This is a genomic window from Paenibacillus sp. 598K, from assembly GCF_003851045.1.
Taxonomy (GTDB): domain Bacteria; phylum Bacillota; class Bacilli; order Paenibacillales; family Paenibacillaceae; genus Paenibacillus_D.
The window spans coordinates 197,158-239,661 of the sequence record NZ_BFBX01000011.1 but is presented as its reverse complement, the minus strand read 5'-3'; the positions used below and the strand labels follow the sequence as shown (position 1 = coordinate 239,661).

Genomic DNA, 42,504 nt, shown 5'->3' with positions numbered 1-42,504 from the left:
CAGGGCCTGCCGCTCCCACGGTCGCAGCCTGCTCTCCGCTAGCTCCGCTCGGCAGCACAGCAGCTCCATCGCGGCTGGAGCTGCCAGTCGCGTCCGCTCCCCCGCCGCTAACCGCACGCTGTCCCGCTGACAGCGCAGCGCCGGGTATCCCCGCCGGCGCCGTCTCCTCGGCTTGCTGCGCCCTGCTAGCCGCCACAGGCGCTTGCGGCTGCGGCAGCATCGGCGCCGGAGGCGCAGCAGGCAGCAGTGCCGCCAGCTTGCTCCGATGCTCGGCCGCCTCGCGATCCAGCTCCTCCAGCTCGGACAGCGGCTCGGCTTGCTGCGCCAGCTCGCCCAGCCGCGTCGCACGCTCGGCGGCCTCAGAGCCGCCCGCCGTTGCCGCGCGCTGTGCCAGCGCCTCCGTCCACTCCGCCGCCTGCTTGCGATAGCGGCCTTTGATCGCAGCCGCCAGCGACTGGCAATAGTTCATCGTCGCTTCATTGCTGAACGCCGCGCCCGGCGCGATCTGCTCCTCCAGCAGCGCAGTGTCCAGCAATCCGGTCAGCTCTGCCGTCAGACGGCGCTCCAGCTCCTCATCCTGCCAGCCAAGCCTCGCGGCCGCCTTGCGGAACAGGTCGAGCAGATGCCACTCGATGCCTGAGCGGACACTCCCCATCAGCTCTTCATAGAATACCTCGCGACGCCGCTCCTGCTCCGCCGCCGTCTTCGCCCCGGCGAACAAGAGTCCCATCCGGAAGCCCGGCTTGCGGCTCTCCAGATAGGCATGCGCCAGGTCGCGGGTCGCCGCCGGCATCAGGTTGGCGTTGTCGAGCAGCGACTGCACCTCCTGCCGCAGGCTGATCCGCAGCTTATCCGGCGCCTCCTGGCGCGCCCGCTCGGCAGCGGCCAGACGCGCGAGCTCGCCGCGCACCTCGGCCAGCGCTGACTCCCCGCCGCCCCGCGCGATCAGCGCCTCGCGAGCGGGCTCCTGGCGCTCCGCCTGCCAGCGCGCATGCGCCTCCAGCAGATGGCGCGCCGAGGCAGCCACGCTGACGGCGCTCAGCTCGCGGCGCAGCTCCGCCAGCTCGGAGAGCAGCGTCTCCAGCGCCTCATATTGCTGATACGGATGCTCCGGCTGACGCATCGACAGGTAGAGGATGCCGGCCGGCTCCAGATGCCAGCCGGCGAATGCCTCCTCGACGCTGCGTTGATACGCCGCAAAGGACAGCTCCCGCTCCCGATGCTTGTCGATCTGGTTGACGATCAGGTAGAGCGGCTTGCCCCAGTCCTTCAGCTGCTTGGCAAAGGCGAAGTTAATCTCGGATTGCACATGGTTATAGTCCATCACATAAAAAACGACGTCCGCCAGATGCAGCGCCGATTCGGTCGCCATCCGATGAGCGTCATCCGTGGAATCGATGCCCGGCGTATCGAGCAGGACGGTATGTCCGCCAAGCCGGGGAATCGGGTACGTAATCGCCACCGACGCGAAGTCTTCCCCGTTGACGCAATACGCCTCCAGCTCCTCGGGCTTTGTCTCGATGAAGCTACGCTCGCCGCCTTGCATTCGTTCGATCCGTGCGCACGGCTCGCCATCGGCGATCGAGACGACGTTGGCGCTCGTCGGGATCGGACTCGAAGGCAACAGCTGCGCGCCGCACAGCCGATTGATCAAGGTCGATTTACCGGCCGAGAAGTGACCGCAAAAAGCAAGCGTCAGCTGCTGTGCTGCCAGCTTGCCGCCGACCTCGCGCAGACGCTCGGCATGCTGCCCGTCGCCTGCGGCTTCCATTTCCTGCGCAATTCGCAGAAGCGCAGCGGAGACCGGCTCCGCTGCGCTCTGAGTTGTGCTGCTCATATGTCTGATCTCCCCATATCCCTGCCTTGTATTGGTCGTGCTCTACTCGACAGCGGCTGGCTCGTTGCTGTCAGGAATGCAGATCTCAAATACGTTGCCGTGCTGCAAAATCGTAATGCCCCGTTTTCTCTCGCGCATGACGACAACCTCTGGCTTGACGCGCATACGCTCGAGGTATTGATCCGGCAGATCGCCTGCGCCACTGACCGTTACCCCTTCAAGGATGACCTCTTCGTTGTCTGCTGGAGGCGCTGCGATAATATCCGGATAAATATCCGAGAACAGTTCGAAGTTGTTGGTGTAAACAGAAATGCATTTCATCTTTTTCTCATCCTTTGCTGGGTATAGTTTTTTTCATTTCCTTAGGTTTCCTGACTGCGACCGGCTTCATACGTCTCTTGCCTTCCTTGCACCGATCGAGCAGCGTGCAGACCGTACATGCCGGCTGCTGGGCCTTGCAATGGTATCTCCCAAAAAAGATGAGTCGATGATGGGTCTCGGTCCATTCCTCTTCAGGGACTAGCTTCATCAGCTTCTTCTCGACCTCGAGCACGGAATCGTCCGCCTTCGCGACGCCGAGCCGCTTGGATACGCGCTCCACATGGGTGTCTACGGCGATCGCCGGGACGCCAAACGCGTTGGAGACGACGACATTGGCCGTCTTGCGACCGACGCCCGGCAGCTCGGTGAGCTGCTCGTGTGTACGCGGCACCTCGCCGTCATACTTGTCGATCAGCATGTGGCAAAGCTTCTGAATATGCGTCGCCTTGTTGCGGTACAAACCGATGCGGCGAATGTCCTGCTGCAGCTCCTCAAGCGGCACTGCGATATAATCCTCCGGCCGCTTATACTTGCGGAACAAGTCTGCGGTGACCCGGTTGACCGTCTCGTCTGTGCACTGGGCGGACAACAGGACCGCGATTGTCAGTTCAAAGGCGTTGCTATGATTCAATTCGCAATGAGCATCCGGAAACATCTCGCCGATGACATCCAGAATGTCTCTCATTTGTTTTTTGTTCATTTTTTACGCTCCCCAGTAATGGGCTTCGTTTCAAAGTGTAGCGAAAAATGTCGCGCTGCGCAAGCCTATTCCGCATGAAGTTCCAACAATATTTTCTCATAAACGCTGCAACCAACAACAGGGGGCGCCCATCAGGCGCCCCCTTGCTCTCATTCAACGTTCAGCCTGTCCTGCACGGTCCCGTTATTTCACGACTTCGACGAGCTTGCCGTTCGCAAAAAACAGTTTCACTTGATCGCCGTTTTTGAGCGCTTCGATGCTGCTCGCTGCGCCGTCCACAATAAATTTGGTGTCGGCCGTAATAGCAAACCGGTAGTTGTTGTCCATGATGCCGTTGCGCATCACCTGCAGCTCGCCTGCTGCCGCATCATGACGCCAGAAGGTACGCGTCATGCCGCTCTGCACAGCGATGACATACTGATCCTGCGCGTCCTTGCGGATCTGCACATGCTCGCCGATCGTCAGCGACGAGAGCGAAGTACTGGTCGTACCGTTGCGTTCGACCCGCACAGCGCTGCCCAAGGCATAATCATTGACTACGCCGCTGTAATCGGTCAGCGTCAGGCTGCCGTTCTGGATGCCAGTCAGCTTGCCTGCCTTGACGTCTACCACTTTAAGGCCTGCCGGCTGCTTGCCGACGAACGTCACATTGACCAGTTGTCCGGCAGACAGATTGGCGAGCGCGATCGGCTGATCATTGGCAGACTTCAACTGCCAGTTCGTCGTCACGAACCAATCCGCGACAGAGCCGTCAGCGGCCTTCAGCTTGATCTTCTTGGCTGTCTGATCGACCGAGACGATCTCCTGCTGCACGATGGAGTGAACCTGCAGCGCGACGACCTGGTCCTGATTGGCCCCGAGCAACGCCGACACCGTATCGCCGATCTTCACGTCGCTGATCGAAGCCGTCGTACGGCCGTACAACTCGACGCCCATCGTCTGATAATCGAGCGTGATCGTCGATCCGTTCTGCAGCGACAGCGTCAGCTTGTTGGACGTCTGGTTGAGCGCCGTCAGACGGCCTGTGTAGTTCAACACCAGCTCGATAGATACGGCTGTGCCGTCGGTGTAGCCGATCGTGATCTTCTTATTGCGCGTCAGCAAGTCCTCCGCAGCCTGCTGCGGGTAGACCGTACCGTTGTAAGTAATACGAGTGCCAGCCGCAAGCGTGATGGCCTCGGCGCGACCGCGATCATTGAGCACGGTCAGCACTTTCTTCTCCTTGTCATACGAGACGATTTGCGCCCCGTTCAAATACTCGACTTGTCGATTCATTACCTGAATCGCCGTTACGCTGCCCTGGTCATTGATCGTCAGCTGCACCCGATCGCCCTGTACCAGATCCGCCAGGGTCGGGCTGCTCAAGCCGTCGATAGCGACCTGTACATTCGGGGACAACAGATTTGCTTCAAGCTTGCTGCCAACCATATAGTTGATCGTCCGCGCATTGTCGCGGATGCTCTCGACGAGCTCGCCAGTCACCGTATAGCCGCCCGTCTGCGTCATCCGGATCGAGGTCACCTGGCTATTGACGACCTCGTACGTAATCGTGTTGCCAACCGTCACATCGCTCAGCTGCTTGACTTGATCGTTGAGGGCGATCAGCGCATTGCTCGCGACCTCCCATGTCTCCGGCTCGGTTGCGCCAGCGCTCAGCACGGTAATGGAGCTTGCGCCTACCGCCTGCACGGTGCCGCTGGCCGTTTTGTTGACCGGCGCGCCCTGTACCGTGATCGCGACGATCATCGGCTCGCTGCGGAACGTATCGCGCTGCACCTCGACCTGACTGCCGACGACGAGATCGGCGACGTTCATCGACTCGCCGTTGCTCGAGCGGACGCGTACGGAGCTGTCATACGGGACATCGACGAAGTCATTGCCGATCGACAGCCACAGCTTGTTTTCCGCCGGCACGACACGCGCGATCTCCCCCTTGATCGTCTCGACATGGGCGTCGTCGCTCATCCCCTCGACATAACGCGCCTGGCTGCCCTCGGCGAGCACAAGCGCTTCGGCGTACAAGGTCAGCTTTGCAGCGGAGGCTTGGGACTCCGAGTCGTAGCGATAAAACACAGAGCGGTTATCAAGCGCGTAGGTACGCGATTGCTGCGTCTCAGCATCGAACAGCGTCACCGCCGTATCGGTCAGATTGCTGACGATCCCGCGGAACTGCGACGGATACTCGACCTCGAATTGACCTTGCGCGCGGCTGAACAGCGTCGCCAGCATCGCCCGCGTCACGACGGTCTTCGGCTCGAATTTGTCGGCGGTCACCCCGTTCATCAGCTTAAGGTTGACGGCCGCATTGACGAAGCCGCGATAGTCGGCGTCGATCTGATTGCGATCGGCAAAGGTCGATGGCGCCGATGCCAGCTGTTCCGCGAGCGCGCTCTCGGCGATCGTCCGGATCAGCAGCCTGGTTACCCATTCGCGGCTGGCCTTGCTGGCGCCCCAGCCCTCCGCCGTCTTCTCGGACAGCTCAAATTCCTGATCGCGATTGAGCAGCCCGTGCTGCATCGCGTAGAGAATATATGGTCTGGCGTACTCCGACACGCCAAAATCCTCTGGGAAAACGGTCGTCGAAGACCGATCGATCTCATCCTCCAAGCCAAGGAATCGCACCGCCATCACTACCGCGTCCTGATGCGACACGCCGTCATTGACGCCGAAACGTCCGTCTGCCCCATAGCCTTGCACGATGCCCTGCAGCGACAGCTTGGCGATATGCTTCTCGGCCCAATGGCCAGCGGCAACGTCAACATAAGATGTTGCCTTCAATACGGCTGCGATGCTCTCCGCATAGGCGGCTGGGATGATTGTGCCGGTCGAGCCGGCGGATAAGGTAACGACGAGTGCTAGTGCAACTTTTTTCTGCCAAGACGACTTCCGAGTCATTGACAACAACGCCTCCATTCGGACTTTATGCGCTGTGAACGAGTCACAGCGCATAAGTCGACAAAGTATGATTAGAATTAATGAAGTTCTTCAACCGGTAATTATCGCCTCAAGCTATGGCGATTTGACGAACGGATGCTCCAAAATAACATGTCCCATCAACGATTCCGCCTGTCCGCCATCGACGAGCAGGTCAAGCGTCTCGAACGCTTCGAATTGAAACACCGTCTTGGTAATCGCATCGATCGTATACATCTCGCCACCTGAACCGTACCTGGCTTCGTCGGGAATCGTAAGATCCAATACGACATTGCCGTCCTCTACCGTTGCCATATTGATCTGGATCGGCTTCCAGAGCGACATCTGACCGTCGTCTCCATCCTCTTGCAGCTTCGCCAGCGCAGCCTCCAGCAGCTCCTGATCATTGGTGTAGCTGATCGTCTCTTCGGACTCATGCAGCTCCATCAGCTGGTCGTCCGTCCGGTACACCTTGATCGTGCGCTCCTGCGGGACAGCCTCGGTATCGTTGTCGGTCGGCTGCTCGCCGTCCTGCCCCTGCTGCTCGCCAGACTCGGCATCCTCCGGCTGTCCTTCTGTTGCGGGCTCGTCCACACCCGGCTGATTATCGGTTGTCGTATTCTCCACCCCCGGCGCAGCCGGGGTATCCGACAGCTGCTCCTCGCGGGCCCCGCAGCCAGCCAGCACCAGCACAGCCGCGCTTACGATGAGCAATGTTTTGACTCCACGCATCGCTTGTCCCTCCAGTCTGCTATGGGCGCGTCTGCACACCCTAAGACAATTTCAAGTAAGATTTGATGCCCGATACCATCTCTTTCGCGATGCGGTCGCGAATCTCCTCCTTGGCGAGCACGCTGTCGTCATGCTTATTCGACAGATAACCGGCTTCGATGAGGATCGCCGGCATCGTCGTCCGACGAATGACGGCAAAATTCGCCTGTCTTACCTTGCGATCCGGCAGACCGGTCGCCTTCACCAGATGCTTGTGCATCACATCGGCGAATGCGCGGCTGCTCTCACGATTATAGTAGGTTTCTGTACCTGTAATCTCTGGTCGGAAGCTATTGGCGTGAATCGAGAGGAACAGATCCGCGCCAAGGTTGTTCGCGAAGGTGGCCCGGTCGGCTAGCTCGACGAACGTATCGTCGCTGCGCGTCATATAGGGCTGAATCCGCGGCTCCTTGTCGAGCAGCGCCTTGATCTTCAGGGCAATCGCCAGATTAAATTCCTTCTCTTGCCGTTTGGTGACGCTGACTGCGCCTGGATCTTTGCCGCCATGGCCGGCGTCGATGACAACCTTATAGATCTTGTTGCCACTTCCGTCTGTGCCTGGCGACGGCACCGCTCCCGGCTCCGGGTATTTGACATCGATGATCAATTGGCCGTCGGTCTGCTCGATCTCATACGAGGTGGGCACGGCCAGGTCGAAGACGATGCGGACCGGCTTGCCGGCGTGCGCCGAGTATCGGATGCTGTTTAGTGCCGGGTGCCCGTCCACCGTATAAGTAGCCTCGCCCGATGGCGTGCCAGGTGCAAACGATACGCCAAACGAGGTGTTCGGCAAATCGAGCACAAGTCGATCCGGTCCCTTCAGCACCAGCATCTCGCTAGGCGTAACGACGCCGTCATAAGCGATCGTGAAACGGCTTACGCCGTCATATCCGATATCCTGGATATATCCGGCCGCAGGCGATGGCTCGGGACCAGTGACAGGCGGCGACGGCTCCGGCTGCTTTAAGCTTACGGACTTGGTGGCGCTATCCCAATGGACATCCAGTCCGAACTGCGAGCCGACGAATCGCAGCGGCAGCATCGTGCGTCCCTTTTCGATTAGCGGCGGAGCTTCCAGCTGTACAGACTGGCCGCCGACGACAGCGGTTATTTTGCCTACGGTCAGGATCATCTCGGTTTGTCCGTTATGTATACGTGCCGACTTGGTCGCCGCGTCCCAGCTTACCCCGAATCCCAGACCATCTGCGATGACGCCCACCGGCACCATCGTATACCCTTTGACAATACGCGGCTCGACATCGGCGGACAGGGCGTTCCCGTTCAGGAACAGCTTGGGCACGGCAGCGGCTTGTCCTGTCTGGGTCGTCAGGATAAGCATGACCGACAACATGAACAGCATCGATACTAACTTTTTCATCATTCACCTCGAAGACTGATTAGTTGGCTGATGACATCCGAACCGTCGCATCCGAATAACGCCAGACGAACATTTAGACGCAACCCGACATAAAAAGTTGCGTTTCGAGGAAATTTTTAACGGTCGGGAAGACGAGAAAGACCCGAACGCCTCGCGGTAAAGCGAATGATCCGGGTCTTGTCCGTTATATGCAGTCGCCCGTCTAAAGTCCGCTTAGAATGCTACGCGGCTCGCTTCGTACGCTGTAATTTTGTCTTCGTGCTGCAGCGTCAGACCGATATCGTCCAGCCCTTGCAGCAGGAACTGGCGGCGATGCTCGTCAAGCTCGAAGTCAATCGAGAGGCCCAACGAGTCGGTGATCCGGTTGTTCTCCAGGTCGACAGTCAGCTGATAGCCGTCGTTGGCCGCTGTCCGCTGGAACAGGTCCTCGACCTGAGCCTCGGAGAGCTTGATCGGCAGGATGCCGTTCTTGAAGCAGTTGTTGTAGAAAATATCGGCGTACGAAGGCGCAATGATGACCTTGAAGCCGTAGTCCAGAATCGCCCATGGCGCGTGCTCGCGGGAGGAGCCGCAGCCGAAGTTGGCGCGGGAGATCAGGACCGAAGCGCCCTCGTAACGCGCCTGATTCGGCGCGAAGTCCGGGTTGATATCGCCGTTCTCGTGGAATCTCCACTCATAGAACAGGAATTGGCCAAATCCGCTGCGCTCGATGCGCTTCAGGAACTGCTTGGGAATGATTGCGTCCGTATCCACATTGACCCGATCGACCGGGGCTACGATACCAGTAAGTTTAGTGAATGCTTCCATAATAGATGATTGCTCCTCTCAGTCGTTAGATCAATGGGCTACTGCCGTCTTGAATTCCCAGTCGCGTACATCGGTGAAATGGCCCTTGATCGCAGCAGCTGCAGCCATCTGCGGCGATACGAGATGCGTGCGTCCGCCGCGGCCTTGACGGCCTTCGAAGTTACGGTTGGATGTCGAAGCACAGCGTTGGCCAGGCTCCAGTACGTCCGGATTCATCGCCAGACACATCGAGCAGCCTGCGTCGCGCCATTCGAAGCCCGCTTCCACGAAGATTTTGTCCAGTCCCTCTTGCTCGGCCTGGATCTTGACGCGTCCGGAGCCCGGTACGACGATCGCAGTTACGCGGTCGCTTACCTTGTGGCCTTGCGCAACCTCGGCCGCTGCGCGCAGGTCCTCGATGCGGCCGTTGGTGCAGGAGCCGATGAATACGTAGTCGATGGCGATCTCGGACATTGGCGTGCCCGGCGTCAGGCCCATATATTCAAGCGCCTTCTCAGCGGCTTTGCGTTCGTTTTCGGTAGGCAGCTCGGATGGGACAGGTACGGTCGACGTGATGTCTGTGCCCATGCCCGGGCTAGTACCCCAGGTTACTTGCGGGATGAGGCTGTCGACGTCAAATTCGACAACGGTATCGTAAACGGCGCCTTCATCGGTTGTCAGCTGGCTCCATACCGCTACAGCTTCTTCGAACTTGTCGCCCTGCGGCGCGTATTCGCGACCACGCAGATAGTTGAAGGTTGTCTCGTCCGGCGCGATCAGACCAGCGCGCGCGCCTGCTTCGATCGACATGTTGCAGACGGTCATACGCTCTTCCATCGACAGGCTGCGGATCGCCTCACCTGTGTACTCCAGTACATAGCCAGTAGCAAAGTCGGTGCCGTACTGGGCGATAACGCCGAGGATCAAGTCCTTCGCCGTGACGCCAGGCTTGCGTTTGCCGACGAAGCGGACTTCCATCGTCTTGGCCTTGGATTGCTGCAGACATTGGGTCGCCATCACGTGCTCGACCTCGCTCGTGCCGATGCCAAACGCCAGCGCGCCGAACGCGCCATGTGTCGAGGTATGGCTATCGCCGCAGACGATCGTCTTGCCAGGATGCGTCAGCCCCAGCTCAGGACCCATAACGTGCACGACGCCTTGGTCAAGGCTGTTCAGGTCGTACAGCGTGACGCCAAAGTCTTGGCAGTTCTGCGTCAGCGTGTCGATCTGCTGCTTGGAGATCGGGTCCTTGATGTTGAAGCGGTCCTTGGTCGGTACGTTGTGATCCATCGTCGCGAAGGTCAGGTCGGGACGACGCACCTTGCGGCCAGACAAGCGCAGTCCTTCGAACGCCTGCGGCGATGTCACCTCATGGACCAGGTGCAGGTCGATATAGATGATGCTCGGCTTGCCTTCTTCCTGGTGAATGACGTGGTTGTCCCAGATTTTTTCAAACATCGTTCTCTTTTTGGTCATTTCGTTCACCTCATAAGTTGATGGGTTTCTGTTAGGCCTATCATAACATGGCATTACTCATTGTTCCAAGATATAATATCTATAGCATCAATAGGCACAGACTATAAGGGGACTAAATCAATGGAACTGAGACAATTGCAATACGTCGTGCAGATCGCTGCCGACAAAAACTTCTCCCGCGCTGCGGAGAAGCTCCACATCGCCCAGCCGTCCCTCAGCCAGCAGCTCGCCAAGCTGGAAAAGGAGCTCGGCCAGCAGCTGTTCCGACGCACGACCAACTCGGTCGAACCGACCCACGCCGGCGAGGTGTTCGTCGCCAAGGCGCGCGTCATCCTCGATGCCGTCGAGCAGCTCAAGCAGGAGATGGACGATCTCGGCCAGATGCGGCGCGGCCGTCTCGTCGTCGGCAGCCTGCCGATCACGGGCTCGCATATCCTGCCTGTCGTGCTGCCGCTCTTCCAGGAACGCTATCCCGAGATCGAGATCGTGCTGCTGGAGGACTCGACGAGCCGGCTGGAGCAGCTGACCGCCAGCGGCCAGACCGATCTCAGCCTGCTGTCGCTGCCGCTCCAGGAGCCCTCGCTCACCTGGGAGCCGCTGATCGAGGAGGAGATCAAGCTGGCCGTCCCTCCCCAGCATCGACTGGCGCGGGAGGCGGCGGCGAGCGGCCGCTCGGATGTGCGGATCGCCGAGCTCGCCGATGAGCCGTTCATCCTGCTCAAGCGCGGCCAGGGCTTCCGCCAGATCGCCTTTGAGCTATGCGCCGAAGGCGGCTTCGTGCCCCGCACCGTGTTCGAGAGCGGCAACATCGAGACAGTCCAGTCGCTCGTCGCGGCGGGGATGGGCATCGCCTTCGTACCGATGATGGTGACGCGGGCGGCGCGCAGTACTCTCGCTCCTGTCTATCTGTCGCTCTCCGATCCTCGGCCCTCGCGGACGCTCGTCGTCGCGAGCCGCCGCGGTCGTTATCTGTCCAAGGCCGCTGTCGCCTTTATCGCGACGATGAAGGAAGCGATCACCTCGCACTATCAGTCTTGATAGAGCGAAGGGCGACGGTCCTCAAACACCGGGATGCGGGTGCGCACCTCGTCGACGAGCGCCAGATCGATCGTCGCCTGCAGGATCGTCTCTTGGTCATCCGCCTCGGCGACGATCTCGCCCCACGGATCGATGACCATCGAGTGGCCAAAAAACGAGGTGCTGCCGCTGACGCCGGTACGGTTGCAGGCGACGACATACATCTGATTCTCGATCGCCCGCGCCATCAGCAGCGTCCGCCAGTGATGGAGACGCGGATTGGGCCATTCCGCAGGCACCAGCAGCAGCTTGGCGCCGCCGAGCGCCAGTCGCCGGGCCAGCTCCGGGAAGCGGATGTCGTAGCAGATCATCGCCGCTGCCGGCAGACCGTCGAGCTCAAGTGTCCCAGGCGCGTCTCCCGCCAGCAAATGCTTCTCCTCGTCCATCAGCCGGAACAGATGCATCTTCGAATACTCGGCCTGCAGCCGACCTTCCCGATCAAACGCATAAGCCGTATTGTAGACGCCGTCCTGCCGCTTCTCCGCGATCGATCCCGCGAGCACATGGATGCCGTGACGTCGGCTGTAGTCAGCGATGAGCGCTTTGGTCCGCTCGCCGTTCTCGTCGGCCAGCGCCTCGATCTCCTCCAGCGCATAGCCGGTGTTCCACATCTCGGGGAACATTACCAGGTCCGGCTTTGGCGTCAGCGCCGCGGCCTGCTCGAGCAACTGCTCGAGACGCGCAAAGTTGGCGTCCGGCGAGCCGGCCTGGATGTCCATTTGCAAGATGGCAAGATTCAGCTTTGTTTCTTTCATTACATACGCCTCCTGTTGTCCAATGCTCTAATCATACCGTGTCATGGAAACCTGTCAAGTTGGGAACATTAGTACAGCTTGCATCGTTTAGGTGCTTCATCCTCAACTCAAAGGAGGTCGATTCCATGTTTACACGCACGACGGTTGTGGCGCTGCTGACCTCAATCTTCCTGTCGCTGGTCGCGCCAGCCGCCTTCGCCGCAACGGCCAAGCCGGTCCAGGTATTCGACGTCGTCGCCGGCAAGGTCGTCAAGACGGTCGACAACAACGAGGAGTTCCAGCGCTACGCCAAAGGCTGGCTCGGCGCGGTCACCGGGCTCTCGCCGCAGCTGAAGCCGGACGAGAAATGCGGTTATGTCTACCGGGTGCCGCTCGATCAGCCCGTCACCGTCAAGACCGGCAAGCTTGAGGTCCAGACGGACGATGTCTTCCTGTTTTATTGTCCTGACAAGCCGGCGGTCCTGCTTATCTTCGACGCTCAGAAAAAACCTTATCTGCTGTCCTTCCAGGCCGATCTGCAGCCTTTCCTGAAAAAAATCGGTTCTCCTGCCGCGTAAGGGCTCGACACACTGCTATGGACACCGGACCCTTTAAACGAACGTTCGGTGTCCCTCTGTCAGACCATCCATATCGTCTAGGCTTCTTCCTTCCTACATAAAATGTCCTATCTAATTACTCGACACCTTTCTTGGAATCTGCTACATTAGGGGTACGATTTCGGCATAAGTCCGACAAAATGGAGTGGATTACTTATATGGATCTTGCAAATACAAAACGTCTTTTTCAACCGGCCAAGCGCATGCAAGGGCTGCCAGAGCAGTTTTTTGCCCGACTCGTCGCCAAGGCTAACGCCCAGGCTGCCAAAGGCCACGACATCATCAATCTCGGCCAGGGCAATCCCGATCAGCCGACGCCGCCCCATATCGTCGCCTCGCTGCGCGAAGCGGCGGCCAATCCGCTCTATCATCGCTACCCGCCCTTCGGCGGCTATCCCTTCCTGAAGCAGGCCGTCGCCAAGCGGTACAAGGAAGACTACAACGTCGATCTCGATCCCGAGACGGAGGTTGCGGTGCTCTTCGGCGGCAAGACCGGTCTCATCGAAATCAGCCAATGTCTGCTCGACCCAGGCGACGTCGCGCTCGTGCCCGATCCGGGCTATCCCGACTACTGGTCCGGCATCGCACTGGCCGGAGGCCGGATGTCGTTGATGCCGCTCAAGGCCGATCACGCCTTCTTGCCAGACTATAGCGCGCTCTCTCCCTCGGATGCCGAGCAAGCGAAGCTGATGTTCATCAACTATCCGAACAATCCGACAGGCGCTGTCGCAGACGCCGCCTTTTACAGCGACACAGTCGCTTTTGCCGAGCGCCACGGCATCGCTGTCGTCAGCGACTTCGCCTATGGCGCGATCGGCTTCGGCGCCGAGCGTCCGATCAGCTTCCTGCAGACGCCTGGGGCCAAAGAGGTCGGCTTTGAGATCTATACGCTCTCCAAGAGCTACAATATGGCCGGCTGGCGCGTCGGCTTCGCCGTCGGCAACGCCGAGCTGATCGGACTGATCAACCTGATCCAGGATCATTATTACTGCAGCTTGTTCGGGGGCATCCAGGAAGCCGCGGCGACCGCATTGACCGGACCGCAGCAGTGCGTCCTCGATCTCAATGCCACCTACGAGCTGCGGATGCACGCCCTGTTCGCCGCGCTCGAAGGCATCGGCTGGCACGCTGAGCGCCCGGGCGGCTCGTTTTTCTGCTGGCTGCCGATCCCGGCTTGCACCACCTCGGTCGCCTTCGCCGATCGGCTGCTCGAGGAGGCCAATGTCGTCGTCGCCCCCGGCGCAGGCTTCGGCACCCACGGCGAGGGCTACGTCCGCCTCGGCCTGCTCGCCGACGAGTCGCGCCTGGAGGAAGCCGTTCGCCGCATCGGATCATTGAATTTGTTCACCTAACATGATATGCTAGATCATATGAGATATGAGATCCAAACGTGATGACGGGAACCGCACGCCTTAGCCCATCGTGTCCAGAGAGTAGATTCCTAGGCTGTAAGAATCTATCCCGATGATGGCGTGTCCCCACCCCCGAACGGGCGGCGATGAGCCGCACAGCGCCTGCTGTTACCAGGCACCCGAGCAGGATGAGGCATGCGATGCATGACACTCGTCAATTAAAGGTGGTACCGCGGAAGCCCAGACTTTCGTCCTTGTTGGACGGGAGTCTTTTATATTTTTTGGTGAAAGAAAGGGATCGTTATGACAGAACGCATCGTCATCAAAATCGGCAGCAGCTCCTTGACCTCGGAAGCGACCGGCGGCCTCCACCGCGAGCGGATCGGCTTCTTCGCAGACGAGCTCGCCGCTCTCCATAAGCAAGGCATGCAGGTGCTGCTCGTCACCTCCGGCGCCGTCGCCGCCGGCTTCCGGCAGATCGGCTACAGCAGTCGGCCTCGGCTCGTGCATGAGAAGCAAGCGGCTGCAGCCGTCGGCCAGGCACTACTCATGCAAGCCTATCACGAGGCGTTTGGCCGCAGCGGCATCAGCGTCGCACAGGTGCTGCTCACCCGATCGGACTTCTCCAACCGAGAGCGCATCAACAACGCCCAGCGGACGATCGACGAGCTGCTCAGGCAGCGGGTCGTGCCGATCATCAATGAGAACGACACCGTCGCCACCGCCGAGCTGAAGTTCGGCGACAACGACACGCTCTCGGCGCTCGTCGCCAATCTGGTCAAGGCCTCGCAGCTGCTCATGCTGACCGATACCGACGGCCTCTATACCGAGGACCCGCGCAAAAATCCGCTCGCGAGGCGGCTCGCCCGCGTCGAGCAGATCTCGGCGGAGATCGAGCAGATCGCTGGCGGCTCCGGCNNNNCACCGGCGGCATGCGCTCGAAGATCGAGGCGGCCCGCATCGCGATGCGCGGCGGCATCCCCGCCTTCATCGGCCGTCTCAGCGATCCCGGCGATCTGTCCGCAGCCGTCGCCGGCGATGGCAAGGGCACGTACTTCGATACGAAGCTGCACACGCTGCCAATGAAAAAGCAATGGGTCAGCTTCCACTCGCAGCCGCAGGGCAGCATCACCGTCGACGAGGGCGCCGAGACCGCGCTCCTCACCGGCGGCAAAAGCTTGCTGCCCGCGGGCATCCGGGGCAGCGAGGGCGACTACCATCCCGGCGATGTCGTCGAGGTCCGCAATTTGCACCAGGAGACGATCGGGCGCGGCGTCGTCAACTATGCCGCGTGGCAGGTACAGGCGGCGGCCGGACTGAGCTCCGACGAGGTGCGTCAGCGTCTCGACGTCAGCCGCATCGAGGTGATCCATCGCGACGAATGGGTGCCGATGTAGAGTGGTTGCGATCTGTCCTCATTCCCATCTCGCGTGGTTCGGCAGCATGAGGGCGTTGGGACGCCCAGTTCTACGCTAACCTGCCCGTCTCGCATCGGCAACGCCACCTGTCATCACAGCGTACGAAATCATCCTATAGCTCTTAAGGAGGTCTATCAATATGAGTGAAGTAAGAGACAAAGCCCGCAAAGCCGGGACGACGACAGCCGTCATGAACCGGCTCACGACCGAACAAAAGAACGAAGCGCTGCGCGTCATGGCGGACGCGCTCGTCCGCGAGCAAGCGTCGATCATCGCCGCCAACGCCGAGGATCTGCAGCGCGGCAGAGACAACGGCACGAGCAGTTCGCTGCTCGACCGACTGGCGCTCGATGAGCAACGGATCGCCGGCATCGCCGAGGGACTGCGCCAGATCGCCGAACTGCCTGACCCTGTAGGCGAGCAGCTATCCGAGCTGGAGCGTCCCAATGGCTTGCAGATCCGCCAGATCCGCGTGCCGCTCGGCGTCATCGGCATGATCTACGAGGCCCGTCCCAACGTGACCGTCGACGCCGCCGGACTCTGTCTGAAGACTGGCAACGCCGTCGTGCTGCGCGGCGGCTCCGCGGCCCTCTCCTCGAACCGTCGCATCGTCGAGGTGCTGCATGAGGCGCTCGCGACAACCGACATGCCGCCCGATGCGCTGCAGCTGATCGAGGATGCCGACCGCGCCTCGGTCGACGAAATGCTGAAGCTCAAGGAAGCGCTCGACGTCGTCATCCCGCGCGGCGGCGCTTCGCTCATCCGCAACGTCGTTGAAAATGCGACCGTCCCAGTCATCGAAACCGGCGCTGGCATCTGTCACGTCTTCATCGATTCCGATGCGGACGCCGAGATGGCGTCGAACATCGTCTTCAACGCCAAGGTGCAGCGGCCTTCTGTCTGCAATTCGATCGAGACGTTGCTCATCCATGCGGACTACGCCGCCGAAGGGCTCCAGCCAATCGCCGCGCGCCTGATCGAAGCGAACGTCGAGCTGCGGGGCTGTGAGCGTACGCGGGCCTTGCTCGGCGCAGATGTGCGCCTGGCTACCGACGAGGACTATGCGACCGAGTACAACGACTATATCCTGAACATCCGCATCGTCGACAGCCTCGATGACGCGATCGCCCATATCGCCGCCTTCGGCACGCGCCATAGCGAATGCATCGTGACACGCAATGACGCGCATGCCGAGCGCTTCCTGCAGGATGTCGATTGCGCTGCCGTCTACCACAATGCCTCGACCCGCTTCACGGACGGCTTCGAATTCGGCTTCGGCGCCGAGATCGGCATCAGCACGCAAAAGCTGCATGCCCGCGGACCGATGGGACTGCCTGCGCTGACCTCGACCAAATACCAGATTGTCGGCAACGGACAGATCCGCGGCTGATCCTTCGTCTATCACGGACCTATACAGAAGTACAGGAGGAATACAGATGACACACTATGAGTCCCCCGCTATCGAGATCACCGGCCGCAAGCTTGCATTTTACGGCGCGGGTTCGATGGCCGAGGCCATCGTCAAAGGGATGCTCGACCGCCGGCTGGCGTTGCCCGAGCAGCTCGTCATGATCAATCGCAGCAACGCGGAGCGGCTGCAGGAGCTGCGCCAGCAGTATGGCGTCGCCACGCCTGACACAGAGGACGACAAGCTGCACCAGCTGCACGAGGCAGATGTGATCTTCCTCGCCGTCAAGCCCAAGGATGCGCAGGAGGCGCTCCTGAAGCTGCGCGACGTCGTCAAGAGCGGCCAGCTCATCATCTCGGTCATCGCCGGACTGTCGATCTCGACGATGGAGCAGCTGCTGGGCAAGCCGATCTCGATCGTTCGGACGATGCCCAACACCTCGAGCACGATCGGCCTCGGCGCGACCGGCCTGAGCTTCTCGGACAAGGTGACCAAGGCGCAGCAGGATATCACCATCGAGATCTTCCACAGCCTTGGCGTGACGATCGTCGTCGAGGAGCCGCTGCTCGATACCGTGACCGGTCTCTCGGGCACCGGCCCCGCCTATATCTACTATATGATGGAAGCGATGATCCAGGCCGGCCACGCCCTCGGTCTCGACGAGGCCGACGCTCGCAAGCTGACCGTACAGACCGTACTCGGCGCTGCCCGCATGGTACAGATCACCGGCGAAGAGCCGGCCGAGCTGCGACGCAAGGTTACCTCTCCCGGCGGCACGACGCAGGCGGCGATCGAGACGCTGGAGCAGCACCGATTCACCGATTCCGTCATGAAGGCCGTCTCCCGCGCCAAGCAGCGCGCAGGCGAGCTGGGAGCCATGATCGAAAGGAGCACGATTCAATGAAACCCTCACCAGGCATGTGTATCGCAACCTACCGCTGTTACGACGACAAAGCGGATTTCCATAAAAAAGCCCAATCCATCGCTGTCGGCCTGACCGTCGGCAGCTGGACCGATCTGCCCGAGGCCAAAAAAGCCGCGATGGAAAAGCATCTCGGCCAGGTCGTCGCCGTCGACGTGCACGAATCGCCGGACGGCGCGCCAGGCAGCCGCTATGCCGATCTCCATATCGCTTATCCCGAGGTGAACTTCAGTCGCGATATTCCGGCCCTGCTCGTCACCGTATTCGGCAAGCTGTCGATGGACGGCCGCATCAAGCTGATCGACCTCCATCTGTCGGAGTCGTTCCTTTCCGCCTTCCCCGGACCGAAGTACGGCATTCGCGGTCTGCGCGAGCAGCTTGGCGTCCATGATCGCCCGCTCTTGATGAGCATCTTCAAGTCGGTCATCGGCCATGATCTGGCAGGACTTGAGGAGCAATTTTACCAGCAGGCGCTCGGCGGCGTCGATCTGATCAAGGACGACGAGATCCTGTTCGAGAATCCGCTCACCCCGCTGGAGCGCCGCGTCGAGGTATGTATGGCGGCGGCCCGCCGGGCCGAGCAGGAGACCGGCCAAAAGCTGCTCTACGCCGTCAACCTGACCGGCCCGACCTCCCGTCTCGCCGAGCAAGCCAAAAAAGCCGTCGATGCCGGGGCCAACGCCCTGCTCTTCAACGTGCTGGCCTACGGCTATGACGTGCTGCATGAGCTGAGCAAGGACCCGGCCATCACCGTCCCGATCGCCGCGCATCCGGCGATGGCCGGCGCGCTCTATCCGTCGCCGCATTACGGCATCGCGGCGCCGCTCTTGCTCGGTAAGCTCATGCGGATCGCTGGCGCCGACCTGTCGCTCTTCCCTTCGCCGTACGGCTCGGTCGTCATGCCCAAGGAAGAGAACCTCGCGGTCCGGGACGCGCTGCTCTCCGAGGAGCTGCCGGTCGCAGCCAGCATGCCTGTGCCTTCGGCAGGCATCCATCCCGGCCTCGTGCCGCTTATCCTGCGCGACTTCGGCCAGCAGGTTGTCGTCAATGCCGGCGGCGGCATCCATGGCCATCCGATGGGCACTGCAGCGGGCGGACGCGCCTTCCGGCAAGCGATCGACGCGGCGACGAGCGGCCGCAAGCTGAGCGAGGCTGCCGCCGAGCATGAGGAGCTCCGCACAGCGCTTGAGCTATGGGGGAACAAGGAATGAGCAAGCGCCAGCAGGTGATCTTTTGCGATTTTGACGGGACCATCACGAAGAACGACAACATCGTCGCCATCATCCGTCACTTCAATCCTCCGGGATGGGAAGCGATCGTAGACGATATTATCCGGCAGCGCATGTCAATCCGCGAAGGTGTCGGCAAGCTGTTCTCGCTGCTGCCGACCTCGCGTCAGGAGGAGGTCGTCGCCTATGCCATTTCCAATGCGGAGATCCGCGACGGCTTCGCCGAGTTGCTCGCCTACTGCAAGGCGGAGCAGATTCCGTTTTATGTGACGAGCGGCGGCATCGACTTTTTCGTCTATCCGATCCTCTCCCGCTTCGACATCCCGGTCGATCATATCTACTGCAACGGCAGCAGCTTCGCGGGCGAGACGATCGAGATTACGTGGCCGCATCCGTGCGACGATGGGTGCGACCGAGACTGCGGCATGTGCAAGACGACGATCATGCGGCGCTTCCCGCCCGAGCGCTACGAGCGCATCCTGATCGGCGACAGCGTCACCGACTTCGAGGGGGCCAAGCTGGCCGACGTCGTCTTCTCCCGTTCGCATCTGTCCGAGAAATGCCGCGAGCTGGGATTGCCGTTTGTGCCGTACGAGACGTTCCATGAAGTGACGGAAAAATTAACGCAGTTGCGAGGTCAATCACATTAAACAAAACGATTTCGTCGTCTGTTTGACGGCGCGAAAGGACGAATCATAGATGACTTTTTCTGCTATCGCCCTTGAGGACAAGCAACGGGCGCTCTCGGAGCTGGCCGACGCCAAGCAGCTGTTCGCGGATCGCGGCTGGTTCGCGGGCACGAGCGGCAACCTGTCGATGCGGGTCGGCGAGTTCAACCCGGAGCAATTTCATTTTGCAATCACCGCCAGCGGCAAGGACAAATCCCAACGCACGCCTGAGGACTTCCTGTTCGTCGATCAGCAGGGCAAGCCGGTCGAGAATACCCGTCTGAAGCCGTCGGCCGAGACGCTCATCCATTGCGAAATCTACCGTCTGACTGGCTGCGGCGCGATCTATCATGTGCATACCGTGTTTAATAATCTGGTCTCCGAGTGGTTCTACGAGCGCGGCGCAGTGCCGATCGAAGGCGTCGAGCTGATCAAGGCATTTAACATCTGGGATGAGGAAGCCGTCATCGATGTCCCGATCGTGCCGAACTATGCGGATATCCCGCGCATCGTGCCCGAGGTGACGCGGGTGATGAACAAGCAGGTGCCCGGCATCCTGCTGCGCAAGCACGGCATCTATGCGTGGGGCGCTAACGGCTTCGAAGCGAAACGACATCTCGAGGCGTTCGAGTACCTGTTCGAGTACGCGTACCGCTACGAGCTGCTCAAAGCGACGCGCCGATAACGCCGATGCGTATCCAGGAGGTCGCCGATCGGCTCGGCACAACGGCGCGCGCGATTCGTCTCTATGAGCAGAAGGGGCTGCTGCAGCCCCATAAGGATGCAGATAACGGGTACAGACGTTATACCGAGTCGGATGTCGATACGTTACGGAGAATATTGGCTATGCGGGAGCTCGGCATGTCGCTTGCGACGATTGCCGGGCTCTTGTCCGCTAGCGGGCGAACAGCGGAATGGGCGGATCATCTGGAGGCTGCTCGCGCTTCCCTGTATAGACAGCATCTCGCCGCCGCACAGGGACTGCAGGCGCTCGATGGCGTCATCGCTGCGTTGGAGCAACGTTCGAGCGTGCCGGAGCAAGCGATGCTCGACGCGGCCGAGCATCTGCGAGAGAGCCGGCTACTCAGGGAGTCGTGGCAAGACCGCTGGGACTACGATGATGTTGCCAGACGTATGGAGCAAGAGAAGGGATTGCCGCTCGCATTTCCGGTCGACGACCTCTCGGAGAGCGCATACGAGCAGACGCTCGATGTTGTAGCGACCCGCCTCGCAGCGCGCCCCGGCGAGCTGGGTGTGGACCTGGGCACCGGCCTTGGCAACCTGACCGGGCGGCTGGCCGCCGCAGGAGCCGACATCGTCGGCATCGAGCAATCGACCGAGATGCTGCGGGCGTGTCGTCAGCGTTACCCGCAGCTCTCTTTCCGACTCGGCAATCTGCTGGCCTTGCCGCTCCCGGACCATACCGCCGACTTCGTCGCCTGCAGCTTCGCCTTCCACCACCTGACCTCCCGTCAGCAGCGGCTGGCGCTGCAAGAGATTGACCGCATCCTGAGGCCGAACGGCCGACTCTGTCTGGCCGGACTAACCACAGCCGTTCCGTGCGATGCAGCGACCACAGACGATGCCCCGTGGTATCCGATTGACACGGCGGGCTTCATGACGTGGTGCGCCGGACGGGGCTTGCACGGGGAGTTCCTGCCCGCGACGGCCAGCACCGTCGTCATGATCGGCAGGCCGCTCTCCGTTTGAGCGATCTACCTGCTTCAGGAGGCACTCGCTCCTCCTCCCGCTAATACGATTCCTAAGGGTGAGTACAATCAAAATTTCCATCGAAGTCATAGACGCTGCTCAAGAAGAGGAGATCCTCATCAGGTGCCATCAAGTCGATGAGGAGCTGCACAGGCTTGTACATACCATCGCAACCGAAACGTCCATTATACTCGGCTACCATGATGACAGGATCAGTCGCCTCCAGCTCGGGGATATCTATTATTTTGAAGCCGTTGACGGAAAAGTGTTTGCTTACAGCAAGAACAATGTTTATGAAGTGAAACAAAAGCTCTATGAGCTCGAGGAACGATACAAAGAAAAGCATTGCTTCCGCGCTTCCAAGTCGACCATTCTCAATATAGCCCGGATTTCCAGCATTCATCCATCGATTAGCGGCCGGTTCCATGCTGTCATGGATAATGGAGAAAAGGTCGTTATATCACGGCAGTATGTGCCGACGCTTAAACGCATGCTGGGACTTTAAAGGAGGCCATTCGATGAAGCGTTCCGAGCTTATTAAGGAAACGATGAGAGATTTTTTGCTTATCTTTGCCTCGATCACCATCATCATCGCTATTTTACGGCAAATCTTTGCGCCTGACGCCGATTTCGAGTTAAAGACGATCTTTATCTTGATGGCATTCTCTTTTCTTGGTTCTTTGACATCGATCCTTTTATATTCGCCACATGCGATTAGCGAAAGCCGGATGCGCCTGCGCGTCATTTTTCATTTCCTCTTTCTGGAGGTTCTTTTAGTTTCTCTGGCTGTCGTACTGCAGCTTGTGTACGGTGCTTTCGAAATCCTGGTATTGGCTTTGCAGATTGCCGCCGTCTATGTGATCGTCCGCTTACTGACGTATAAGAATGACAAAAAGGAAGCCGAAAAAATCAATGAAAGGTTAAAAGCCTTTAAAAACAAGGGCTAATTTACCGCTTCACTCCTTGTTTTTTTACAGCTTATTGCCCCTCAGCTACAGCTTATCGTTTACCCATATACACCTCCCCCGCCATTGCGTATGATGAAAATCAATACACACTGGAGGGGACATCAAATGGAGATCTTCATTCTTATCGTTGCGTTGGTCTGTGAACTGGTCATTGCCGCGTATTCCATTGCAACCAAGCAAAGCCGCAATAAAATCAAGCGTTGGACGAGAATCGCCCTGTTTGTAGCATTCGTCGTGCTGAGCTTGGGGAAGGTTGTTGAATGGGGGTTTACTTGGGGGCTTTTTACAATCCTGCTGTTTATTTTAGCGCTTAAGGAAGGTATTGGGCTCCTGCGCAAACAAACACCCCCTCCGCAATACAAAGCGTTCTCAACAATATGGAAATCCCTCTTGTTAGCGCTGACCCTAGTTATTGCTCTTGTTCCTGCTTTGTTATTCCCACAGCACCGGTTGCCGCAAGTGACAGGTCCGTATGCCGTAGCGACCGCCACTTACACCTACTGGGACAACAATCGCATCGAACCATTTACAGATCAGGGAGATCATCGGTTTGTGAACGTGGAATTTTGGTATCCTGAGCGGACCGAAGGCATCTATCCTTTACTTGTGTTCTCCCATGGGGCATTTGGGATTAAGACAAGCAACACCTCTACCTTCATAGAGCTGGCTAGCCACGGCTATGTCGTCGTATCGATCGATCATCCCTATCATTCGTTTTATACGGTGTCCGAGGATGGCACGATCGTGACGATTAATCGCAGGTACATGCAAGAAGTGAATGACGCAAATAAAGAGGGCGTTTATTCGCTTGGTCAGTTTTTCGAGCTTACTCAGAAATGGATGGCCTTGCGAACCGCTGATATGAATTTCGTCCTGAATACGATTCTGGAACAAGCGGGGCAACAAAAAGCGGCTGTATATGAACGTATCGATACAGAAAAAATAGGCGTGTTTGGCCATTCTATGGGCGGCGCCGCAAGCGTAGCGCTGAGCCGAGAACGCCATGATATCGACGCTGTTGTCAATATAGATGCGCCGTTCTTTAGCGAGCTGCTGTATGACCAGGCTGCGAACCGATTCACTGCAAAGTCAGAGCCCTACATACTCCCGCTGCTGAACATATATTCGGATGATGTGTGGATACAGCTCGACAGCAGCTCAACCTATATCGCGAATCGAACGACGAATCCTAATTTCAAGGGTGCCTATACCGTCCATATTAAAGGTGCAAAACATCTCAGCTTAACCGACCTGCCTCTATACTCGCCATTTTTGGCCAGCCTGTTGCAAGGAGGCAGAAAAGCGGATGTGGATAAGTATTATGCGATAGAAACTGAAAATGAGCTTATCCTTCGTTTTTTTGACAATGCTCTGAAGCATCAAGGACCGTTTACTCCGAAAACGACTTATTGAGCAAACAATCTTACTCCCCCGGGTAACCGCATCTACGCCTCGGACAATTCCTGTACTGTATCGAGCATGGCTTGCAGCGCAGCGGACCGCTCCGGACGCGCCACGGTGATGAAGCCTAGCTCCAACGTGCGGTACGACTCGGGCAGCTCGACGATCGCCAGATTCCCCTGTTGCTCGGCCTCTTCTAGCGATGAGCGGGGCAGCAGGGTGACTCCCAGCTCTGCCGTCACCCCTCGCAAGATCGTATCCAGCGCGCCGAACTCCGTGATTGCCGGGTAACGAATACCGTACTGCTCCAGCAGCGAATCGACAGTCGCTTGATGCGAGCAGCCCACCTCAAAAAATAACAGCGGCTTTTTCAACTGCTCCGCCAGCCCGACCGATGCATCTGCGCTCGCTAACACCAACTCGTCATCTGCCAGCTTCCTATACTCCAGCTCGGGCTGCGCCAATGGACCATACACAATCGCGCCATGCAGCTCTTGCCGCACGACTTTGTCGATCAACTCATGATTGACGCCAGTAACGACTGATGGCCGAGCCTCCGGGTAGCGGGCCCGAAGCGTGGCGAGCAGCGGGGTCAAGGCGGAAGACGCCGCCGCTTCGACGGTGCCGAGCCGTAGCTTCTCTACCGGCTGCTTGCCGCTGCCTGTCGCTTCCTCTGCCTCCTGCATCAGATTCAGGATCGGATCGGCATACGCCAGCAGATGATGGCCCGCTTCGGTCAAGCGCATGCCGCGCGGCAGCCGCTCGAACAGTTCGACCTGCAGCTCCTTCTCCAGCTGTTTGATTCGTACCGACAGATTGGACGGCACATAGTTCAGTTTTTCGGCCGCTCTGCCGATACTTCCCTCCCGCGCCACCGCCCGGAACATTTTTAGCGCTGTCGCATCCATGAGTTCTCCTCCTTCTCCCTATCTTTGTCCCAATCGCTGAAAAAAAACGATGGCTGCGTTCATTTTCATTCATTTTACGCGACTTCCCGCCCGGGCTACAATAACCTCGTAGCAATTAATCCTATCTTATAATCATAACCCTGTCTGGCCGAGCGTGCCCCCTCGGCGAGCAGGAAGGAGGAAACCAATGAAAGCAATGCTGCATACCGCGCCAGTCGGCTTGTCGGGACTCTCCCTCGGATCGAAGGCGCCGCGTCCGCCGCGCAAGGGCGAGGTACAGGTTCGTCTCAAAGCCGCCGGACTCAACCATCGGGACCTGTTCGTCATGGCCGCCCATCGCGTCGACGATCCGCCGCTCATCCCCGGTTCGGACGGTGCAGGGATCGTCTCGCAGATCGGCGAGGAGGTGAGCGGCATCTCCCTGGGCGACGAAGTCGTGATCCTGCCGACCCTTGGTTGGGAACGGACAGCGGACGTCCCGACGGTGCCGGATATTGTCGGCGGTCCGACCGATGGCACGCTTGCCGAGTATATTACGCTGCCCGCTGCTAATATTTTTCCCAAGCCGTCGCATCTCAATTGGCAGGAAGCCGCTGTCCTCGCCTTGTCCGGGCTGACGGCCTATCGGGCGCTGTTTACGCGCGGCCGTCTGCAACGGGGAGATCATGTGCTCTTGCCGGGCATTGGAGGAGGCGTCGCTACGTTTGCCCTGTTGTTCGCGCTAGCTGCGGGGGCGACCGTCACGGTAAGCTCTCGCAGCCCGCTCAAGCGGCGCGAGGCGTTGCGATTGGGCGCGACGACAGTGCTGGACAGCGCCGATAGCTGGAGCGGCAGCGACGTATCGCGGCCTGTCGATCTGGTGATCGACGGCATCGGACAAGCCATGTTCGACAATTACACGCAGGTGCTGCGGCCGGGCGGCGCCATCGTCATCTTTGGCGCCAGCTCCGGCGACCGGCTGGACGTGCCGATCCGCGACATTTTCTTCCCCCAGCACACGATATTAGGCACCTCGATGGGGAGCCGAGAGGAATTCACTCAGATGCTGGACTGGGTCAATCGCCATCAGCTCCGGCCAGTCGTGGACAGCTGTTATCCGCTGGAGCAGACCCCTCTCGCCTTCGAGCGAATGGCAAGCGCCGAGCAATTCGGCAATCTGGCCATCGCCGTCGATGTCGATGGTGCCTGAGGCTCCAGTGCACCTTTCTTCCCTTGCACTCACGGCCCAGCACTATCCTGACGCTCCGGTGTACCCTCTTCCTTGTACGCCGCCGTCCGTTAGCAGCGGCGCTGCGAGCTTCAAGGAAACTAAAAGAGAGCTGCACACGGGCAGCTCTTCTTCTTCTTCACTTCTTCTCTTCTCTGCTCTTCTCCCTATTGACCGGCTCCGGCTCCAGCTCCGGAGCCGCCGCCCCGGAATCGCCGGGCATGGGCGCGCGCCTCGTCCGGGTTGGTGACCCGGTTGCGGCTCCATTCGATCAGGATACGGTCGATGTAGCGCAGATGCAGCTTGCCCGCGAATACAGCTTCCTTAAGCGCGAAGCGGATCAGCTCGTCCGGGTAGTTGTACACATCTAGCCAGCCGCTGATCGTCTCGCACTCCATCGGCGACAGCGGTCGGCCGAATTCCCGTTCGAACAGCTTGAACAGATTGGGCATCGTCTCCACCTGAGGCTGCGTCGTTGTCCTCGCTCCCCCCGCGATGGGCTTGAACTGAGACTGCGCCGAGGCCGCCGCTTCGAGACGGCCGTCGCCGCGCCCGCCTTCCTCATCGAGCACCGCTACTGCGCGCTGCAGCCAGCCTTGCCAGTTATAGCGCTCATACTGGATGCCGCTCGCCTCGTCGATCCGTTCGTCGATCGTCAGCAGACCGTCCTTCATGAGACGCTGCAGCAACTGCCCGATCACCTGCGGCGTCACCCCCATCCGGCTAGCCAATTGCTCCGGCGTCGGGAAGTCATTGCCCTCGGCCAGTCGATAGGTCATCAGCTGCAGCAGCAGCATCGCCTCCGTATCCGACAGTCCACAGGCGCGATATGTACGCAGCAGGATGCCGGGCACGTACACTCCGCCCTCTGCCATCGCTTCAGCCATCCCGGCTCGCTTGCCTTCTTGCCATGCATTCAATACATCCGTTCCTCCTCGCTTATGGATACAACCGATAGAGCGTCCGCGGGAAAGGGATCGTCTCGCGCACATGATCCAATCCGCAAAGCCAGGCTACCGTGCGCTCCAGACCGAGACCGAAGCCCGAATGCGGCACGGTGCCGTACTTGCGCAGGTCGAGATACCATTGATAGGCTTCCGTGGACAGATTATGCTCGTCGAAGCGCTCTGCGAGCAGCTCCGGGTCGTCGATCCGCTGCGAGCCGCCGATGATCTCGCCGTACCCCTCTGGAGCGATCATGTCGGCGCACAGCACAACCTCAGGACGCTCCGGGTCCGGCTTCATATAGAACGCCTTGATCGCTGTCGGATAGCCGGTGATGAAGAGCGGCCGGTCATATGCGGCAGCCAGCGCCGTCTCGTGCGGTGCGCCGAAGTCCTCGCCCCACGCGATCTCGTGGCCCTCCCGCTGCAGCCAGGCGATCGCCTCGTCATAGGTGATGCGCGGGAACGGCGCCTGGATCGACTCCAGCTTGGCGATATCGCGTCCGAGCGTTTCCAGCTCGGTCCGGCAGCGCTGGGCGACCCGCTGCACGACATAAGCGACGAACTGCTCCTGCACGCGCAGACTTTGCTCGTGGTCGACGAAGGCCATCTCCGGCTCGATCATCCAGAACTCGATCAGATGCCGCCGCGTCTTCGATTTCTCCGCCCGGAACGTCGGTCCGAACGAATACACCTTGCCGAGCGCCATCGCCGCCGCTTCCATGTAGAGCTGGCCGCTCTGCGTCAGATACGCATCCTCGTCAAAGTACTTGGTATGGAACAGGTTGGTCGTCCCCTCGCACGACGAAGGCGTCAGCAGCGGCGGATCGACGAGCGTGAAGCCACGATCGTCAAAAAACTGCTGGATGCTGCGAATAATCTCCGCACGAACGATCATTACCGCTCGCTGTTTGGGCGTACGGAGCCACAGATGACGGCGATCCATCAGGAAATCGACGCCATGCTCCTTGGGCGTGATCGGATAATCTTGCGTCAACTGAATGACCTCGATGTCCGTCACGGTCAGCTCATAGCCCGACGGGCTGCGCGGCTCCTCCCGCACGAGTCCGGTGACGTACAGCGAGCTCTCCTGCGTCAGACTTTGCGCTGCGGCCCATATTTCTGGCGTCGTCTCGCTCTTCACCAGTACCCCCTGGATATATCCAGTGCCATCCCGCAGCTGCAGGAACTGGATCTTGCCGCTTGAGCGCTTGCCGTTCAGCCAGCAGCCGATGCGTACCTGACGCCCTGCTGCCTCCGCTACCGATCCGATTACCGTCAAGTCTTCCATCTACTCGCGCCCCCTTTATGCTCTACTACCCTTTCATGGCCTCTACGATGCTGAAGGTGTCGCGGGCGATCAACAGCTCTTCGTTGGTCGGCACGACCAGCACCGTAATCCTCGATGCATCGGTGGAGATGCGTCGCGTCTGACGCGAGCGCACCTTGTTGCGCTCCTCGTCCAGCTCCAGCCCGAGGAAGGTCAGCCCCTGGCAGGCAGCTGCGCGGACATGGGTCGAGTTTTCGCCGACGCCCGCCGTGAAGACGAGCACATCCAGTCCGTTCATCGCTGCGGCGTAGGCGCCGATATATTTGCGCAAGCGATAGGTATACATGTCAAAGGCGAGCTTGGCGTTTTTGTCGCCCTCCTCCATCGCTTCGACAATCTCGCGCATATCGCTGCTGATGCCGGAGATTGCCATCAAGCCGGAGTGCTTGTTGAGCATCGAGTTCACTTCGCTGAGCAACAGCTCCTCCTTGTTCATCGTAAACGGCACGATCGCCGGGTCGAGGTCGCCGCTGCGCGTCCCCATCATCAGCCCCTCGAGCGGTGTCAGGCCCATGCTCGTGTCGAATGACTTGCCGTCCTTAATCGCCGTGCAGCTCGCTCCGTTGCCGATGTGGCAGGTGATCATCTTGAGCGACTCCAGCGGCTGCTCCAGGTAAGCGGCGGCCTGATCGCTCACATAATGATGCGACGTGCCGTGGAAGCCGTAACGACGGATCTTGTGCCGCCGATAGAGCACCGTCGGGATCGGGTACAGATACGATTCCTTGGGCATCGACTGATGGAAGGCCGTGTCGAAGACGACAACCTGCGGGACGCCCGGGAGATTGGTCTCGACTGCCGTGATGCCCATCATATGGGCCGGATTGTGTAGCGGCGCCAGGTCGAACAGTCTGCGGATCTCCAGCTTCACCTCGTCGGTGACGAGTACCGACTGCTTGAACACCTCGCCGCCGTGGACGACGCGATGACCGACCGCCTGGATCTCATCGATCCGCTCGAGTACACCGTACTTCGGATGGACGAGCATATCGACGACGCGCTTGATCGCCGTCACATGATCGAGGATCTCGCTGACGTCGCGCGTCTCCTCCTTGCCGGGCACCTCCTGCGTGACGATCGACGAGTCCATGCCGATCCGCTCGACGCTGCCGCTTGCGAGGACAGACTCATCCTGCATATTGTAGAGCTGATATTTAAGCGAGGAGCTCCCCGCGTTGATGACCAGTACTTTCATTATATACGTTCTCCATCCTCGTTGTAATTGAAAAATCCGATGCCCGTCTTCACTCCCAGTTGACCGGCGCGCACCATCTTCTTGAGCACGATCGACGGACGATACTTCAACTCGCCATAGTCGCGGAACATGATCTCCAGCGCAGCCAGCACCGAATCGAGACCAAACCGGTCGGCCATCTCGAACGGTCCATGCTGGAACGAATAACCGATCCGCATCGCGCTGTCGATATCCTCCGCTGTCGCCACGCCCTCCTCGAGCACATGCAGCGCTTCATTGATATGAAGACAGATGAGTCGCGTCGTTACGAAGCCCGGCGATTCGTAGACCATGATGCCTTTTTTGTCGATCGTCTCCTCGATGAAATGCTTCGTCCGCTGGAATGTCTCGTCCGACGTCTTCAGCCCGCGCACGATTTCGACGAGGTCGATTTTGAACACGGGATGTATAAAGTGCATGCCGATGACGCGCTCCGGATGGCTGGACGCGCTGGCAAGCTCCGTCAAGCTAAGCGTCGAGGTGTTGCTGGCGAGGATGACTGACGGCGACAGATGCTTGTCGATCTCGGCGATCACCTGGATTTTCGTCTCCAGATCCTCGGAGATCGTCTCGATGACCAGCTCGCACTCCGCCAGCTGTGCATATCCGCTTATCGGATGTATCCGGTTCAGCACCAGTTTTTTTTCGGTTTGCGTCAGCGCCCATTTCTCGATTTGCTTATCGAGGCTATGCTCGATCATGCGCACCGCATGCTGCAGCTTCTCCTCCGTCTTCTCGATGGCCAGCACCTCGAGCCCTTTGAACGCGAGCATCTCCGCGATACCCTGGCCCATCGTGCCCATCCCGACTACGCCTACCGTTCTTACTTTCATCATCTCCACCCATTTCTCTATGTTTGCAGTATGGTTATCTTTGGCTGGCGGCCGATGGCCGCTATCTCCTATTCTACACATCCGCCAACGCCGGGCGCAAGCGCAAGCGGCGGCAAAATGCGGAAAAGAGCCGCCATTTGTGACGCAATGGCAACAGCCCGCCGCGATACTTCAGCATTCTATGTAAAAAAGATCACCTGTACGGTGATCTCGGTAAGCTTTGTGACGAAGCTCAGCTAAGACATCAGGAGACTCTCGCTTAGTTACGCGCTCACCGGCTCCTCGCGCATCAGCTCGCGGAATCGATCGCCGCTCAGATTCTCCTCTGTGAGCAGAATATCGAGCGCGCGCAGGAACAGCTGACGATGGCCGAGCAGCAGCTGCTTGGTCTGCTGCATCAGCTTGTCGAGCATCGTCGAGCTGATCTTGGCCCAACTGTCCGGCGTCATCATCGAGCGGTCGACGATGCCAAGCTCGGTCAGCCCCGACTCGACCATCGTACGCACGATGTTCATCGCCTGGTCGAAGTCGCCGCGCGAGCCGGTGCTGCGGCTGCCATAGAAGATCTCCTCGGCGGCCGCGCCGCTGAGCGCGATCATGATCTGCCCTTCCAGAAACTCTGCGGTGTACAGATACTGATCCTGCTGCGGCTGATGGCGGACATAGCCGAGCGCTTGGCCACGGGGCGACAGCGCGACCGTCGAGACGCTGCCCGGGCGGACCAACTCCGCCGTGATCGCGTGACCGAGCTCATGGATCGCTACCCGCTCGCGCTCCTCACGCGTCGCTTCGCGGTCCGTCTTCTCGCCCATCATCACCTTGTCGATCGCCGAGGACAGATGCCGATGGCTGATCTCCTGCTCCTCCTCGCGCATCGCATAGATCGCCGCCTCGTTCATGACGCTCTCGAGCTGCGCCCCGGAGAAGCCAAACGACTCCTCGGCGACGCGGCTTAGCTCCACATCCGCATGCAGCGGCTTATTGCGCGCATGGATGCCGAGGATATGCTCGCGGCCTTTTTTGTCAGGAAGCTCGACGCCGATATGGCGGTCGAAGCGACCGGGACGGAGCAACGCCGGATCGAGCATTTCCTTGCGGTTGGTGGCCGCCATGATCAGAATACGCGGCGACTCGGACGTGTGAATGCCGTCCATCTCCGTCAACAGCTGGTTAAGCGTCTGATCGTACTCGCGATGCTGTCCGCCGTCGCGCTTGCCGCCGATCACATCGATCTCGTCGATGAAGACGACGGCGCTGTTTTTGCCTGCCTTCGCCGCCTTCTGTCGGGCGCTCTTGAACAGATCCCGGATCCGCCCGGCGCCGACGCCGACATACATCTCGACGAACTCGCTGCCCGAGGCGGCAACGTAGATCGAGTCGGTATAACGCGCAGCTGCCTTGGCCAGCAGCGTCTTACCCGTGCCCGGCGGCCCAGTAAGCAGGATGCCCTTAAGCGGCCGGATGCCGAAACGTGCGATCTCCTCGGGCTTGACGATAAAGTCCAGCGCCTCGATCAGCTCCGACTTGGCCCGCTCCTGTCCGCCGATCTCGTCGAAGCTCAGCTGCTGCGCCACTCTTCCTTGACCATGACGATCGCCGCCGGCCGTTGCCAGATGACCCCGACTCTTGACCGCGAACAGCAGCAGCGAGCCGATCGCGATGACGATCAGGACGGGCATCACATTGTAGCCGATGTAGGCGAGGAAGCCGAGCAGCGCGATGCCGCCGCCGATTAGCAACTCCTTCCAGTGCTTAAGCATGGCTCCACACCCCCAGCTGCGCCGGGATGCGAGGCAGGATGACGTACTTGGCCGCCGTTTCATTCTCCAACGTAATGTATACATTGCTGTCGTCCATCTCAGTCACTGCTGTCAGTCCGGGATGGCTCTCCGTCAGCTGCTCCAGCGCGGCCGGGATGCCGGCATAGTGCCGCGTCTCCATCGCCTGGGCGACATCGAACAGCACGCTGGACCACAGCTCGTCCAACTGCTCATTATCCGTCTGGACGAGATCGAGCCGCAGCTCACGCCCGCCTATATAGTCGGAGCCGCTGCTCCGTATCGCTTGATACACTTCTCTAAGGTTCGCGCCCTTCTCCAGCTCCAGTCGGATCTGTACGGTGGTCCGGTCCACAGTCGGCTCAGCAGACTGGACACCCGGCACATCCTTGAGGACGCTAGCGAGCGGCTGCTGCACCGCCATGCTGTTGTACAGAGACCATCCGCCGAGCAGCAAGGCTGCGCCGAGCACGGCTGTCAATACTAGTGGGAACCATCGCAGTCTCATCAGTGAACAGCCTCCTTCGTCGGGTAAGTTACTTCAGGTGATAGATTAACATCTATACCGAAAGTATAGCATACACCGCTAGACGAAAGAGGCTGTAAATAGTACCATTCCGGGCGCGCCATCAGCAATCAGGGGAGACTATCCTCATCGGAAATGCTGCCTTCGGCAAACCGGTTGGGCAAATTATAGGTTGTAATAAATTGTCCGTTGTCAAACCGATAGAAGCTGTAAAAAAAGCGGCGCGGCGAGCCTTCAACGCTATAATAGACCTCCCACGCCTTGACGCCGTTGAGCAGGCCCGGCATGATCCGGACGACCTGCTGCTCGGGATGGTCTGCCGCAAGCTGCCGCTTCAGCTCCTCTTCAGAGATGCCGTCTGCCGCACCGATAATCTCGACCTTGTCATCGTGCAGCCACACCATCAACTGCTGTTCAGCCGTATCGCGGCCTTGTACGATCCAGGTCGTCGTGTTCCAGACATGCTTGTCGATCCGATCGATCTCCGTCAATTGTGCGGCCTCAGACGCTCGTTGCGCAGCCTCCCGCTCCTCGGCCCACACCTCCGCATGGATGGACCGATACCACAGGTTGAAGATCAGGAAGGCGAGCAGCAGCAGCGTTGCGACCAGGACAACCCAGCGCATCGGCGTCATGAGTCCGGGTCTGCGGCTGCGGAGTCGCATCTGCTACCTCGTCAGCAGCGCGTCGAATCGCTGCTGCGCCTCCGCCAGGATACGCTCCTCATCGAGCAGCAGACAAGCGCCGTCGCGGACCACCTGCTTGCCGTCGACCCATACATGCCGGACATCGCGGCCCGAGCCGGCGTAGACGAGATGGGAGATCAGGCTCGTGCGCGGATAAAAATGCGGCTGATCGATGTCAATCGCGATGAAGTCGGCCTTCATGCCAACCTGTAAACGGCCAAGCTCAGTCGCCTGACCAAGCGTCGCGGATCCGCCCAGCGTCGCCAGCTCCAGCGCCTGATAGGCAGGTACAGCCGTCGGGTCGCCGGAGACGCCCTTATGGATGAGCGCTGCCAGACGGATCTCGTCGAACAGATCGAGATTGTTGTTGCTGGCCGCGCTGTCAGTACCGAGTGACACCTTGACGCCGCGAGCGAGCAGCTCCGGCACCCGGGCGACACCGCTCGCCAGCTTCAGGTTGCTGGCCGGATTGTGCGAGACGCCGACGCCGCGCTCGGCGAGCAAGGCGATCTCCTCGTCCGTCAGATGGACGGCGTGCGCGACGAAGGACGGGCGGGAGAAGAAGCCGAGCTTGTCGAGATGCTCTGGCGGCCGGCAGCCGTAATCGCGGACATTTTGCTCAACCTCGGCAGCCGTCTCGGACATATGCGTGTGGAGCATCAGGTCGAGATCGTGAGCCGCCTGTACGAATTGCTCGATATACGCTGGCGGGCAGGTGTACGGCGCATGGGGCGACAGCAGCGTATGGATGCGGCCATTGCCTCGCCCGTTCCATTGCTCGGCGAACCGCTTCGCCTCCGCCAGCTTCTCCCGCTGCTCCTCCTCCGAGCACAGACCGATGACGCCACGCGCCAGCCAGGCCCGGATTCCTGCGCGGTCGGCCGCCTCGGCGACGACCTCCATGCGGTCGTACATATCGACGAAGGCCGTCGTGCCGCTCTTGAGCAGCTCCAGCAGCGCCAGCTCCGCCCCGACCTTCGTATCCTCGGCCTGGTAGCGGCCCTCCATCGGCCACATCTTCTGCTCCAGCCACACCTGCAGCACCTGGTCGTCCGAGTAGCCGCGCAGCAGCGACATCGGCGCATGACCATGCGTATTGATCAGGCCTGGCATGAATGCCAGCCCTTTGCCGGAGACCCGCTCAGCGTCGGCAGCGACCTCCTGCGGCGGCTGCTCGCCGATATAGACAATCCGATCGTCCTCGATCAGCATATGGCCCTCGAACACCTGCTGCTCGCCGCCCATCGTGATGAACTGTCCGCCTTCAATCCAAAGCTGACTCATCTTCCTTATCCCCCTCTTCCCGATTGTCCAAATAATAAGCCAGACTGAGCAACTCCGTCGTAAAATCCGCATGGTGAATCCGCACATGCTCCGGCACCCTCAGGATGACCGGGGCAAAGTTAAGGAGGCCCTCGATGCCTGCCTCAGTGAATTTGGTCGCGACATTTTGCGCCTCCATCGCCGGCACGGTGATGATGCCGATCCGGATGTCCATCTCTCGCACCGTCTGCTCGAGCTCGTGCATCGGCTGAACGAGCAAGCTGTTGATGGCGGTGCCGACCTTCGATTCCTGGGCGTCGAAGACAGCAACGATCCGCATATTGTCCTTTATATACGTATTGTAGTTGCAGAGTGCATGTCCGAGATTACCGGCTCCGACAAGCGCCACATTCAGCGTCTGATCCAGCTTCAAGATGCCCCGGATTTTCTCGATCAGATAGGCGACATCATAACCGACGCCCTTACGGCCAAACTCGCCGAAGTAGGCGAGATCCTTACGGATCTGCGCCGGATTGAGATCCAGCTTCTGACCGAGATCCTGCGACGATACCGTCTGTACCTCCCGCCGGGACAACTCATTGAGATATTGAAGGTAGATCGGCAGTCTGCGTACGACAGCTTCAGATATTTTGATGGGCTTCATCCTTCGCCTCCTTTTGATCGGCTTGCAGCCATTCCCGCATTCGCGGCACGATCTGGTCGAGATGCATATGTTCGATCTTCGGTCCCGGCAGCGAATAGAGGAAATGCTTGCCGTAATACGTCTCGATGACGCGCGTATCGTAGATGAGGACGATGCCCCGATCCTGCGCGCTTCTCACCAGTCGTCCGAAGCCTTGCTTGAAGCGAATGACCGCTTGCGGGATCGACAGCTTCATAAACGGATTTTGCTTTTGCTGCTGGATGAGCTCCGACTTGGCCTCGACGAGTGGATGGTTCGGCGGCTGGAACGGCAGCCTGACGATCGCCAGACAGATGAGCGCCTCGCCCGGCAGATCGACGCCCTCCCAGAAGCTGCTCGTCCCGAGCAGCACGGATGCGGACTGCTGCTGGAAGCGACGGGTCAGCTTCGTCCGGTTGCCGCTGTCGATGCCCTGGCCGAGCACCTGGATATCCGATGCGGCGAGCGCTTCCTTGAGCGGCTCGTACACTTGCCTCAGCATCCGATAAGAGGTGAACAGCACGAGCATCCGGCCCTTCGTCTCCGTAGCCGCATCGGCCAGCGACTGCACGAGCATGCCGATGAAGGCAGGGTCGCCTACCGTCCCTTTGACACTAGGGAAGTTGCGCGGGATGCAGACGAGCGCTTGCTCGCGGTAGTTGAACGGCGAGGGCAGCTGCACCGTCTTGAGCCGGCCCTGCTCCTCCAGCCCTGTCAGACCAAGCTGCTCGCAGGCATACTGGAACGACTTTTGCACCGACAGCGTAGCCGAGGTCAGGACGATGCTGTTTTTCATCTCGAAAAAATAGCTCTGCAGCTGCGCGCTTACATCGGCCGGCACCGCATACAGATGGACTGACTTGGCCCGGAAGTTGGGATGCGACTCGATCCAGTATACCTCGGTCGGATGCTCCAGCTTCATAAAGTGGCGCAGGTCGTCGCGCACCCGAGCCAGATCCTTGACATTGCCATTCATATCAGTCACAAGCGCCTGCAAGCCGCTATCGTCGCTGCGATCCTTAATATCCGAGAGCAGCTTGTCGAGCGTTTTGGCTACCCGGTTGAGATGACCGTATAGTACCTCCTCAGCCTCCTGTACGGACGGCCAGCTCTCCGGCGGCTGCTGCGGCCTCAGTCGGGTGACGGCCGCGACAGACTCGGCAGCGGCGCTGTCCGCGACTCCGCCCGAGATGCCATAGAGCAGCTCGGCGAGCCGGTCCCACGCCTCTCGCACGTCGGTGAAGGCTGGCATCATCTCGTCCACCGTCTCCCGCCACGCCTCGCTATGCTCTTCGCCCGCATACTCCAGCTTGCCGCGCAGCTGCGGGAGCAGACCGTTGCGCGAGTCCTTATAGAGGCGCTGTATCGGATGATGCAGACCGAAGTAAGACACTTGCAAGCCGAGATGCTTGCCCGCGACCTCCTCCAGATGATGCGCCTCGTCGACGATCAGATAGTCGTAAGTCGGCAGCAGCCGGTGCTCGGCCCGGATGTCGGTGAACAACATGGAGTGATTGGTAATGACGACGTCGGCCAGGTTGGCCTCCTGCTTGGCGCGGTGATAGTAACAGCGCTTGAACCAGGGACAAGCCCGGTTCAGACAGGAGTCCGTGTCGCTTGCCACCGTATCCCAAAATTCGCTGCCCTTGTTGCCAAGATGCAGCTCTTCCTGATCGCCGCGGTCGGTCTCGCCGAGCCAGACGACCATCTGGGCGGCAGTCAACGCATCGTCCATCAGACTGACGAAGTCGGCGACATTCACTTTTCCTTCGAACTTGCGCAGGCAGAGATAGTTGCTTCGCCCCTTGAACACCGCTGCCTTGAAGGGGAAGGGCAGCGCCTCCTGCAAGAGCGGGATATCCCGCTCACGAAGCTGCTCCTGCAAGTTGATCGTATGGGTGCTGACGACTATCTTTTGCTCTTGCTGGACACCATAAAACAAGGAAGGTATAAGATAACCCAGCGACTTGCCCGTGCCGGTGCCGGCTTCGATCAGCAGATGCCGACCCTCTGCGAATGATTCATAAACCTCGCGGAACATCTGGTTTTGCGGCTCCCGCTCTTCGTAGCCAGGCACCCGGGAGCGAAACGTATCCTGCACCTGAGACAGATAGTCTTCGAAATTCATCCCAGTGAGCTCCGCCTGATCGAGCGTCGATCGTGGCGGCTCCTCCTCCGTCCAGTCCCCGACCTTGAGCGTGAACTGGCGGAAGTAGGAGAAGGCGTCCTCGTCAATCGTCGTTGCGCTCTCTTTGCGCTCCAGCGCGTCATGAATCAGCCATGCGAGGTCCTGATGATCGACGAGCAGCGCCGAGAGCCGCTGCAGCGTCAAGAGCGGCAACTCCCGCAGCTTGCTCACAGCGGCTGCGAACAGGTCGGCTGTCGCTTGGGCGTCGCTGTCTGCCTGGTGCTGACGGTCATGGGCGATGCCGAACAGCTCGGTGACCGCGCCGAGCTGATACGTCGTCAGCGACGGGTAGAGGATGCGCAGCAGGAGGATCGTATCGAGCCGTCTGCCGACGAATGGCATATAGCCGCTGCGCTCGAGCCATTCGTTCAGGAAGCCCGCGTCGAAGCCGACATTGTGCGCCACGAGCACGGCATCCTCCAATCGGGGGATCATCTCCAGCAGCACATCCTCGATCGCAGGAGCGGCCGCCACCTGCTCGTCATCGATGCCGGTCAAGGACGTAATAAACGCAGGAATGGGAATGGTAGGCTTGACGAAAGAACTGTAGCTGTCGATCTGCTCCAGTTCCTCGTTCAAGACCACCAATCCCACCTGGATGATCTGATCATCGGTCCCATGACCGGTTGTTTCAAAGTCAAGTACGGCAAAATTCATCCGGTTCGATCCTCTCACAAACAGCTGAGCTCCGCACTTCCAAAGTACAAGGACAATTGGCCTGCTCTTTTCCTGCAGCTGTTCAAATTGTTCAGCGGGTCGGTGAATGTCGGATCGGCTTCGCAGGCTCGGGTAAAATAAGCCTCGGCCTCGTCCAAATTCATCCGGACCGCCTGAATGCAGCCCAATGCATTAAGGCTGAGCGCCTTCCATTTGGGATGATCGGTTAATGCGGACACCATCTGGAACAACCGTTGGGCATCCAGCCATTGTTGCAGATGCATGTAGGTCATCCCCAGGAACATCCGCGAAAGATTGCACTCCGGCATCGTATCAACCGCGCGCTCCAGCGCATCGGCCGCCTGCTGGAACATGAGGAGCTTGAAGTAGCCCTGACCGCGACTTAGCCAGCCCGGGCCGTCGCCCGAGTCCTCTTCAAGCCCGTCGTCCGCAGCCGCCTCTACCACCTCGGTCGCTTCCGCGCGCTGGCGATACAAGCTGAGCTTCTCCTCGAAATGCACCCAGTGATCCATGACCTGGTCGCTGAGCGCGATGAGCGTCCCGAGTTGGGCCTCGTCCTCTTCGGACAGGATCCCTTCCGGGCATCGCTTCATCAGGTCGTCCAGCTTCTCATGCATCGTGGCAAACAAATGCGTAATCATGTGCCGCTCCCGCCTTTACGATCAGAATGATTGCTTGCCCGCCCCGAAGCGGTCGTACCCTCATTCTTTGTCAAGGCGGGTCGTTTCATTCTCTGTGCCAGCCGTTACATAGGACTGACAACGATCCACTGCCTTCGATCCTGTTGGCACTGAATAACGGCCTCTGGGCTCGAATCGCAGTATCCGTATCAAACAATCGTCGCGTGAATCTCCTCGCTGAGCGTCTCCGCCGGCTTGTTGCCCTCATCCATCAAGACGACCTTGGGCTTGTGCGTGCGCGCCTCGGCGTCGGTCATCATCGCGTACGAGATGATGATGACCTGGTCGCCCGGCTGCACAAGTCTGGCGGCGGCGCCGTTTAGACAGATGACACCGGAGCCGCGCGGGCCCGGAATGACATACGTCTCAAAGCGGGCGCCGTTATGATTATTGACGATCTGCACCTTTTCGTTGGCCCAGATATCGCTTAGCTCCATCAGATCTTCATCGATCGTAATGCTGCCGACGTAGTTCAGATTGGCTTCCGTTACGGTTGCCCGGTGAAGCTTGGACTTCATCATCGTTCTATACATGTGCAGCCACCTCGTCTCCTGAGAATATCCGGTTGTCGATCAGTCGGGTGCGTCCGAAGCGGACCGCGACGGCCGCGATCCAGCGCTGGCCGGGAGCGAGCCGCTCGCCGGGCGCAGGCTCCGTCAGCTCGGGGAATCGCAGCACGTCGACGTAGTCGATGTCGGCGAGCGGCGCGCTGCCGATATGCTCGCGGACCCGCGCTGTCGTCTCCGACGCGTCCAGACCTTCGCGCAGCCACCCGTCCGCTCTGGAGAGCGCCTGCGATAGCACCACCGCCTCGCGGCGCTCCTGCTCGCTCAGATAGACGTTGCGCGAGCTCATCGCCAGGCCATCGGCTTCCCGAACCGTCTCGCATGGCACGATCTCGATCGGGAAGTTCAGATCCTCGGTCATCGTCACGATGACCGCCACTTGCTGCGCATCCTTCATCCCGAAGTATGCGCGATCCGGCAGTACGATATGGAACAGCTTGCTCACCACCGTGCCGACGCCGTCGAAGTGACCGGGCCGAGAAGCGCCGCACAGCCGCTCCGTCACACCCGAGACGAGGACCCGCGTAGCGCTTGCGCGCGGGTACATCTCCTCCACCGATGGCATGAACAGCACGTCCGCGCCGGCTGCCGCCGAGAGCGCCGCATCCCGCTCAGGATCGCGCGGATAGCGGTCGAAGTCCTCGCCGGGGCCAAATTGCAGCGGGTTCACGAACAAACTGACGACGGTAAGCCCGCATTCGGCGGCGGAACGGCGGATCAGACTGGCATGCCCTTCGTGCAGATAACCCATCGTCGGCACCAGCCCCACGAGAGCGTCGGGATGCTCCGTCCGATAGGCTCGGATATAGGCTCTCAGCTCGTCGATTGTCGTACAGAGGATCATGACGGCTCCTGCTCCTTCCCACTGCCATAGACGGCAGCAGGCGCTGCGGCCTCGCTTGTAAAGCTGTGCTCCTCGGTCGGGAATCGACCTTCTCTTACATCGGAGGCATAAGCGCCGATCGCTTCGCGAATCGTCGTGCCGATGTCGGCATACGTGCGGACGAATTTTTTCTTCTTGTAGGCCGCGTCATATTGCAATATATCGTGATAGACCAGCACCTGTCCATCGCAGTCCTGACCTGCGCCGATGCCGATCGTCGGGATCGACACCGCTGCCGTGATCTCGGCGGCGACAGAGGCGACGACCATCTCCAGGACGATCGCGCTCGCCCCCGCCTGCTCCAGCGCCCGGGCATCTGACAGGAGACGCTTGGCGTCGGCCTCCTGCTTGCCCTGGACCCGGTAGCCGCCAAGCTGATGCACCGATTGCGGGGTCAGGCCGAGATGCCCGACGACAGGGATGCCGCCGCGCACGCATGCGCGCACCTCGTCGGCGATCTCCTCGCCGCCCTCCAGCTTGACGGCGTGGGCAAGTCCCTCCTGCATGAGCCGCGCCGCGTTGCGCAGCGTCGTCTCCATGCCGGTATGGTAGGACATGAATGGCATATCCGCCAGGATGAAGGTCTGTGTCGCTCCGCGCGCCACCGCGCGCGTATGATAGACCATATCGTCGATCGTGACGGGGATCGTCGTATCATAACCTAACACGACATTGCCCAGCGAGTCGCCGACCAATATCGCATCGATCCCGGCTTCCTCCGCCAGTCGGGCGGACGGATAGTCATAGGCAGTAATGAACGAGATGGGCTGGCCTTGACGTTTCATTTGCTTCATTTTCGTTACGGTGAGTGGAGTCTTCATTGCAGTTAACCTCCTCGGTCAGGATGCGCACAACAAAAAAACCTTTTAGCCGCGACTAAAAAGGTCCCCAAACCAAAAAGGAACATTCTCCACTTGCTTCCTTCTGTCTCGGTCCCTACGGCTCAGAGCAGAGTGCGTGAATACATCGCTAGCCATGCGACAGTTCCCGCCGGGTACAACTCCGATCTACGGATGCCGTCCCGAACACCTGTTGCATGTATCTGTAGTATAGCACAACAAAAAGGCGTCCGTCTATGAACGGACGCCCCGCGTCTTCGATCAAGCCATCTCCGCCGAGTAGACAGGCTCGACCGCGCCATCCTCGTCCCGCAGCAACAACGCGCCTTGGGCATTGAGGCCGATCGGCGTGCCCCTCCGCTCGCCCTGAGGCGTCAGCAGCACCGCCGGCTTGTCCAGGGAGACGCTGAGCGCTTCCCACAGCAGGCGGATCGGCTCGAAGCCCTGAGCCTCGTAGATGCCCATCAGCGACTCCAGCTCCGCCAGGAAACTGCGGATCACCTCGACCCGCTCCCAAGCGCGCCCGCTCGCCAGCCGCAGCGACCATGCCCGCTCCCGCACTTCCTCGGGGAAGTCGGCCGCTTCGAGATTGACATTGATGCCGATCCCGGCGACGACATAGCGCAGCCGGTCATCCTCGGCTGCCGATTCCAGCAGGATGCCGCTCAGCTTGCGTCCTTCCAACAGGATGTCGTTGGGCCACTTGATGCCGATCTCGAGCGCTGTCGTCTGCCGGAGCGACCGACAGAGCGCGACCGCCGTTAGCAGCGTCAGCTGCGGGGTGAACGGGAGCGGGATCGCCGGACGCAGCACCAGGCTCATCCAGACGCCCTTGCCGGGCGGCGAGATGAAGCTGCGGCCAAGCCTGCCGCGGCCTTGCACCTGCTGATCGGCGAGCACGAGCGTGCCGTCCGGCGCGCCTGCCTCCGCCAGCTCGCGGGCCCGATTTTGCGTCGAATCAAGCGATTCGTACCAGTGCAGCGGCGCGCCGTAGCGCCCGCCAGCGAGCCGCTCCTGCAGCGTCTGAGCGGTCAGCGGGTCCGGCGCCGACAACAGACGGTAGCCAAGCTTGGTCGAAGCCTCGAACACATAGCCTTTAGCTTCCAGCTTTTTGATCTGCTTCCAGACGGCCGTACGGCTCACTGCGAGCTCGCGGCTGATCGCCTCGCCCGACACGTACGCACCGTTTTGTTCGCCGAGCAGTTGCAACAGTTTCTCGCTCATGATAGCTCCTCCGCCTCGCAGGATAAGACATAGGCCGCGAGCGCTTCCTTCGTATTCTGTACGCGGCCGAGTGCCGCTGCGAAGAGCAGCCGCTGCAGCAGCGGCTTCATCCAAGGTCCCGGCCGGCGCTCCAGCAGCTGCTGCACCTCTCCGCCGCCGAGCGCCAGCTCCTTCAGCGTCGCCGGATACAGCTCGTTCAGCCACTGTCTCAGCTGCACCGGGGCTGGCAATCGGTCAACGTCGGGCAACAGTCCCGCCTCCAACATATCCAGCCATAGCGCGGCAGCTGGACGGCCGATGTCGATGATCGCCCGTATCCATGCCTCCTTTATCGCCTCTCCTTCGGAGCCGGACGCTGCCGTCGCCCGC

The 42,504-nt window shown here is 59.9% G+C and carries 39 protein-coding genes and 2 pseudogenes; 15 read left to right on the top strand and 26 right to left on the bottom strand.

Translation table 11 applies throughout. From position 1 onward, the window contains the following. From PA598K_RS37740 to leuC, 8 genes are all read right to left on the bottom strand, one after another. The coding region (locus tag PA598K_RS37740; protein ID WP_260405273.1) for a dynamin family protein at window positions 1-1,837 on the bottom strand (1,837 nt) is incomplete at its 3' end. A gap of 42 nt (window positions 1,838-1,879) precedes the next feature. Then, a complete protein-coding gene (locus PA598K_RS05425; RefSeq protein ID WP_128655944.1) occupies window positions 1,880-2,158 on the bottom strand; it encodes an NAD/NADP transhydrogenase alpha subunit in 279 nt (92 codons plus the stop codon). 7 nt (window positions 2,159-2,165) lie between these two features. Continuing rightward, a complete protein-coding gene (nth, locus tag PA598K_RS05420) occupies window positions 2,166-2,858 on the bottom strand; it encodes an endonuclease III (RefSeq protein ID WP_128655943.1) in 693 nt (230 codons plus the stop codon). Between the two features lie 183 nt (window positions 2,859-3,041). Continuing rightward, window positions 3,042-5,753 carry an S-layer homology domain-containing protein gene (locus PA598K_RS05415; RefSeq protein WP_185601587.1) on the bottom strand — a complete coding sequence of 904 codons (2,712 nt, stop codon included), beginning with the start codon at window positions 5,751-5,753 and terminating at the stop codon, window positions 3,042-3,044. A 114-nt stretch (window positions 5,754-5,867) separates the two neighbouring features. Continuing rightward, window positions 5,868-6,503 carry a GerMN domain-containing protein gene (locus tag PA598K_RS05410; protein WP_128655941.1) on the bottom strand — a complete coding sequence of 212 codons (636 nt, stop codon included), beginning with the start codon at window positions 6,501-6,503 and terminating at the stop codon, window positions 5,868-5,870. 40 nt (window positions 6,504-6,543) lie between these two features. Beyond that, window positions 6,544-7,920, bottom strand: coding sequence for an N-acetylmuramoyl-L-alanine amidase family protein (locus tag PA598K_RS05405; protein WP_185601585.1), 1,377 nt, complete (start codon window positions 7,918-7,920; stop codon window positions 6,544-6,546). 213 nt (window positions 7,921-8,133) lie between these two features. Then, entirely contained in the window at window positions 8,134-8,727 is a 594-nt protein-coding gene (gene leuD, locus PA598K_RS05400) for a 3-isopropylmalate dehydratase small subunit (RefSeq protein WP_128655939.1), read from the bottom strand. 30 nt (window positions 8,728-8,757) lie between these two features. Beyond that, window positions 8,758-10,182 carry a 3-isopropylmalate dehydratase large subunit gene (gene leuC, locus PA598K_RS05395; RefSeq protein WP_128655938.1) on the bottom strand — a complete coding sequence of 475 codons (1,425 nt, stop codon included), beginning with the start codon at window positions 10,180-10,182 and terminating at the stop codon, window positions 8,758-8,760. A gap of 120 nt (window positions 10,183-10,302) precedes the next feature. Between leuC and PA598K_RS05390 the strand changes: the two genes are divergently transcribed. Continuing rightward, window positions 10,303-11,220 carry a LysR family transcriptional regulator gene (locus PA598K_RS05390; protein ID WP_128655937.1) on the top strand — a complete coding sequence of 306 codons (918 nt, stop codon included), beginning with the start codon at window positions 10,303-10,305 and terminating at the stop codon, window positions 11,218-11,220. On the opposite strand, the gene PA598K_RS05385 is transcribed toward PA598K_RS05390, so the two are convergent. After that, window positions 11,211-12,014: a carbon-nitrogen family hydrolase gene (locus PA598K_RS05385; protein WP_128655936.1), complete on the bottom strand. Its 804-nt coding sequence runs from the start codon at window positions 12,012-12,014 to the stop codon at window positions 11,211-11,213. The genes PA598K_RS05390 and PA598K_RS05385 overlap by 10 nt on opposite strands. 125 nt (window positions 12,015-12,139) lie before the next feature. On the opposite strand from PA598K_RS05385, the gene PA598K_RS05380 reads away from it, so the two are divergent. The 13 genes and pseudogenes from PA598K_RS05380 (at window position 12,140) to PA598K_RS05325 (ending at window position 23,698) form a co-directional block, all read left to right on the top strand. After that, window positions 12,140-12,571, top strand: a complete 432-nt coding sequence (locus PA598K_RS05380; RefSeq protein ID WP_128655935.1) for a hypothetical protein — start codon at window positions 12,140-12,142, stop codon at window positions 12,569-12,571. A gap of 197 nt (window positions 12,572-12,768) precedes the next feature. Then, entirely contained in the window at window positions 12,769-13,962 is a 1,194-nt protein-coding gene (locus tag PA598K_RS05375; RefSeq protein ID WP_128655934.1) for a pyridoxal phosphate-dependent aminotransferase, read from the top strand. Window positions 13,963-14,265: 303 nt separating this feature from the next. Further along, window positions 14,266-14,880: pseudogene (proB, locus tag PA598K_RS37735) on the top strand (glutamate 5-kinase); the annotation flags it as partial. 4 nt (window positions 14,881-14,884) lie between these two features. Then, a partial coding sequence (locus PA598K_RS37730; protein ID WP_307719863.1) for a PUA domain-containing protein occupies window positions 14,885-15,359 on the top strand: 475 nt, incomplete at its 5' end. 160 nt (window positions 15,360-15,519) lie between these two features. Next, a complete protein-coding gene (locus PA598K_RS05365; RefSeq protein WP_128655933.1) occupies window positions 15,520-16,770 on the top strand; it encodes a glutamate-5-semialdehyde dehydrogenase in 1,251 nt (416 codons plus the stop codon). Window positions 16,771-16,816: 46 nt separating this feature from the next. After that, the gene (gene proC / locus PA598K_RS05360) at window positions 16,817-17,692 is read left to right on the top strand and encodes a pyrroline-5-carboxylate reductase (RefSeq protein ID WP_128655932.1); all 876 of its coding nucleotides are present in this window, start codon (window positions 16,817-16,819) and stop codon (window positions 17,690-17,692) included. Beyond that, window positions 17,689-18,921 (top strand): 2,3-diketo-5-methylthiopentyl-1-phosphate enolase, encoded by a 1,233-nt coding sequence (locus tag PA598K_RS05355; RefSeq protein WP_128655931.1) that lies wholly within the window; start codon window positions 17,689-17,691, stop codon window positions 18,919-18,921. Before proC ends, PA598K_RS05355 begins: the two co-directional genes overlap by 4 nt. Continuing rightward, window positions 18,918-19,589: a 2-hydroxy-3-keto-5-methylthiopentenyl-1-phosphate phosphatase gene (locus tag PA598K_RS05350; protein WP_128655930.1), complete on the top strand. Its 672-nt coding sequence runs from the start codon at window positions 18,918-18,920 to the stop codon at window positions 19,587-19,589. The genes PA598K_RS05355 and PA598K_RS05350 overlap by 4 nt, the downstream gene beginning before the upstream one ends. A gap of 49 nt (window positions 19,590-19,638) precedes the next feature. Further along, a complete protein-coding gene (gene mtnB / locus PA598K_RS05345; RefSeq protein WP_128655929.1) occupies window positions 19,639-20,292 on the top strand; it encodes a methylthioribulose 1-phosphate dehydratase in 654 nt (217 codons plus the stop codon). 5 nt (window positions 20,293-20,297) lie between these two features. Then, complete coding sequence (locus tag PA598K_RS05340; protein ID WP_128655928.1) at window positions 20,298-21,317, top strand: MerR family transcriptional regulator; 1,020 nt, start codon at window positions 20,298-20,300, stop codon at window positions 21,315-21,317. Between the two features lie 58 nt (window positions 21,318-21,375). Next, window positions 21,376-21,822 carry a LytTR family DNA-binding domain-containing protein gene (locus tag PA598K_RS05335; RefSeq protein ID WP_260405272.1) on the top strand — a complete coding sequence of 149 codons (447 nt, stop codon included), beginning with the start codon at window positions 21,376-21,378 and terminating at the stop codon, window positions 21,820-21,822. Between the two features lie 13 nt (window positions 21,823-21,835). Continuing rightward, the gene (locus PA598K_RS05330; protein ID WP_185601583.1) at window positions 21,836-22,264 is read left to right on the top strand and encodes a DUF3021 family protein; all 429 of its coding nucleotides are present in this window, start codon (window positions 21,836-21,838) and stop codon (window positions 22,262-22,264) included. A 126-nt stretch (window positions 22,265-22,390) separates the two neighbouring features. Further along, window positions 22,391-23,698 (top strand): alpha/beta hydrolase family protein, encoded by a 1,308-nt coding sequence (locus PA598K_RS05325; RefSeq protein ID WP_128655926.1) that lies wholly within the window; start codon window positions 22,391-22,393, stop codon window positions 23,696-23,698. Window positions 23,699-23,730: 32 nt separating this feature from the next. On the opposite strand, the gene PA598K_RS05320 is transcribed toward PA598K_RS05325, so the two are convergent. After that, window positions 23,731-24,594 (bottom strand): LysR family transcriptional regulator, encoded by an 864-nt coding sequence (locus tag PA598K_RS05320; RefSeq protein ID WP_128655925.1) that lies wholly within the window; start codon window positions 24,592-24,594, stop codon window positions 23,731-23,733. A gap of 187 nt (window positions 24,595-24,781) precedes the next feature. Between PA598K_RS05320 and PA598K_RS05315 the strand changes: the two genes are divergently transcribed. Continuing rightward, window positions 24,782-25,783 (top strand): zinc-binding dehydrogenase, encoded by a 1,002-nt coding sequence (locus PA598K_RS05315; protein WP_128655924.1) that lies wholly within the window; start codon window positions 24,782-24,784, stop codon window positions 25,781-25,783. Window positions 25,784-25,968: 185 nt separating this feature from the next. Here the strand turns inward: PA598K_RS05315 and PA598K_RS05310 are convergent, their stop codons facing one another. The 16 genes and pseudogenes from PA598K_RS05310 to PA598K_RS05235 form a co-directional block, all read right to left on the bottom strand. Continuing rightward, a complete protein-coding gene (locus tag PA598K_RS05310; RefSeq protein ID WP_260405271.1) occupies window positions 25,969-26,721 on the bottom strand; it encodes a DnaD domain protein in 753 nt (250 codons plus the stop codon). A 19-nt stretch (window positions 26,722-26,740) separates the two neighbouring features. After that, a complete protein-coding gene (asnS, locus tag PA598K_RS05305) occupies window positions 26,741-28,036 on the bottom strand; it encodes an asparagine--tRNA ligase (protein ID WP_128655922.1) in 1,296 nt (431 codons plus the stop codon). A 25-nt stretch (window positions 28,037-28,061) separates the two neighbouring features. Then, complete coding sequence (locus tag PA598K_RS05300; RefSeq protein WP_128655921.1) at window positions 28,062-29,270, bottom strand: acetate kinase; 1,209 nt, start codon at window positions 29,268-29,270, stop codon at window positions 28,062-28,064. Next, the gene (locus tag PA598K_RS05295) at window positions 29,270-30,142 is read right to left on the bottom strand and encodes a 3-hydroxyacyl-CoA dehydrogenase family protein (protein ID WP_128655966.1); all 873 of its coding nucleotides are present in this window, start codon (window positions 30,140-30,142) and stop codon (window positions 29,270-29,272) included. Before PA598K_RS05295 ends, PA598K_RS05300 begins: the two co-directional genes overlap by 1 nt. Before the next feature lie 263 nt (window positions 30,143-30,405). Next, window positions 30,406-31,902, bottom strand: coding sequence for an AAA family ATPase (locus tag PA598K_RS05290; protein WP_128655920.1), 1,497 nt, complete (start codon window positions 31,900-31,902; stop codon window positions 30,406-30,408). Further along, window positions 31,895-32,428, bottom strand: coding sequence for a hypothetical protein (locus PA598K_RS05285; RefSeq protein WP_128655919.1), 534 nt, complete (start codon window positions 32,426-32,428; stop codon window positions 31,895-31,897). The genes PA598K_RS05290 and PA598K_RS05285 overlap by 8 nt, the downstream gene beginning before the upstream one ends. Before the next feature lie 128 nt (window positions 32,429-32,556). Then, entirely contained in the window at window positions 32,557-33,111 is a 555-nt protein-coding gene (locus PA598K_RS05280) for a cell wall elongation regulator TseB-like domain-containing protein (RefSeq protein WP_128655918.1), read from the bottom strand. Window positions 33,112-33,114: 3 nt separating this feature from the next. After that, entirely contained in the window at window positions 33,115-34,416 is a 1,302-nt protein-coding gene (locus PA598K_RS05275; protein ID WP_128655917.1) for an amidohydrolase, read from the bottom strand. Continuing rightward, window positions 34,397-35,059, bottom strand: coding sequence for a redox-sensing transcriptional repressor Rex (locus tag PA598K_RS05270; RefSeq protein WP_128655916.1), 663 nt, complete (start codon window positions 35,057-35,059; stop codon window positions 34,397-34,399). Before PA598K_RS05270 ends, PA598K_RS05275 begins: the two co-directional genes overlap by 20 nt. Next, window positions 35,037-37,922, bottom strand: a complete 2,886-nt coding sequence (gene dinG, locus PA598K_RS05265) for an ATP-dependent DNA helicase DinG (RefSeq protein WP_128655915.1) — start codon at window positions 37,920-37,922, stop codon at window positions 35,037-35,039. Before dinG ends, PA598K_RS05270 begins: the two co-directional genes overlap by 23 nt. 14 nt (window positions 37,923-37,936) lie before the next feature. Then, entirely contained in the window at window positions 37,937-38,584 is a 648-nt protein-coding gene (locus PA598K_RS05260; RefSeq protein WP_128655914.1) for a hypothetical protein, read from the bottom strand. Between the two features lie 188 nt (window positions 38,585-38,772). Beyond that, window positions 38,773-39,156, bottom strand: a complete 384-nt coding sequence (panD, locus tag PA598K_RS05255; RefSeq protein WP_128655913.1) for an aspartate 1-decarboxylase — start codon at window positions 39,154-39,156, stop codon at window positions 38,773-38,775. Beyond that, window positions 39,149-40,033, bottom strand: coding sequence for a pantoate--beta-alanine ligase (gene panC, locus PA598K_RS05250; RefSeq protein ID WP_128655912.1), 885 nt, complete (start codon window positions 40,031-40,033; stop codon window positions 39,149-39,151). Before panC ends, panD begins: the two co-directional genes overlap by 8 nt. Continuing rightward, on the bottom strand, window positions 40,030-40,893 hold the full coding sequence (gene panB, locus PA598K_RS05245; RefSeq protein ID WP_128655911.1) for a 3-methyl-2-oxobutanoate hydroxymethyltransferase: 864 nt from the start codon (window positions 40,891-40,893) through the stop codon (window positions 40,030-40,032). Before panB ends, panC begins: the two co-directional genes overlap by 4 nt. A gap of 279 nt (window positions 40,894-41,172) precedes the next feature. Further along, complete coding sequence (locus tag PA598K_RS05240) at window positions 41,173-42,135, bottom strand: biotin--[acetyl-CoA-carboxylase] ligase (RefSeq protein ID WP_128655910.1); 963 nt, start codon at window positions 42,133-42,135, stop codon at window positions 41,173-41,175. Next, window positions 42,132-42,504: pseudogene (locus PA598K_RS05235) on the bottom strand (hypothetical protein); the annotation flags it as partial. The gene PA598K_RS05240 and the pseudogene PA598K_RS05235, both read right to left, overlap by 4 nt.

Coding starts and splice junctions, on each gene's coding strand:
- nth (WP_128655943.1), bottom strand. CDS start 2,858: ATGAACAAAAAACAAATGAGAGACATTCTGGATGTCATCGGCGAGATG.
- PA598K_RS05415 (WP_185601587.1), bottom strand. CDS start 5,753: ATGACTCGGAAGTCGTCTTGGCAGAAAAAAGTTGCACTAGCACTCGTC.
- PA598K_RS05425 (WP_128655944.1), bottom strand. CDS start 2,158: ATGAAATGCATTTCTGTTTACACCAACAACTTCGAACTGTTCTCGGAT.
- PA598K_RS05300 (WP_128655921.1), bottom strand. CDS start 29,270: ATGAAAGTACTGGTCATCAACGCGGGGAGCTCCTCGCTTAAATATCAG.
- PA598K_RS05270 (WP_128655916.1), bottom strand. CDS start 35,059: ATGAAGCCCATCAAAATATCTGAAGCTGTCGTACGCAGACTGCCGATC.
- PA598K_RS05365 (WP_128655933.1), top strand. CDS start 15,520: ATGAGTGAAGTAAGAGACAAAGCCCGCAAAGCCGGGACGACGACAGCC.
- leuC (WP_128655938.1), bottom strand. CDS start 10,182: ATGACCAAAAAGAGAACGATGTTTGAAAAAATCTGGGACAACCACGTC.
- panB (WP_128655911.1), bottom strand. CDS start 40,893: ATGAAGACTCCACTCACCGTAACGAAAATGAAGCAAATGAAACGTCAA.
- PA598K_RS05295 (WP_128655966.1), bottom strand. CDS start 30,142: ATGAAAGTAAGAACGGTAGGCGTAGTCGGGATGGGCACGATGGGCCAG.
- PA598K_RS05355 (WP_128655931.1), top strand. CDS start 17,689: ATGAAACCCTCACCAGGCATGTGTATCGCAACCTACCGCTGTTACGAC.
- PA598K_RS05320 (WP_128655925.1), bottom strand. CDS start 24,594: ATGGATGCGACAGCGCTAAAAATGTTCCGGGCGGTGGCGCGGGAGGGA.
- panD (WP_128655913.1), bottom strand. CDS start 39,156: ATGTATAGAACGATGATGAAGTCCAAGCTTCACCGGGCAACCGTAACG.
- PA598K_RS05290 (WP_128655920.1), bottom strand. CDS start 31,902: ATGCTTAAGCACTGGAAGGAGTTGCTAATCGGCGGCGGCATCGCGCTG.
- PA598K_RS05280 (WP_128655918.1), bottom strand. CDS start 33,111: ATGCGACTCCGCAGCCGCAGACCCGGACTCATGACGCCGATGCGCTGG.
- PA598K_RS05385 (WP_128655936.1), bottom strand. CDS start 12,014: ATGAAAGAAACAAAGCTGAATCTTGCCATCTTGCAAATGGACATCCAG.
- mtnB (WP_128655929.1), top strand. CDS start 19,639: ATGACTTTTTCTGCTATCGCCCTTGAGGACAAGCAACGGGCGCTCTCG.
- PA598K_RS05390 (WP_128655937.1), top strand. CDS start 10,303: ATGGAACTGAGACAATTGCAATACGTCGTGCAGATCGCTGCCGACAAA.
- panC (WP_128655912.1), bottom strand. CDS start 40,033: ATGATCCTCTGTACGACAATCGACGAGCTGAGAGCCTATATCCGAGCC.
- PA598K_RS05410 (WP_128655941.1), bottom strand. CDS start 6,503: ATGCGTGGAGTCAAAACATTGCTCATCGTAAGCGCGGCTGTGCTGGTG.
- PA598K_RS05315 (WP_128655924.1), top strand. CDS start 24,782: ATGAAAGCAATGCTGCATACCGCGCCAGTCGGCTTGTCGGGACTCTCC.
- PA598K_RS05380 (WP_128655935.1), top strand. CDS start 12,140: ATGTTTACACGCACGACGGTTGTGGCGCTGCTGACCTCAATCTTCCTG.
- proC (WP_128655932.1), top strand. CDS start 16,817: ATGACACACTATGAGTCCCCCGCTATCGAGATCACCGGCCGCAAGCTT.
- dinG (WP_128655915.1), bottom strand. CDS start 37,922: ATGAATTTTGCCGTACTTGACTTTGAAACAACCGGTCATGGGACCGAT.
- PA598K_RS05325 (WP_128655926.1), top strand. CDS start 22,391: ATGGAGATCTTCATTCTTATCGTTGCGTTGGTCTGTGAACTGGTCATT.
- PA598K_RS05285 (WP_128655919.1), bottom strand. CDS start 32,428: ATGAGACTGCGATGGTTCCCACTAGTATTGACAGCCGTGCTCGGCGCA.
- PA598K_RS05260 (WP_128655914.1), bottom strand. CDS start 38,584: ATGATTACGCATTTGTTTGCCACGATGCATGAGAAGCTGGACGACCTG.
- leuD (WP_128655939.1), bottom strand. CDS start 8,727: ATGGAAGCATTCACTAAACTTACTGGTATCGTAGCCCCGGTCGATCGG.
- PA598K_RS05240 (WP_128655910.1), bottom strand. CDS start 42,135: ATGAGCGAGAAACTGTTGCAACTGCTCGGCGAACAAAACGGTGCGTAC.
- PA598K_RS05375 (WP_128655934.1), top strand. CDS start 12,769: ATGGATCTTGCAAATACAAAACGTCTTTTTCAACCGGCCAAGCGCATG.
- PA598K_RS05350 (WP_128655930.1), top strand. CDS start 18,918: ATGAGCAAGCGCCAGCAGGTGATCTTTTGCGATTTTGACGGGACCATC.
- PA598K_RS05275 (WP_128655917.1), bottom strand. CDS start 34,416: ATGAGTCAGCTTTGGATTGAAGGCGGACAGTTCATCACGATGGGCGGC.
- PA598K_RS05340 (WP_128655928.1), top strand. CDS start 20,298: ATGCGTATCCAGGAGGTCGCCGATCGGCTCGGCACAACGGCGCGCGCG.
- PA598K_RS05405 (WP_185601585.1), bottom strand. CDS start 7,920: ATGAAAAAGTTAGTATCGATGCTGTTCATGTTGTCGGTCATGCTTATC.
- asnS (WP_128655922.1), bottom strand. CDS start 28,036: ATGGAAGACTTGACGGTAATCGGATCGGTAGCGGAGGCAGCAGGGCGT.
- PA598K_RS05330 (WP_185601583.1), top strand. CDS start 21,836: ATGAAGCGTTCCGAGCTTATTAAGGAAACGATGAGAGATTTTTTGCTT.